This is a genomic window from Archangium sp. (assembly GCF_045802675.1).
Taxonomy (GTDB): Bacteria; Myxococcota; Myxococcia; order Myxococcales; family Myxococcaceae; genus Archangium.
Genome location: NZ_JBJMQO010000150.1, coordinates 56,593 through 113,132 on the forward strand (window position 1 = coordinate 56,593; position 56,540 = coordinate 113,132).

The 56,540-nt window shown below is 69.9% G+C and carries 46 protein-coding genes and 2 tRNA genes (2 of these 48 only partly in view); 21 read left to right on the plus strand and 27 right to left on the minus strand.

Features of this window, described 5'->3' with window-relative positions; genetic code table 11:
- Positions 1-1,579, plus strand: partial view of a DsbA family protein gene (locus tag ACJ8AN_RS41895; protein ID WP_407761258.1) — the 3' portion only. It extends 383 nt beyond the left edge of the window; 1,579 of the gene's 1,962 nt are visible here — the last part of the coding sequence; the start codon falls outside the window, past its left edge; the stop codon is at positions 1,577-1,579.
- 109 nt (positions 1,580-1,688) lie between these two features.
- On the opposite strand, the gene ACJ8AN_RS41900 is transcribed toward ACJ8AN_RS41895, so the two are convergent.
- The 4 genes from ACJ8AN_RS41900 to ACJ8AN_RS41915 form a co-directional block, all read right to left on the minus strand.
- A complete protein-coding gene (locus ACJ8AN_RS41900) occupies positions 1,689-2,075 on the minus strand; it encodes a RidA family protein (RefSeq protein ID WP_407761259.1) in 387 nt (128 codons plus the stop codon).
- Between the two features lie 138 nt (positions 2,076-2,213).
- The gene (locus tag ACJ8AN_RS41905; RefSeq protein WP_407761260.1) at positions 2,214-2,951 is read right to left on the minus strand and encodes a YsnF/AvaK domain-containing protein; all 738 of its coding nucleotides are present in this window, start codon (positions 2,949-2,951) and stop codon (positions 2,214-2,216) included.
- Positions 2,952-3,032: 81 nt separating this feature from the next.
- A complete protein-coding gene (locus tag ACJ8AN_RS41910; protein WP_407761261.1) occupies positions 3,033-3,629 on the minus strand; it encodes a hypothetical protein in 597 nt (198 codons plus the stop codon).
- A gap of 209 nt (positions 3,630-3,838) precedes the next feature.
- Positions 3,839-6,058 carry a RelA/SpoT family protein gene (locus tag ACJ8AN_RS41915; RefSeq protein ID WP_407761262.1) on the minus strand — a complete coding sequence of 740 codons (2,220 nt, stop codon included), beginning with the start codon at positions 6,056-6,058 and terminating at the stop codon, positions 3,839-3,841.
- Between the two features lie 119 nt (positions 6,059-6,177).
- On the opposite strand from ACJ8AN_RS41915, the gene ACJ8AN_RS41920 reads away from it, so the two are divergent.
- Positions 6,178-7,263, plus strand: a complete 1,086-nt coding sequence (locus tag ACJ8AN_RS41920) for an FHA domain-containing protein (protein WP_407761263.1) — start codon at positions 6,178-6,180, stop codon at positions 7,261-7,263.
- A 58-nt stretch (positions 7,264-7,321) separates the two neighbouring features.
- Here ACJ8AN_RS41920 and ACJ8AN_RS41925 read toward each other — a convergent pair whose 3' ends face one another.
- Positions 7,322-9,058: a protein kinase domain-containing protein gene (locus ACJ8AN_RS41925; protein WP_407761338.1), complete on the minus strand. Its 1,737-nt coding sequence runs from the start codon at positions 9,056-9,058 to the stop codon at positions 7,322-7,324.
- A 299-nt stretch (positions 9,059-9,357) separates the two neighbouring features.
- Between ACJ8AN_RS41925 and ACJ8AN_RS41930 the strand changes: the two genes are divergently transcribed.
- Entirely contained in the window at positions 9,358-10,122 is a 765-nt protein-coding gene (locus tag ACJ8AN_RS41930) for an FHA domain-containing protein (protein ID WP_407761264.1), read from the plus strand.
- Between the two features lie 58 nt (positions 10,123-10,180).
- On the opposite strand, the gene ACJ8AN_RS41935 is transcribed toward ACJ8AN_RS41930, so the two are convergent.
- A complete protein-coding gene (locus ACJ8AN_RS41935) occupies positions 10,181-10,543 on the minus strand; it encodes a TraR/DksA family transcriptional regulator (protein ID WP_407761265.1) in 363 nt (120 codons plus the stop codon).
- Between the two features lie 134 nt (positions 10,544-10,677).
- Between ACJ8AN_RS41935 and ACJ8AN_RS41940 the strand changes: the two genes are divergently transcribed.
- Entirely contained in the window at positions 10,678-11,559 is an 882-nt protein-coding gene (locus ACJ8AN_RS41940) for a DNA integrity scanning protein DisA nucleotide-binding domain protein (RefSeq protein WP_407761266.1), read from the plus strand.
- Between the two features lie 24 nt (positions 11,560-11,583).
- Here the strand turns inward: ACJ8AN_RS41940 and ACJ8AN_RS41945 are convergent, their stop codons facing one another.
- Positions 11,584-12,015, minus strand: a complete 432-nt coding sequence (locus ACJ8AN_RS41945; protein ID WP_407761267.1) for an acyl-CoA thioesterase — start codon at positions 12,013-12,015, stop codon at positions 11,584-11,586.
- Positions 12,016-12,035: 20 nt separating this feature from the next.
- Positions 12,036-13,343 carry a hydroxyacid-oxoacid transhydrogenase gene (locus tag ACJ8AN_RS41950; RefSeq protein ID WP_407761268.1) on the minus strand — a complete coding sequence of 436 codons (1,308 nt, stop codon included), beginning with the start codon at positions 13,341-13,343 and terminating at the stop codon, positions 12,036-12,038.
- A gap of 239 nt (positions 13,344-13,582) precedes the next feature.
- Between ACJ8AN_RS41950 and ACJ8AN_RS41955 the strand changes: the two genes are divergently transcribed.
- Positions 13,583-13,720, plus strand: a complete 138-nt coding sequence (locus ACJ8AN_RS41955) for a hypothetical protein (RefSeq protein WP_407761269.1) — start codon at positions 13,583-13,585, stop codon at positions 13,718-13,720.
- A 6-nt stretch (positions 13,721-13,726) separates the two neighbouring features.
- On the opposite strand, the gene ACJ8AN_RS41960 is transcribed toward ACJ8AN_RS41955, so the two are convergent.
- From ACJ8AN_RS41960 to dnaK, 5 genes are all read right to left on the minus strand, one after another.
- Positions 13,727-14,299, minus strand: coding sequence for a PspA/IM30 family protein (locus ACJ8AN_RS41960; RefSeq protein WP_407761270.1), 573 nt, complete (start codon positions 14,297-14,299; stop codon positions 13,727-13,729).
- A gap of 14 nt (positions 14,300-14,313) precedes the next feature.
- A complete protein-coding gene (locus ACJ8AN_RS41965) occupies positions 14,314-16,626 on the minus strand; it encodes a vWA domain-containing protein (protein WP_407761271.1) in 2,313 nt (770 codons plus the stop codon).
- Positions 16,627-16,640: 14 nt separating this feature from the next.
- Positions 16,641-19,166 carry an AAA family ATPase gene (locus tag ACJ8AN_RS41970; protein WP_407761339.1) on the minus strand — a complete coding sequence of 842 codons (2,526 nt, stop codon included), beginning with the start codon at positions 19,164-19,166 and terminating at the stop codon, positions 16,641-16,643.
- Positions 19,167-19,278: 112 nt separating this feature from the next.
- Positions 19,279-19,686: a thiol-disulfide oxidoreductase DCC family protein gene (locus tag ACJ8AN_RS41975; RefSeq protein WP_407761272.1), complete on the minus strand. Its 408-nt coding sequence runs from the start codon at positions 19,684-19,686 to the stop codon at positions 19,279-19,281.
- A gap of 149 nt (positions 19,687-19,835) precedes the next feature.
- The gene (gene dnaK, locus ACJ8AN_RS41980) at positions 19,836-21,749 is read right to left on the minus strand and encodes a molecular chaperone DnaK (protein ID WP_407761273.1); all 1,914 of its coding nucleotides are present in this window, start codon (positions 21,747-21,749) and stop codon (positions 19,836-19,838) included.
- Between the two features lie 347 nt (positions 21,750-22,096).
- Here dnaK and ACJ8AN_RS41985 point away from each other — a divergent pair, with 347 nt between their 5' ends.
- Positions 22,097-23,188, plus strand: a complete 1,092-nt coding sequence (locus ACJ8AN_RS41985; protein ID WP_407761274.1) for a diacylglycerol/lipid kinase family protein — start codon at positions 22,097-22,099, stop codon at positions 23,186-23,188.
- Positions 23,189-23,197: 9 nt separating this feature from the next.
- On the opposite strand, the gene ACJ8AN_RS41990 is transcribed toward ACJ8AN_RS41985, so the two are convergent.
- From ACJ8AN_RS41990 to greB, 4 genes are all read right to left on the minus strand, one after another.
- Positions 23,198-23,956, minus strand: coding sequence for an SAM-dependent methyltransferase (locus ACJ8AN_RS41990; RefSeq protein ID WP_407761275.1), 759 nt, complete (start codon positions 23,954-23,956; stop codon positions 23,198-23,200).
- Between the two features lie 81 nt (positions 23,957-24,037).
- Positions 24,038-24,358: a YbeD family protein gene (locus tag ACJ8AN_RS41995; protein WP_407761276.1), complete on the minus strand. Its 321-nt coding sequence runs from the start codon at positions 24,356-24,358 to the stop codon at positions 24,038-24,040.
- A gap of 27 nt (positions 24,359-24,385) precedes the next feature.
- On the minus strand, positions 24,386-25,708 hold the full coding sequence (locus ACJ8AN_RS42000) for a PhoH family protein (RefSeq protein WP_407761277.1): 1,323 nt from the start codon (positions 25,706-25,708) through the stop codon (positions 24,386-24,388).
- Between the two features lie 316 nt (positions 25,709-26,024).
- Positions 26,025-26,597: a transcription elongation factor GreB gene (gene greB, locus ACJ8AN_RS42005; RefSeq protein ID WP_407761278.1), complete on the minus strand. Its 573-nt coding sequence runs from the start codon at positions 26,595-26,597 to the stop codon at positions 26,025-26,027.
- 184 nt (positions 26,598-26,781) lie between these two features.
- On the opposite strand from greB, the gene ACJ8AN_RS42010 reads away from it, so the two are divergent.
- From ACJ8AN_RS42010 to ACJ8AN_RS42045, 8 genes are all read left to right on the plus strand, one after another.
- Positions 26,782-26,854 (plus strand) — tRNA-Lys (locus tag ACJ8AN_RS42010).
- A 5-nt stretch (positions 26,855-26,859) separates the two neighbouring features.
- Positions 26,860-26,932: transfer RNA gene (locus tag ACJ8AN_RS42015), tRNA-Glu, on the plus strand.
- 300 nt (positions 26,933-27,232) lie between these two features.
- The gene (locus ACJ8AN_RS42020; protein ID WP_407761279.1) at positions 27,233-28,792 is read left to right on the plus strand and encodes a polysaccharide lyase; all 1,560 of its coding nucleotides are present in this window, start codon (positions 27,233-27,235) and stop codon (positions 28,790-28,792) included.
- Positions 28,793-29,225: 433 nt separating this feature from the next.
- Positions 29,226-33,239 carry a protein kinase domain-containing protein gene (locus ACJ8AN_RS42025; RefSeq protein WP_407761280.1) on the plus strand — a complete coding sequence of 1,338 codons (4,014 nt, stop codon included), beginning with the start codon at positions 29,226-29,228 and terminating at the stop codon, positions 33,237-33,239.
- A gap of 82 nt (positions 33,240-33,321) precedes the next feature.
- A complete protein-coding gene (locus ACJ8AN_RS42030; RefSeq protein WP_407761281.1) occupies positions 33,322-34,884 on the plus strand; it encodes an ADYC domain-containing protein in 1,563 nt (520 codons plus the stop codon).
- A gap of 231 nt (positions 34,885-35,115) precedes the next feature.
- Positions 35,116-36,363: a sigma-54-dependent transcriptional regulator gene (locus tag ACJ8AN_RS42035; protein ID WP_407761282.1), complete on the plus strand. Its 1,248-nt coding sequence runs from the start codon at positions 35,116-35,118 to the stop codon at positions 36,361-36,363.
- 17 nt (positions 36,364-36,380) lie between these two features.
- Positions 36,381-36,551 (plus strand): hypothetical protein, encoded by a 171-nt coding sequence (locus ACJ8AN_RS42040; RefSeq protein ID WP_407761283.1) that lies wholly within the window; start codon positions 36,381-36,383, stop codon positions 36,549-36,551.
- A 75-nt stretch (positions 36,552-36,626) separates the two neighbouring features.
- Positions 36,627-36,842, plus strand: coding sequence for a response regulator transcription factor (locus ACJ8AN_RS42045; RefSeq protein WP_407761284.1), 216 nt, complete (start codon positions 36,627-36,629; stop codon positions 36,840-36,842).
- A gap of 9 nt (positions 36,843-36,851) precedes the next feature.
- Here ACJ8AN_RS42045 and ACJ8AN_RS42050 read toward each other — a convergent pair whose 3' ends face one another.
- The 7 genes from ACJ8AN_RS42050 to ACJ8AN_RS42080 form a co-directional block, all read right to left on the minus strand.
- Positions 36,852-37,523: a hypothetical protein gene (locus ACJ8AN_RS42050; protein ID WP_407761285.1), complete on the minus strand. Its 672-nt coding sequence runs from the start codon at positions 37,521-37,523 to the stop codon at positions 36,852-36,854.
- A gap of 30 nt (positions 37,524-37,553) precedes the next feature.
- Positions 37,554-38,009, minus strand: a complete 456-nt coding sequence (locus ACJ8AN_RS42055; RefSeq protein WP_407761286.1) for a hypothetical protein — start codon at positions 38,007-38,009, stop codon at positions 37,554-37,556.
- Between the two features lie 241 nt (positions 38,010-38,250).
- Positions 38,251-39,834 (minus strand): hypothetical protein, encoded by a 1,584-nt coding sequence (locus ACJ8AN_RS42060; protein ID WP_407761287.1) that lies wholly within the window; start codon positions 39,832-39,834, stop codon positions 38,251-38,253.
- A gap of 33 nt (positions 39,835-39,867) precedes the next feature.
- On the minus strand, positions 39,868-41,142 hold the full coding sequence (locus ACJ8AN_RS42065; RefSeq protein WP_407761288.1) for a DEAD/DEAH box helicase: 1,275 nt from the start codon (positions 41,140-41,142) through the stop codon (positions 39,868-39,870).
- Between the two features lie 44 nt (positions 41,143-41,186).
- Entirely contained in the window at positions 41,187-41,360 is a 174-nt protein-coding gene (locus ACJ8AN_RS42070; protein WP_407761289.1) for a hypothetical protein, read from the minus strand.
- 250 nt (positions 41,361-41,610) lie between these two features.
- Positions 41,611-43,239 (minus strand): M4 family metallopeptidase, encoded by a 1,629-nt coding sequence (locus ACJ8AN_RS42075; protein ID WP_407761290.1) that lies wholly within the window; start codon positions 43,237-43,239, stop codon positions 41,611-41,613.
- Between the two features lie 226 nt (positions 43,240-43,465).
- Positions 43,466-46,486 (minus strand): YncE family protein, encoded by a 3,021-nt coding sequence (locus ACJ8AN_RS42080; RefSeq protein ID WP_407761291.1) that lies wholly within the window; start codon positions 46,484-46,486, stop codon positions 43,466-43,468.
- Positions 46,487-46,700: 214 nt separating this feature from the next.
- Here ACJ8AN_RS42080 and ACJ8AN_RS42085 point away from each other — a divergent pair, with 214 nt between their 5' ends.
- The 3 genes from ACJ8AN_RS42085 (at position 46,701) to ACJ8AN_RS42095 (ending at position 49,483) form a co-directional block, all read left to right on the plus strand.
- A complete protein-coding gene (locus ACJ8AN_RS42085; RefSeq protein ID WP_407761292.1) occupies positions 46,701-47,354 on the plus strand; it encodes an RNA polymerase sigma factor in 654 nt (217 codons plus the stop codon).
- Positions 47,355-47,491: 137 nt separating this feature from the next.
- On the plus strand, positions 47,492-49,087 hold the full coding sequence (locus ACJ8AN_RS42090) for a PQQ-binding-like beta-propeller repeat protein (RefSeq protein WP_407761293.1): 1,596 nt from the start codon (positions 47,492-47,494) through the stop codon (positions 49,085-49,087).
- 18 nt (positions 49,088-49,105) lie between these two features.
- A complete protein-coding gene (locus tag ACJ8AN_RS42095) occupies positions 49,106-49,483 on the plus strand; it encodes a YccF domain-containing protein (protein ID WP_407761294.1) in 378 nt (125 codons plus the stop codon).
- Positions 49,484-49,489: 6 nt separating this feature from the next.
- On the opposite strand, the gene ACJ8AN_RS42100 is transcribed toward ACJ8AN_RS42095, so the two are convergent.
- Positions 49,490-50,083 carry a hypothetical protein gene (locus ACJ8AN_RS42100; RefSeq protein ID WP_407761295.1) on the minus strand — a complete coding sequence of 198 codons (594 nt, stop codon included), beginning with the start codon at positions 50,081-50,083 and terminating at the stop codon, positions 49,490-49,492.
- A 109-nt stretch (positions 50,084-50,192) separates the two neighbouring features.
- Between ACJ8AN_RS42100 and ACJ8AN_RS42105 the strand changes: the two genes are divergently transcribed.
- On the plus strand, positions 50,193-52,607 hold the full coding sequence (locus ACJ8AN_RS42105) for a YfhO family protein (RefSeq protein WP_407761296.1): 2,415 nt from the start codon (positions 50,193-50,195) through the stop codon (positions 52,605-52,607).
- A 14-nt stretch (positions 52,608-52,621) separates the two neighbouring features.
- Here the strand turns inward: ACJ8AN_RS42105 and ACJ8AN_RS42110 are convergent, their stop codons facing one another.
- Positions 52,622-53,710, minus strand: coding sequence for an alpha/beta fold hydrolase (locus ACJ8AN_RS42110; protein WP_407761297.1), 1,089 nt, complete (start codon positions 53,708-53,710; stop codon positions 52,622-52,624).
- Positions 53,711-54,070: 360 nt separating this feature from the next.
- On the opposite strand from ACJ8AN_RS42110, the gene ACJ8AN_RS42115 reads away from it, so the two are divergent.
- Positions 54,071-55,144 carry a M35 family metallo-endopeptidase gene (locus ACJ8AN_RS42115; RefSeq protein ID WP_407761298.1) on the plus strand — a complete coding sequence of 358 codons (1,074 nt, stop codon included), beginning with the start codon at positions 54,071-54,073 and terminating at the stop codon, positions 55,142-55,144.
- Positions 55,145-55,195: 51 nt separating this feature from the next.
- On the opposite strand, the gene ACJ8AN_RS42120 is transcribed toward ACJ8AN_RS42115, so the two are convergent.
- Entirely contained in the window at positions 55,196-55,339 is a 144-nt protein-coding gene (locus ACJ8AN_RS42120; RefSeq protein WP_407761299.1) for a hypothetical protein, read from the minus strand.
- 81 nt (positions 55,340-55,420) lie between these two features.
- Between ACJ8AN_RS42120 and ACJ8AN_RS42125 the strand changes: the two genes are divergently transcribed.
- Together ACJ8AN_RS42125 and ACJ8AN_RS42130 are read left to right on the plus strand one after the other, a co-directional pair.
- Positions 55,421-56,233, plus strand: coding sequence for a dienelactone hydrolase family protein (locus tag ACJ8AN_RS42125; protein WP_407761300.1), 813 nt, complete (start codon positions 55,421-55,423; stop codon positions 56,231-56,233).
- A gap of 34 nt (positions 56,234-56,267) precedes the next feature.
- A protein-coding gene (locus ACJ8AN_RS42130; RefSeq protein WP_407761301.1) for a MaoC family dehydratase crosses the window boundary here: on the plus strand, positions 56,268-56,540 show its 5' portion. The gene runs 195 nt beyond the window's last position; 273 of the gene's 468 nt are visible here — the first part of the coding sequence; the start codon lies at positions 56,268-56,270; the stop codon falls past the right edge of the window.

Sequence of the window (56,540 nt, forward strand, 5' to 3'; positions counted from 1 at the left end):
CGCCCTGGCCGCCGGTGAGCAGGGCAAGTACTGGGAGTTCCACGACAAGCTCTTCGCCAACAACAAGGCGCTCGAGGACGCGGACCTCGAGAAGTACGCCAACGAGATTGGCCTGAACATCTCCCGCTGGAAGGCCGACATGGCCGACCTCAAGCTGGCCTCCGTCATCGACCGTGACCAGGCGCTGGCCGGCAAGCTCGGCGCCAACGGCACCCCGGCCTTCTTCATCAACGGCCGCTTCCTCTCCGGCGCGCAGCCGCTCGAGAGCTTCAAGGCGCTGATCGACGAGGAGCTGGGCAAGGCCGAGGCCCTCACCCGCTCGGGCACCCCCGCGGACCAGGTGTACGCCGCCGTCCTCGCCAAGGGCGTGGAGGCCGCTCCCAAGGCCGTGCAGCCCGACGCCGCTCCCGCCCAGGCCTACCGCAAGGTGGACGCGCCCGCCGACGCCCCGTCCTTCGGCCCCAAGGACGCCAAGGTGACGATCGTCGAGTGGTCCGACTTCGAGTGCCCCTTCTGCAGCCGCGTCGCCCCGACGCTCAAGCAGATCAAGGAGGCGTACCCCAAGGACGTGCGCGTGGTGTTCCGTCACCAGCCGCTGCCCTTCCACCAGCACGCCAAGGGCGCCGCCGAGGCCGCCGTGGCCGCCCAGGAGCAGGGCAAGTTCTGGGAGATGCACGACAAGCTCTTCGCCAACAACAAGGCGCTGGATCGCGAGTCGCTCGAGAAGTACGCCCAGGAGATCGGTCTGAACGTGGGCCAGTTCAAGGCCGCGCTCGACTCCGGCAAGCTCGGCGCCAAGGTGCAGGCGGACGCCGCCGCCGGTGCCGCGGTGGGCGCCAATGGCACCCCCACCTTCTTCATCAACGGCCGTGAGTTCGTGGGCGCCCAGCCCTTCGAGAACTTCAAGAAGATGATCGAGGAGGAGAAGGCTCGCGCCGAGAAGCTGCTGGCCGCCGGGACCAAGCCGGCCGACCTGTACAACAAGCTGATCGAAGAGGGCCTGAAGCTCAACGGCGCCGCCCCGGCCGAGCCGGCCGTGCAGAACATCGAGGTCGGCACCGCCCCGGTGCTCGGCCCGAAGAACGCGCCCGTCACCATCGTGGCCTTCTCCGACTTCGAGTGCCCCTTCTGCGGCCGCGTGATTCCCACGCTCAAGCAGCTGGAGCAGGACTACAAGGGGAAGATCCGCGTGGCCTTCAAGAACTCGCCGCTGCCCTTCCACCAGAACGCCAAGCCCGCCGCCATGGCCGCCCTCGCCGCCAACGAGCAGGGCAAGTTCTGGGAGATGCACGACAAGCTCTTCGCCAACCAGCGCGCCCTGGACCGCGCCTCGCTCGAGAAGTACGCGCAGGAGATCGGCCTGAACATGAACCAGTTCAAGGCCGCCCTCGACAGCAACAAGTTCGAGGCGCAGCTGAGCGCGGACATGGCCGAGTCCAGCCGCGTGGGCGTCAACGGCACCCCGTCCTTCTTCATCAACGGCCGCTCGGTCGTCGGTGCGCAGCCCATCGATGCCTTCAAGCGCATCATCGATGAGGAGCTGAAGAAGAAGGGCACGGTCGCGGCGGACGCGAAGTAATCCCCGCCCCGCCTGAATGAAAAAGGCTGTCGGACCGAAACGGGTCCGGCGGCCTTTCTCTTTGCGGGCCCTGGGGGAGTGGGGTGCCCTCCCCCACCCCGGACGAGACTCAGGACACGGCGATGGCGTCGATCTCCACCTTGGAGCCGCGGGGCAGCGCGGCCACCTGCACCGTGGCGCGCGCCGGGGGCTCACCGGTGAAGTAGCGGCCGTAGACCTCGTTCACCTTGGTGAAGTCGCCCAGGTCCGTGAGGAAGATGGTGCAGCGCACCACGTGCGAGAAGTCGAGCCCCGAGGCCTTCAGCACCGCGCCCAGGTTCTTCATCACCTGTTCGGCCTGGTCCACCACGTCGCCCTGGACGAGGTTCATCGTCTTCGGGTCGAGCGGAATCTGGCCGGAGAGGAAGGTCATCCTCCCGGCCTCCACCTGCACCGCCTGCGAATAGGGGCCGATCGCCTTGGGCGCGTCGTCGGAGTGCACAATCTTGCGAGCCATGCATTCACCTCGGAGGTGAGGCGGCCAGGAGCGGCCGCGCATCCGCGGCGGCTCTACCACCGAGCCCGCGCCCGGCCAACCCCGCACCCGGCGGGTGCTCGCGCTTTGTCTCATCCCTCCCAGCGGCGCCGCTGGCGCTCAGTGCGAGGCCGTGTCTGGACTCCCCGCGTCAGGCGCCGGGCGTGTCTCGCCCTCCTCCTCCACGCGGGCCACCTCGTGACGCAGCGGGACTTCCTCCGTCCAGGTGCGGCGCTCCACCGCCTTCTTCAGGTGCACCTCCTCGTAGACGACGGGCCGCTTCACCACCTCCACGTCCTCGCGCCACAGGGGGATGAGCTGCTCCATCTCCTGGAAGGCGCTCGAGGTGGCCGCGGCGCTCGCGGCGGAGGATTCGGAGGCGCCCGCGTGCACGGGGAGACGCTCCACCACGAGCTCCTCGCGCCGCACCTCCACGGTGATCTGCTTGAGCTCGGTGCGGACCACCTTGCGCACGCGCACCGCCCCCACGCCCCGCGTGCGCACCCGCGCCAGGGCTTCCTCGCGCGCCAGGGGCACCCGCACGTCGCCCTCCTCCACGCGCATGCCCGGCACCGGCGCCTCGCGCTCGACGGGCTCGTCCGTCCAGACGGAAGTGCGGGCCTGTGCGTCCTGGGCTCCAGAGAGCAGCTCGCGCGGCGCGGACCCCTCGAGCAGCCGCACCTCCCCGTCCCCCACCGTCCCCACGTCACTGCGCGAGACGATGAAGCGCCGGGGCCAGAAGAAGCCGCGCTCCACCACCAACGCGCCCGCCTCGAAACCCACCAGCGTCCCGAGCCGCCCGCCATCCGCCCCTCGCACCTCGAGGCCCGTCCTTAGCTCCTCCGTCCCGTCTGCCATGGCCGTCCGCTCCTCACTTGCCCGTTGTGTCGTGCCTCGTCCCCGCGCCCGTGCGCGCCCGTGACGCCCCCGCCCGTGCCGTCAGTGCAGGTCCTGGTCCCGGTGTCCCACGTCCTCGCCCGCACCGGGCCGCGGGTTTCCCGCCCGCCGCCCCGTGAGCACCTCGCGCCAACGGGGCCGGGAGGGTGCGCCGGACCCGGCCACCGCGTCCCCTCTCGACAGGCGACGGCCCGCTCCGGAATGCGCCCACGGCGCCGCCACGCGTCCGGCGAGCTGCGCCCGTCCCAGCGCCGCGCCCGTCACCGCGCCCACCACCACCGCGAGCCCGCTCCACCCCGGCTCCGGCAACACGCCCACGCTGCTCGGCCCCACGAGCGCCGCCAGCAGCAGCGCGCCCGCCGAGGCCAGCAGCCCGTGCAGGTACGCCTCGCGGATACCGTGCTCGCCCGACGCACATGCCCCCGCCCACGACGCCAGCCCCGCGGCCAGCAGCGGCGCCACCACCCACCACACCCGGAGCCCGAGCCCGGGCACTCCTTCCCGCGTGAGCGCCCCCGGCACGTCCCCGAAGCGCAGGAGCACCAGCCACACGGCCGCCCCCAACAGCGCGCCCGTGGCCACCGCGCCCCAGCGCACGCCGGGGAGGGGCTGGAAGGGTTTGCGATGCGTCTCGTCCATGGTGCCTCTCCTCGCTTGGGGGTGCCTGCCCAGGAGCATGTGCAGCATGCGTCCGGGCCGCAGCACGCCTCCGGCGGCCGTGCCTCGCCACACCGGGCGGGCAGGCGTACGGAGAGGGGGGTTCTTCCCTTGGGGGACAGGCTTGCGAGCGAGGCCGCGTATACCCTCACCCCGACCCTCTCCCGGGGGAGAGGGAGGGGGGCGCACAGCTAGATGCGCTCGACGGAGTAGACGCCTGGCAGACGCTCGATGGTGCGCATCAGGTCCGTGAGCTGCTTGAGGTCGGAGATGGTGACCTCGAACGTGTTCACCGCCCGGTCATCCCCCGTCGCCCGGCAGTTCGCCTGCGAGATGTTCACACCCTTCTTCGAAAAGGTGTTGGAGATGTCCGCCAGCAGGCCCGTCCGGTCCGCCGTCAGCACGCGCAGGGTGACGGGCCGCTTGAAGTCGCCGCGCACGTCCCACGACACGTCCACGCGCCGCTCGGGATCCGTCGCCAGCGCCTTGTCGCAGCCCACCGTGTGCACCGTCACGCCCCGCCCACGGGTGATGAAGCCCGCGATCGGATCTCCCGGCACCGGGTTGCAGCACCGCCCGAAGCGCACCAGCACGTCGTCGACGCCGCCGATCTGCACCCCGCTGCTGTTCTGCTTGCCCACCAGCTTCTTGGCGAAGTCGGTGACCCGCGACAGGCCCGGCAGCATGCTGCTCGCGCCGGACGCGGAGGCCTGGTGGTCCGCCGCGTGCGAGCCCTTGCCGTCTCCCGACGCCGCCAGCTTCTCCGGCGGCACCACCCGGACAATCACCTGGTTGGGCACCACCTTGCCGTAGCCCAGCGCCACCAGCAGGTCGTCCTCCACCCGGTAGCCGAGCTCGTCGCACACCTTCTTCAGCTCGCCGTTCTTCAGCAGCCGGTTGAAGTTGAGCTGGTAGCGCTTGAGCTCGCGCTCGAGCAGCTCGCGGCCCAGCTGCAGGCTCTTCTCGCGCTGCTGCTGCTTGATGAAGCCGCGGATGCGCTGCTGCGCGCGGCTCGTCTTGACGAAGGTGAGCCAGTCCTTGGACGGGTGCGCCTGGGGGCTGGTGAGCACCTCCACCGTGTCCCCGTTCTTCAGCTTGTAGCGCAGCGGGACGATCTTCCCGTTCACCTTGGCGCCCACGCACCGCCCACCCACGTCCGAGTGGATGGCGTAGGCGAAGTCCACCGGCGTGGCCCCTCGCGGCAGGCTGCGCACGTCGCCCTTGGGCGTGAAGACGAAGACCTCGTCGGTGAAGAGGTCCACCTTCACCGTCTCCAGGAACTCCTTGGGGTCCTTGAGGTCCTGCTGCCACTCCATGAGCTGGCGCAGCCAGGCGAACTTCTCGTCGTCCTTGCTGACCGAGAGCGCCTTGCCCTCCTTGTACGCCCAGTGCGCCGCGATGCCCTCCTCGGCCACCTTGTGCATGTCCGGGGTGCGGATCTGCACTTCAATCCGCTCGCCCAGCGGCCCCACCACCGTCGTGTGGAGCGACTGGTACATGTTGGGCTTGGGGATGGCGATGAAGTCCTTGAAGCGCCCCGGCACCGGCTTCCACAGCTGGTGCACCAGGCCCAGCGCCTCGTAGCAGCTGGGCACCGCGGGCATGATGATGCGGAAGGCGATGATGTCGTGGATCTGCTCGAACTCGATCCCCTGCGACTTCATCTTCTTGTAGATGCTGTAGACGTGCTTGAAGCGGCCACTCACGTCGCCCTTCAGCCCGCGCTCCTCCAGCTTGCTCTGGACGAGGGAGCTCACGTCCTCGATGTACTTCTCGCGCTCCTTCTTGCGCTTGTTGAGCTTGTCCTGCAGCGCGAGGAAGTCCTGGGGCTTGACGTAGCGGAAGGACAGGTCCTCCAGCTCGGTCTTGATCCAGCTGATGCCCAGGCGGTTGGCCAGCGGGGCGTAGATGTCCAGGGTCTCCTGGGCAATGCGCCGCTGCTTCTCCTCGGACATGTGGTCCAGGGTCCGCATGTTGTGGGTGCGGTCCGCCAGCTTCACCAGGATGACGCGGATGTCCTGCGCCATCGCGATGATCATCTTGCGGAAGTTCTCCGCCTGCTTCTCCTCCTGGGAGAGCGTGGCGGAGGCGGAGAACTTGGACAGCTTCGTCACCCCGTCGACGAGTTGGGCGACCTCCGGGCCGAAGAGCTCGGTGAGCTCCTCGGCCGTGGCGAGAGTGTCCTCGATGGTGTCGTGCAGCAGGCCGGTGACGATGGACGCTTCGTCCAGCTTCAACTCGGCGAGGAGCCCGGCGACCTCGAGCGGATGGATGAGGTAGGGCTCACCCGACTTGCGTAGCTGGCCCTGGTGCACCTTGGCCGAGTAGACGTACGCCTTCTTGATGATGTCCAGATCGGGGTCCGGGTGATAGGAGGCAACCCGCTGGAGGATGTCGTTGAGGCGGATCATCGAAGCGTCAGCAATGGTAACTGCCGCCCCCTGGGGGGGCAACGTCGCAACCTCGGGATTCGCTCGGGATGCGCTTTCGTTGACCCCATGTCTCGCCCACTCCTAGAGTCGCCCTGCCCATGTCACAGCTCCTGCTGTCAGCTCTCGCCGTGGTCTGCCCGAACTGTGACGGCCACAATCCGCCTCGGGCGGAGGTGTGCGCGAGCTGTGGTACCTCGCTGAGCGAGGCGCCGGCCACGTCCAAGCCGCCCCCCTCCCAGAGCACGCCCGCCTCCCCCTCGGCCAGGCCCGTCTCCGGCTCGCCCCGGACGCCCGGAGGCGCTGCCCCGCCCGGTCTGCGTCCGGCCTCGCGGACCCCGGCCCCCGTCGCCTCGGCCGGGGGCATCCCCCTGGCGGCCCGTCCTCCCCAACCGGGAGTCGCCGCCCCCCGCTCGCCCGCCGCGCCCCTGACGCGCCCCACCGGAGCGCCGCCCCCCGCTCCGCCCCTGTCCGCCCCGCCCGTCACGGCGTCCAAGCCGGCCGCCGTGCCCGCGTCGGGAGCCCGGCCCGCTCCGGCCGCCTCGCGCTTCGGACTGGCCGTCGTCGCCGGCGCCGCCCGGAGCCAGCGCTTCAAGCTGCCCGTCACCGGCTGCACCGTGGGCCGCACCCGGGGTGCCATCCTCTTCGCGGACGATGTCTTCGTCTCCGCCCAGCACGCCACCTTCCTCATCAAGGATAACGTGCTGCATGTCCGGGACGAGTCCAGCGCCTCGGGCGTCTACGTCACCATCCCGGGCACCGAGACGCTGCCGCCCCTCTCCTTCTTCAGTATCGGCCAGCGCTTGTTCCGCTTCCTCGGCAAGCTCGAGGCCCCGCCGCCGCTCGCCGGACGCCCCACCGTCTACGGCGCCCCGGTGCCCCCGGGTCAGGGCGTCTACGGCGTGGAGGAGGTGCTGGTGGGAGGCCGCGCCGGCCGGACGGTGGTGACGTCCGCCCCGCTGCTGACCATCGGCCAGGCCAACTGCGACTTCAGCTACCCCCAGGAGGAGGGGCTGGCCGGCCGCCACTGCGAGCTGAGCTTCACCGCCGCCGGGGCCCAGTTGAGGGATTTGTCCGGAGGCCTCGGCACCTTCGTGCGCATCCCCTCCGGGGTGGACCGGCCACTGCGCTCCGGGGACCGGGTGCGCCTGGGCCAGCACCTCGTGCAGGTGGAGCTGGTGGGCTGAGCGGAACGCGCCGCCCGGCCCATCCCCTCGCCCTCCAGGAGAGGGAGAGCACCTTCGATCACTTCCCTGAAGGGGCTTCGCGGATGCCGGCGGCCGAGGCCAGCTGCGGCTCCCTGGACACGAGCGTGCGGGCGGCCTTGGAGTCCGGCTGCTCGCGCAGGTGGCGCTTCCACCAGCCGCGCGCCTCGTCGTGGTTGTCCAGCGCCCAGTACACCTCGCCCAGAATCAGCGCGAACTCGGCGGAGGGCTCCGCGGAGAAGGCGGCGCGGAACTCGGTGGCGGCCAGCGCCAGGTCGCCGCTCTTGTAGGCGGTGTAGCCCGCGAGCCGGTGCTCCTGCGCCTGCCGCGGATCGCGCTGCTTCACCGGCACGTCCTGCTCGTACAGCGGCACGGTGGTGGGAGCGGGCACGTTGGCACCGGACTCCTGTCCCGGAATGGGGGCGTTCTTCGGCGGGACGAAGGGCTTCTCGTGCGTCTGGGTGCGCCAGCTCGTGTACAGCCAGTAGCCGGCCAGCGCGAGCGTCGCCAGCGCCAGGGTGAGGACGAAGGCCTTGAGGAAACCGAAGCCACTGCCCGACTCGGGCACGGTGGACACCATGGCCTCGGTCCGGTCGTGGACCAGGGGAAGGTCGGTGGTGGGCGCCGCGGCGCGCTCGAGGATGGCGGAGCGCTCGGTGGTGGAGCGCTCGAGCGGCAGGGGCACGGGCGCACGCGAGGCGGTGAGCGGCATGGGCCCCGAGCGCTCTCCCCGCTCGGACATGGGCCGGCCCGGAGGCGCCAGCTGCGTGCGCTCCGGGGCGGAGCGGGCCAGGGCGGCGGCACCCGACAGCGGCCGGTGCTCGGGCATGGCGCGCACGGTGGCATCCGCCTCGCCGCCCCAACCCGGGTCGGTGAGATCCGTGCTCAGGCCGTTGGGAGGCGGGGTGGCCTTGCGCGGCAGCGGCGCGAGCACCCCCGCGGTGCCCGGTGCAGGCCGGCGCGCGGGCGGATTGGCGCGGCGCTCGCGCTCCTTGTCCACCGCGAACAGCTCGGCCTTGAAGGCCTCGGCGTCCTGGGGCCGGTCATCCGGGCTCTTGGAGAGCGCCCGCATGATGAGCCGCTCCATGGCGGGGGAGACGCGGATCTCCGGGCGCTTGCGCGAGGGCGGGACGGGCTCCTCGGTGAGGTGCTTGGTGGCGTAGCCCACCGCGGTGTCGGACTCGAAGGGGAGCCGGCCGGTGAGCAGCTGGTAGAGGATGACGCCCACGGCGTACAGGTCCGAGCGGTGGTCCAACGTGGAGCCACGCGCCTGCTCGGGGGACATGTACTCGGGGGTGCCGCACACGAAGCCGGTGCGCGTGAGGGCGGGCCCATCCCCCTCGCTGTCCTGGATCTTCGCGATGCCGAAGTCGAGCACCTTCACGAAGTCCGGCTCGTTGCGGCGCTGCTCCACCATGATGTTCTCGGGCTTGAGATCCCGGTGGATGACGCCGGCGTTGTGCGCGTCGTAGAGGGCGGAGAGCACCTGGCTCACCACGCGGACGATGCGCGCCTCGGGGAGCGGACCCTCCTTGCTGAGCACGGTGTGCAGGTCCTGCCCCGGGACGAACTCCATCGCGATGAAGAGCGCCCCGTCCTCGGTCTGGCCGAAGTCGAGGATGCTGATGGAGTTGGCGTGGTTGAGGCGGCTGGCGGCCTTGGCCTCGCGCTTGAAGCGGGCCACGGTGCGGTCGTCGCCGAGCAGCGTGTGGCGCAGCACCTTGAGCACCACCAGCTTGTCGAGGGCCACCTGGCGGGCGCGGTACACCTTGCCCATCCCGCCCTCACCGATGAGGGCCTCCACCTGGTACTTCTGGGCGATGGTGCGGCCGATATAGTCGTCCACATCCCCGCGCGCGATCGTGGCGCCGCAGGAGGGACAGAGTCTGGAAACTTCACCGGCGTCAGCGCCGCAGCTGGGGCAATGCAAGGGGGCTTCCCGGATGCAGGAATCGGGTGTTGGGCCCCGAACTTCCCACGAGCGTCGGGTCCCCCGCAAGGTGGACGGGCGTTGGACGCGCCATGTTCGCCACCCGCGCAACCCCTCGCGGGGCTTGATATGTACAGCCGTCCGCCATGGCCTACTGCTCCCGCTGCGATGCCGAGAACCCCGACTCCGCCTCCACCTGCCACGCCTGTGGCTCGCCCATGCGCTCGGGCGGGGGCACCATGGTGATGGCCGCGCCGAAGCTGGCCGCCCGCCCCCAGGTGGCCCTGCGCGTGGTGCGAGCCGACGGCGGCCCGGAGTCCGTGGTGCGGATGACCCGGGATGCCCTCACCTGCGGCCCCCAGGGCGACCTGCCCCTCACGGATGACCCCTTCATCATGCCAGTGCAGGCCCGCTTCTTCTTCTCGACGGGACGGCTGGTGGTGGAGGACGTGGGAGGCGCCAACGGCGTGTTCGTGCGCCTGCGCCAGGAGCGGGAGCTGCCTGTGGGCGGCGAGCTGCGCCTGGGCCGGCAGCGGCTGGTGCTCGAGCCCATTCCCGCGGCGGCCGTGGGGCCGGGCGGGGCCCACATCTGGGGCTCGACGGACCCGGGCTACCGGCTGCGGCTGGTGCAGATTCTGGAGGGAGGCCTGCGAGGGGCCGCCTTCCCGCTCAAGGAGGGAGACAACCACCTGGGGCGCGAGCAGGGCGATCTCACCTTCCCCACCGACGGCTTCGTCTCGGGGCGCCACGCGCTCTTGCACGTGAAGCAGGACAGGCTGCGCGTCAAGGACGTGGGCTCCTCCAACGGAACCTTCATCCGGCTGTCCGGCCCCGTCTTCGTGGAGAACGGGGATCACTTCCTCATCGGCCGCCAGCTGCTCCGGGTGGAGATCCAACTGGCGGCCGGCTGAGAGGCGCGGAAGGTCTCACGCGGGCCTGTGCGTGAGGGCCTCCCGCCCCGCTACGGCCTCAGCCGTAGGACTTCTCCTTCTTCTCCTGCTCTTCCTTGCAGCGGATGCACAGCGTGGTCACCGGACGCGCCTCGAGCCGCTTGGGGGAGATCTCCTCCTCGCACCGCTCGCAGATGCCGAAGGTGCCGTCCTCGATACGAGCGAGCGCCCGGTCGATCTTCTGCATGAGGAACTTCTCACGGTCGCGCAGCCGGAACACCATGGACTGGGCGTACTCGGAGGAGGCCTGGTCGATCTCGTCGGGCAGATCGTCGGTGTCGAAGCTGGACTCCTCCACCAGGGTCTTCTTGGCGCTCTCCAGCAGGCTCGTCTTGCTGTCCTCGAGCATCTTCTTGTACCGCTTGAGATCTTTCTGGTTCACAGCCTTAGGCTCCCGTGCTCCGGGGAAAGTGGGCCCTGGTGCGTCGAAAAAAATGGCCGGAAAGCTTTATTCACGCGCGGTCTGATGTCAAGGAGACCCTGACCTACTCATAACAGGCGGCGAGGTCGTACCTCATGAGCGATGCCTCGAAATTCGATCGGGAGTTCCTGCGAGCCGCCCTCTCGCTCGCTGGGAAGGGGGACGTGGACCACTTCCTCTACATCAGCGACGTGCTCATTCCGCCCGAGGACCTGCGCCGGCAGCACGCGAAGCGCAAGCTCGTCTACGCGGTGACGGCGCCGGCGGTGGCGCAGGATTTGTTGAGCAAAAAGCAGCGCGCGCTGGTGATTCCGGCCTACGACTACTCGCGCACCGAGCGGGTGAAGGTGGCGCTCGTGTCGGCCCTGTCCCAGGGGGCGTTCAAGGACGGGGACCTCGTGCTGTGCATGACGGGGAAGCTGGGGCGCTCGCCGGACACGCTGATGCAGATGCGCATTGGCGGCTCGCTGGACGACCGGCTGACGATCGAAGGCGTGAAGCTGGGCGACGAGTTCAACTCGCAGGTGGTGGACGCGCTCATCCAGCTGGCGCTGCAGGTGGGCCAGGAGGGCTTCGAGGGCCACCCGATCGGGACGATCATCACGATTGGCGACCACACGAGCGTGATGGAGAAGAGCCGGCAGATGACGATCAACCCGTTCCAGGGGATCTCGGAATCCGAGCGCAACGTGTTGGATCCGAAGATCCGCGAGGCGATCAAGAACTTCTCGGTGCTGGACGGGGCGTTCGTCATGCGCGAGGACGGGGTGGTGCTGGCGGCGGGCCGCTACCTGTCGGCGTCGGACGAGGCGGTGAAGATTCCGCTGGGCCTGGGAGCGCGGCACGCGGCGGCGGCGAGCATCACGTCGACGACGAAGAGCATCGCGCTGGTGGTGAGCCAGACCTCGGGAGCGGTGAGGCTCTTCAAGGGCGGCAACATCGTGCTGGAGCTGCACCAGACCGCGCGCCGCACGTAGCCAATCACCCCTCGCCGTGGGCCCTCAGCCCACGGTGATGCGGGCGAGCGCCTCGCGCAGGCGCTCGGGCATGGGCGTGGCCTTGCGAGACTGGCGGTCTACGAAGACGTGGACGAAGTAGCCGTGGGCGGCGGCCTGCTCCTCGCCCTCCTTGAAGATGCCGATGCCGTAGGTCACCGAGCGGTTGCCGAGCTTGTCCACGCGCAGGCCCGCGCGGAGCGTGTCCGGGTACGCGAGCGGAGCGCGGTAGGTGCACCGGGACTCGACGACCAGGCCGATGACGGGGCTGGTGACGATGTCCAGGCCGCCCTCGTGGATGAGGTAGTGGTTCGCGATGGTGTCGAAGTAGCTGTAGTAGGTGACGTTGTTGATGTGGCCGTAGACGTCGTTGTCCATCCAGCGGGTGGTGATGGGCTGGAAGTAGCGGTAGCGATCCGCGGTCTCGACTTCGGGCATGGGCGTGGTCTCCGCTGCGATTACCAGTAGCGCAGGGCCTGGCGGAACAGCTCGGTGAGGACGGGCCGGGACATCTCGCGAGGGGCATTCTGCAGCAGGCGCTGCTGCGGGAAGGCGCCCTCCGTGAGCGCCGAGAGGTCCGCTTCTCCGTACCCCACGCCCCCCAGGCCGTTGGGGATGCCCACCGCGCGCATGAGCTCGATGAGCCTCCGGGCGAGCACCTCACCGGCATCCGCGGGCGAGGCCCCGCGCACGTCCGCGCCCAGGCCCTGCGCGGCTTCCAGGTGGCGCTCGGGGCTGACCTCGGCGGTGTAGCGGAACACGGCCGGGGCATTGACGATGACGGCCATGCCGTGCGGCACCAGGGGCTCGTCCCGCGGATAGCCCGAGGGCCGGAAGTCGCGCACCAGCCCGGCCACGGCGTAGGCCATGCCGTGCGGCGCGTGCACTCCCGCGTTCCCGAAGGCGATGCCGGCCAGCGTCGAGGCCCACATGAGCTGCTCGCGGGCCTCGTGGTCCTGCGCGTCCTTCACCCCGCGCACCAGGTACAGCCCCAGCAGGCGCAGCGCCTCACGGCAGCCGAGGTCGCTCCACGGATTGGCCCCCTGGCTCATGGGCCGCAGGCTCGGCCGCGCGGGCGCGGGACGGCGCACATAGGGCCGGGCGGTATAGGACTCCAGCGCGTGGGACAGCACGTCGAGCCCGCTGGCGGCGACCACCTCGGGGGGCAGGGTCGCGGTGCAGTCCGGGTCGATGAGGGCCTCGGTAGGCCGCAGCGCCGGCGAGGCGATGCCCGTCTTCGCCTGCATGGAGAGCAGATCGAAGATGGTGATGCCGGTGACCTCACTGCCCGTGCCCGAGGTGGTGGGACAGGCGATGTGCGGCCTGAGCGGGCCGGGCACCGCGCGCCCCTCCCCCACCGGCGCGTTGACGTAGGCGAGGAAGTCCGCCGGATGGGTGGCGAAGAGATTGGCCGCCTTGCAGGTGTCGATGACCGAGCCGCCACCCAGGGACACGTAACCATCCGGCCGCGCCTCGGTGGCGAAGCGCGCCGCGTCCAGGAAGGACTGGTCGGTGGGCTCGACGTGCACGTCGGTGAAGACGACCACGTCCAGCCCGGCGGCGATCAGCGACTGGCGCACCTTCTGGAAGTGCGGCAGCTGGGAGACTCGGGCGTCCGAGAACAGGGCCACGCGCTTCATCCCGAGCGCCCTCGCGCGATCGCCCACCTCCGCCAGACAGCCGCGCCCGAAGGTGATGCGTGAGGTGTCCACGGTGAAGGCGCTGTCGCAGCCCTCTCCGACGGGGTGGTAGTGGCAGCAGCCCATCGTCTCCCTCCTGAGCGTGGCGACCCCGAGGAGACCTCCGGGGCGGGCGGGCGCGCAGCCTAACAAGCCGCGCCCCGGCGCGTGGGCCTCATCGCGCACCTGGCGAACAGACGCGTGTCGTTGATGACAGCCGGACTCACCGTCGGCGAAGCACCCGGCCCGAGCCTAGCGGTAGCGCTCCGAGCCGCAGGCTTCCACCGCGGAGCTGGAAGCGGTGCTCCGGCTCGAGCAGGTCCACCGTGCGAGGCGCCATCTGGGCCACCGTCATCGAGCGGCCCGAGATGGTGGGAGACCCCGAGCTCGTCGAGGAGCTGAGTGCCCTGGTGCTCGGCTACCTGCGGCGTGAGCCAGGCCCCACGCCGCACCCGGAGCGCTGACGCCCGCTACGGCTTCACGGCCTCGCCGCGCTCCTCGCGGTAGATGTCCGCGAGCGCATGGGCCCGTTCGATCTCATCGCGCGCGGCATCCACGGCGAGCACCTTCTCGAAGCGCTCCACCTGCTCGCGCAGGGCGGTGGAGACGAGCCCTCCCACGGCGAGCCGGGCCGAGGCACTCTCGCGCTCGATGCGCAGCTCGGCCACGCGGTTGCCGATATCGGCCGCGGCCTCGAGCAGCAGTTGGCTGTCCTGCTCGGCACGGTTGAGCGCTTCGCGCGTGGTGCCCAGCAGGGACTCGGTCTGCACGCGGTCGCGCTCGAGCGCCAGGGCGATCTTCGCGTCCCCCTGCCCGTCCGCGATGGCCCGCCGCTTGGAGATGTCCTCCAGCCGCTTCACGTACCGCGCCTGCGAGCGGGCCAGGTCCCCCTTGAGCGCCAGCAGCGTGGCGGCGGACTTGCGGACCTCGGCCGCCTGCCGCTCCAGGTCCTCGATGAGCTGATCGAAGGCCGCGAGCGGATCCGTGGGGCGCTCGGGCTTCTTCGTCTTCGGCGTCTTCTTGCGCAACCAGTCGAAGAGCATGTCCGGGGGGCAGCCTACTCCAACGGACGGCAGAGCAGGCGCACGCGAGCGAGCCGCTCGTGCACCTCTGAACCACCCAGGATGAGCGCGGCCAGGTAGCGCCCGGGCGTGAGCTGGTACACCCCGAGCAGGTGCTGCAGGAGGGTAAGGCTCTCGGTGGCGCGGCGGTCCGCGGAGGCGAGCGCGGCGGCCTCGACGATGGCGTCGAGGATATCTGCTACGCGGGCGCTCACCTCGGGGCCGGGCGCCTCTCCCGTCACCTTCTCGGAGCCGATGCGCTCGGGCTCCGGGAAGAAGGCATCGAAGGAGGCCTCGGAGGTCACCGGCGCGGGCGAGGTGGAGCTCGAGCGTCCGGTGGCGAGCGCCTCGAGCGCGTTGAGGTGCGGGGTGAGCGCCTCGATGACCTCGGGGGTGACGGGCAGGTCGCGCGGCAGGAGGGTGCGCCAGGGGCTGTCGAACTCGGTCTTCGCCCACTGGATCTCCTGGTCGGAGAGGTGGTGGTAGAAGGCGCGGCCGCCGCGCTCGCGCTGCTCCTGGACGAGCGACTTGAGGTCCGGGTTCTCCTCGCCGAGCGAGATGAAGCTGAGCGCGATGTCCAGCGCGTCCATGGGCGCGCGGGTGCGGCGGATGAGCTCCAGGTCGATGCGGTCCTCGCCATCGGTGATGAGCACCACGGTGGCGCGGGCGAGGTACGGATCCTTGCCCTGCGCGGCGCGGATGGAGTCAAAGGCGGACATGAGCGCGAGGGTGATGTCCGTCTGGCCCTCGGCGGGCGAGTCGCGGAAGAGCTTCTCGATCTGCCGGGTGGCCTCGCGGGCGGTGTCCACGCGGGCCAGCTCGGTGGGGCTGTCGTTGAAGAAGGAGAAGTAGAGCGGGTCGAACGGCAGGCCCTGGCGCGCCTTGACGCGCAGGTTGTTGAGCTCGGCGATGATGATGGCGTCGCGGAAGCGCGCGCGGGCGCCGTGCATGGAGCCCGAGGCATCACACACGTACACGCGCACGGCGGTGCGCTTCATCTTCTTGGGCCGGAGAGGAGGCTCGTCCTCGAGGTAGGCGCGCACCGCCTGGCTGTGGCCCGCCAGGTCGTAGACGAGCATCCGGGGATCCGAGATGACGAAGTTCTGCACCTCGTGGAGGCTGCCCGTGCGCTCGAACGTCATGTTCTCCGTGGGGTACGGCACCCGGCGCGGCGCGGGGCGCACCTTCCGGGCGTTCACCTCGACGATCTCCTCGGTGAGCGCGTCCTCCACGTCGAAGTAGCGGCCACAGCCGGCCGCCAGCTCGAAGGCGGCGAGCTGCTCGGGCCGCAGCGAGAAGGCCAGGTCCGCGAGCAGCTCATCCGCGGTGGAGGACTTGGGCGGCTGCCGGAGACCTTTCTCGCCCTCGACGGCGGGAGGCGCCTCGCCGAACCAACGGGTCAGGTCGTCACGCTCGGAGGCCTCCAGTATGGAGCGCATCGAGTCGCGACGAGGCATCATCGGCTCGAGCGCCGCGCGGGCCGCCGCCGCCAGCTGAGGGTCATCCGCCTCCAGCGCGCGCTCGTAGAGTCCCCGGAGCGAGCGCCAGGCCATCCCCGGCTCGCGCTGCGCGGTGCGCCGCACCTCCTGCACCAGCGCATCCAGCGAGCGCGTCGCCGGCTGCTCCCGGACCCTGTCTCGCGCCTGGGCCACCTCGTTGCGCAGGGCCACGCCGCGGTCGCGGTCGTGCTCCATGCCGATGCGCAGGAGGATTTCGTGGGCCACGTCCAGGTCGCGCCGCTTCTGGACCAGGTCCTCCACGTTCTCGCGCGCCCGCTGGGCGAGGAACTCGGCCACGGCCATGCGGGCCTTGCTCGGGGCCCCGCGCTCGCTCCACACCGGGCCGGGCCGGGCGAAGATTTCCAGCTCGCCCTGCTCCTTCGGCGGGGGCGTGGGGGCCATGAAGAGATCCGCCACCCGGAGCACCCGGGCCAGCCGGATGAAGCCGCGCTCCAACGCCGTGCGCGCGCCCGGAGGCGTCCGGCCCGCGCGCATCATCTTCTCCACCGCGTCCAGCGTGCTCTCGTACTCCTCCAGCGCCTCGCCGGCCCGGGTCTTCAGGCCCGTGGCCAGGTCCCCTACCCGGCCCTTCCTCACGCCGAGCTCGAGCAGCAGGCGCGCGTCCGCGAGCGTGTGCACGCCCACCCGCTCCAGCGCCCGGTCGAGCGCCGTGAGCGTGGGCAGGGTCAGGTCCACCTCGGCCGGGGCGGTGAGCCCGAGCCACCAACCCCGGAGGCCCTCGAGCTGGGACGGGCTCCCCTGGAGCGCGTCCAACCGGAGCCGCAGACGTGCGAGCCTCGCGCTGAACACGCTTCAGCACCTCCTCACAGCGAGGCCCGCAGCTCCAGCAGTTGCTTGCTGAAGCGGGTGAAGTCGTCGTCGATACCGCGCAGCACGCTCTCCAGCTTGCGGGCGCTGTCTCCCAGCTCGCCGGGAATGGCGACCAGCACGCCGAGCACGCCCTTGATGCGCACCAGCTCGCCCTCCTTGAGCGTGAGCAGGGGGAAGCGGCTCTTCACCAGGCGATCGAAGATCTGATCCGCGAAGGCGCGGTTCTGGGCGGACTGGGGCGCGGGCAGCGCGGTGAGGAGCTGGGTGAGCCAGCTGCGCAGATACTTGATGCGCGTCTGGACGAAGGACAGCTCCACCCGGGCCACGGCGTCGCGGAGGGTGTCGGAGAGGAAGGACGAGGCGGAGGCCGGCCGCGCGAAGGCGAGCTGTCCGTCCAGCCCGAGCAGCGCGGTGAACTCCCCGTCGCGCACCTGCGCGGAGAAGTCGCCCCGGTAGAAGTTGTAGGCCTCGCCACTGACGGCGGCGTGGGGTGCGGGCGGAGGGCTCGCTACCTCGCGGCCGAGGCCCCGCACGTACTCGCGCAGGCGCGCCTCGATGATTTCGTGGCACTCGACGAAGACGGGCTCGGGAGCGAGGCCCTCGCGCCGCAGGTTCTCCGCCACCGACTGCACCGTGCGCGAGAACGGGTCGATGCGCTCGAAGGGCGTGGTGGACAGCACGTCCCGGGCGTAGGCCAGGCCGAGCGGCTGCAACAGCTCCTGCTTGAGGCCGCGCTGGGCGGGGTCCAACTTGCACAGGGCCGCCTCGAGCTGGGCGAGCCGGCGCGAGTCCGCCGCGAGCGCATCCAGTGGGTCCCTCCGGCCGCGCGAGCCAGAGAAGGCGGTCGTCGCACGCTGGCGGAGGGCGGTCACTGCACGCCGGCGCGCCTCGGTCTCGGCGGCCCGCAGGCGCACCACCAGCCCCGAATTGCCCTCGGCGAGCAGCGCCAGGAGCTCCCCTACCCGGCCCAGCTCCTCGGAGACGTTGTCCGCGAGCCCGGCGAGCGCGTCCAGCACCACCGTCTCGTCGAAGGCGAGGCTCTCGGCGTTGAGGGCCATGAGCTCGAGCGCCTGCATGACGAAGCGGCCCACGGCGTCACACACCGCCGGCAGCCGCTGGCGCAGCTCCGGCACCTGGCGGCACAGGTCCACCGTCTCCACGAGCGCGGAGAAGAGGGCCACACCCGCCCGGGGCTCGGAGCCCTCGACGGGTCCGCGCGCCACCCGCTGCTCCACCACCGCGAGCAGCCCGCGCGCCGCGCCCAGCAACGCCACCCGGTTGTCCGGATGCCGGGGCCCCGGGACGAGCTTCGTACGCAGCCGCTGCGCCGCCGTGGTGACGATGCCGGGCTGGAAGGTGCGCGCCAGCGCCTCCACCGTCTTGAGCTCCTCGGCCGCGCCCAGCGACGCCGCCTCGCGTTCCACGCCCGTGCCCAGCTCGGCACGCACCTTGGTCAGTGCCGCGTCGAAGGCCTTCTGCTCGATGCGGACGATCTCCAACTGGGCGCGCTCGCGCGGATCCACCGCCACCTTGAGGAGCGCCTCGGACTCCTCCGCCGGAGGCCCGCCGAGCAGGAAGAACCAGCGCAGGGCGTCCAGGTCCTCCACGGTCGCCTCGAGCGTCCGGTCCGGACGGCGGTAGAGCTGGTCTCGCACCACCGCGGCCTTGAGGGCCCAGAGCGCCTTCACCACCGAGCGCTGGGAGAAGTACTTGGTGGGGACGTAGTCGGGCAGCTTGGACACCTGGGCCGTGAGCGCGCGCTCCAGCTCGTCGGCGAGCATCTCGATGGCCTCGAGCAGGTGGCTGGAGACCTCCACCCGCTCCACCGCCTCCTGGAGCACGTCCAGCTGCTGCAGGGTGAGCGTGGCGCGCAGGTCCGGCCGCATGCCCCGGGCGAAGCGGTGCAGCATGGCCGCGCGGCTGGGGCGCCGGGCGAAGGACTTGGGCACGAAGGAGATGAAGCTGAGCCGGTCCGCGAAGGCCAGCAGCAGCTCCGGCGAGCGCGCCAGCACCTCGGAGAGGTAGCGGTTGCTCGTCATGATGGCGCACTCGGTGCGCCCGCTCGTCACCCGGCGCCCGTGCTTGAGCTCGCGCTCGTGCAGGACGTTGAGGATGGAGCGCAGGAGCATGTCGCGCCCGTCGAACACCTCGTCGAGGAAGGCGTGGGTGGCGCCCAGCATGCCGTCCTCGGTGATGAACTCGGTGCGGCCCGTCTCGGTGAGCACCTTGAAGTCCACCGGGCCGATGAGGTCCGTCTGCACCGTGGACTCGGCGATCTGCTTGGCGAAGAGCGAGGGCTGCCCCGTCTTCTCGTCCAGGATGCGCCCCAGCACCGCCGAGGCGATGGCGCTCTTGGCCGTCCCGGGAGGGCCCACCACGAGCACGTGCTCGCGGCACAGCAGCGCCAGCTCTATCTGCGTGAAGAGCGTCTCACGCTCGAGGTAGGCCTCGCGCAGCTCCTGGAAGAAGTGGCGGAAGGCCTGCGCGGCCTGGGGGTAGACGTGCGTGGGAGGATGGATCACGGGTGTCCGGCCTGGGAACAAGGGCACCCATCGTAGCCCTCCCCGACTCCGCATTTGAAGGGCGAGTCACCCCCGGCTCACGATTGACCCGGCCCCTGCGTGAACTCCCCTACTTGAAGTGCACGGCGCACGCGCCGTCCGAGCACGTCCGCCCCGCGATGCGGAAGCGGTAGCGGGCCACGAGCCCGTACACCCAGTCCGCCACCTGGCGCAGCCCCGGCACGTAGTAGACGAAGAGCAGCTTTCCGAGCGGCCTGCGCCCCAGCGCCTGCACCACCGCCTCGGCGCCCTCGAAGACCCGCCCATCCGCCTGCACGAGCTGAATGGCCTGCTCGCACCGCTCGGGCAAGATGCCGGGGAACGCCGCCAGCACGCCGTCCTCGCGGAACGAGCGCAGCTCCGTGCCGCGGCCTCCGAGCAACCGCTCGAACTGCTTCGCGGCCCCCCGGCACAGCCGGCAGTGCCCGTCGAACAGGATGACGTCATGCCCCGGGGGCGTCGTCGCCAGCGCCTTCATCGCTCTCCTCTCGCGCGGCCCTGCTGGGCCCGTGACTCTTCTTACGCTGCCGGGGACTTGGGGTCCCACGAAACGGAAGGGCCGGATGCTCCCTCGCGAGAGCTCCGGCCCTTCTGACTCCGGGTTTCAACCCGGTGGGTCACATCCCCTTACGACTGGCGGAACTCGGCGTCCACCACGTCGTCCTTCGGCTTGGCCGAGCTGCCCGGAGCCGCGCCCGCGTCCGCACCTGGAGGAGGCGGAGCGCCCTCGCCCGGAGCGCCACCGGTGGCCTTGTACATCTCCTCGGCCACCTTGTAGCTGACCTGCTGCAGGCGCTCCAAGGCGCCCTTGATGGCGTCCTTGTCCTGGCCCTCACGCACCTCGTTGAGGCCCTTCACGGCCGCCTCGAGGTCCGTCACGGCGGTGGCCGACAGCTTGTCGCGGTTCTCCTTGAGCATCTTCTCCGCGTTGTACGCCTGCGACTCGGCCTGGTTCTTCACCTCCACCAGCTCGCGGCGGGCCTTGTCGGCGGCCTCGTTCTCCTTGGCCGCGCGCACCATCTTCTCCACCTCGTCCTTCGCCAGGCCGGACGAGTGGGTGATCTGCACCTTCTGCTCCTTGCCCGTCGCCTTGTCCTTGGCGCTGACGTTGAGGATGCCGTTGGCGTCGATGTCCAGCGTCACCTCGATCTGCGGCACGCCACGCGGGGCGGGCGGCAGGCCCGTCAGGTGGAAGCGGCCGAGGCTCCGGTTGTCCCCGGCCATCTCGCGCTCGCCCTGCAGGATGTGGATCTCCACCTGCGACTGGCCATCCGCCGCCGTGGAGAACGTCTCCGACTTGCGGGTGGGGATGGTGGTGTTGCGCTCGATGAGCTTGGTCATCACGCCGCCCAGCGTCTCCACGCCCAGCGACAGCGGGGTGACGTCCAGCAGCAGGATGTCCTTCACCTCGCCCGCGAGCACGCCGGCCTGCACCGCCGCGCCCACCGCCACCACCTCGTCCGGGTTCACCGAGCGGTTGGGCTCCTTGCCGAACAGCCGCTTCACCGCCTCCTGCACCTTCGGGATGCGCGTGGAGCCACCCACGAGGACCACCTCGTTGAGGTCCTTGAGGTCCACGCCCGAGTCCTTCAGGCACTTGCGGCACGGCTCCAGCGAGCGCTCGACGAGGTCGTCGATCATCGCCTCGAACTTGGCCCGCGTCAGCTTCACGTTGAGGTGCTTGGGACCGGTGGCATCCGCCGTGAGGAACGGCAGGTTGACTTCCGTCTCCATGGTGCTGGACAGCTCGATCTTCGCCTTCTCCGCCGCCTCCTTCAGGCGCTGGAGCACCATCTTGTCCTTGGAGACGTCGATGCCGTTGTCCTTCTTGAACTCGGCGATCAGCCAGTCCATGAGCTTGTGGTCGATGTTGTCGCCACCCAGGTGGGTGTCACCGTTGGTGGCGAGCACCTCGACCACGTTCTCGCCCACCTCCAGGATGGAGATGTCGAACGTGCCACCGCCGAAGTCGTAGACGGCGATCTTCTCGTCCTTCTTCTTGTCCAGGCCGTACGCGAGCGCCGCGGCGGTCGGCTCGTTCACGATGCGCCGCACGGTGAGGCCGGCGATCTCGCCCGCGTCCTTGGTGGCCTGGCGCTGGGCGTCGTTGAAGTAGGCCGGGACGGTGATGACCGCCTCGGTGACCTTCTCACCCAGGTAGTTCTCCGCGGCGCGCTTGAGCTTGAGCAGCACCTGCGCGGAAATCTCCGGCGCGCTGTACTGCTTGCCATCGATCTCCACGCGCGCGTCGCCATGGGGGCCGCGCACCACCTTGTACGGGACGAGCTTCGCCTCCTCGGTGGTCTCCTCGTAGCGCCGGCCCATGAAGCGCTTGATGGAGTAGACGGTCCTCTCGGGGTTGGTGATGGCCTGACGCTTGGCCACCTGCCCCACCAGACGCTCCCCATCCTTCGCGAACGCGACGACCGAGGGCGTGGTGCGGGCGCCTTCCTCGTTGGTGAGAACCTTGGGCTCGCGACCCTCCATGATCGCCACCACGCTGTTGGTGGTGCCCAGGTCGATTCCGATAATCTTGCCCACGGTGTGTAACCTCCCGAAATAACTGCGGAAAAGTACCGCGAAACCCTCGAGTACCTCCGATGTGTGACCAACGTAACCACCCACCGGGGGGTGTCAAACCGCGTCAAACCGCGTTACGCGCGCGCCACCGGACCGCCACGGGTGCGTAACGCGCTCTCCACCTCCGCCACCCGCCGGTAGCAACCGGGCAGGCGTTCGATCAGAACCCGACGCGCCAAGTTCCTGGAATAATTGGGGATGGAGGGGTTAACGCCTCGCGTCAGCCATTGGCTGAGAAAGTGCACTGAGGGACAGCCGCGTTGCCGCGAGGCAGCGACATTGCCCCTACCCCCCTTGGAGGCAGCTCCATGCTGGTACAGCCACTCCGCTCCGTGGATCCGCGCCAGATTCCGTCCGTCACCGGTGCTCCCGAGCACAAGGTCGCGGTGCTGCTCAACGCCAATGCCCGCAAGGTGGACGCACGGGTGGTGAAGTCCCTCTCACACGTGGTGCCGGAGCAGGACCTGTTCCTGTCGCGCTCGGAGTTGGACTGCCGCCGCATCGTCCAGACGGTGCTCGAGCGCAACTACCCGGTGGTGTTCACCGGCGGTGGCGACGGCACGTTCCAGGGCTTCGTGAACGAGGTGTTCCGCCAGCTCGAGCCGCGGGGCCGTTTCTCCGGCAAGCGCGCGCCGCGCTTCGGCGTGCTGAAGCTGGGCACGGGCAATGGCCTGGCCACGTTCATCAACGCCGGCAACGGCTCGGACGGGATTCTCCAGGACGTGGTGCGGGCGCGCGCGGGCGAGGTGCCGGGCCACCGGCGGATGGATCTGCTGATGGTGGACGGGCAGCGCGCGCCGTTCGCGGGCCTGGGCGTGGATGGCAAGCTGCTCAACGACTACATCTGGGTGAAGAGCAACCTGGGCCGCGGCTTCTTCAAGAAGGTGCTGTCGGGCCCCGGCGGCTACTTCTCGGCGGTGGCCTTCAAGACGGTGCCGCACTACCTGACGAACTCCACCTGGGTGGAGTGCGAGATCATCAACGGCAAGGGCGGTGAGGCGTACCGCGTGGGGCCGGACGGCAACCCGGTGGGCGCGCCGATCGCCCCGGGGGCCACGCTCTTCAAGGGCGAGCTGATGATGGCCGCGGCGGCGACGATGCCCTTCTACGGGTACGGCTTCCGCATGTTCCCCTTCGCGGGGGAGCGCCGGGGGATGATGCAGCTGCGCCTGGGCCAGCTGCAGGCCACGAGCATCCTGGCGAACCTGCCGAAGCTGTGGACGGGCCGCTGGTTCCCCGAGGGCATCCAGGACTTCTACGCGAGCGAAGTGACGATCCGCTTCGCCCGGCCGATGCCCTTCCAGGTGGGCGGCGACGCGGCCGGCTACCGCGAGGAAGTGAAGCTGAGCGTGGCGCCCGAGTCGGTGGAGCTGCTCGACTTCCACGGCGCGGTGAACTGAACCGCTGAGCTACCCGCGATCACGCGAGGCCGGAGGCTTCTCTCCCGGCTCGCGGCGGCGGGCCACGGCGAACGCGTAGCTGGCGGTGGCCTTGCCACTCTCGCGGTGCAGGGCCATCTCCTCGTGCAGCCAGGTGGTCTGCTCGGCGGGCGCCTTGGCGAGGTGGGGCTCCAGCTCCCGGTACAGCGCATCCAGCTCGGCGTCCTGGAGGGACTCGACGGACTCGGGCTCGAAGCCCGAGTGCGCCAAAATCTGGAGCAGCTCGCGGGGCAGCACCAACCCGGAGCCCAGGCGGCGCTCCCAGAACTCGAGCACCGCGCGAGGCGTCACGCGGCCCACGCGCACCGGGTAGGTGAAGCCCAGCCGGCCCCGGAGGGCCAGCAGGGGCCGCAGGGTGCCGAGCGCGTCCGCCAGCGACATCAACACCCGGCCCTGGCAGAGGATGGCGTCGAACTCGCCCTCGCGGAAGGCGGGCCGGGTCAGATCCACGCGCCGCACCTCGACGCGGCCGTCCAGCGCGAGCGAGCGCACCTTGTCCCGCATGTGGGCGAGCACCAGCTCATCCGCGTCCGCGGCCACCACCGAGCAGCCGAACTCCTGGGCGAGCACCACGCTGGCCGGGCCGGAAGGGCCACAGCCGAGCTCCAGCACGCGGCCCCCCTCTTCCAACTGCGCCACCTTCGCGAAGCGCCGGGTCGCGGACTCGGAGCTGAAGGGGCGCCGAGCGTCACCAGGGAAGTAGAGCGGGAAGGGCTCGGCCGGACTCATGAGAAGCCCCTTCTACACCCCCGAATGCGAATCGCCAATTCCCCCCGCACGCCCGGCGAGGGGCCTCGGAAAGGGCCGTCCTCAGAGGTAGTAGACGACCCGCTGCTCCTGCCTCAGCCGGGTGTAGATGGAGCGCCGGTGCTCCTCGGACAGGAGGTACACGCTCACGCTCACCGACACATAGGTGCCCTTGCTGCTGGGCTGCTCACGGAGGGAGTCCGGGGAGATCTCCGTCCCCATGAGCAGCCGGAAGAGGCCGCGCACGTACTCGACGAAATCCGGCGCCTGCTTGCCCATGACCTTGAAGGTGTAGACGGTGGGGTACTCGATGAGCGGCTTCTTCTCCTCGCCGTCGCCCGAGCCCTGCGTCGTGACTCCCTCTGCCTGACCGTCTCCCTTCATGACTGCTTCCTCGTGTAGCGCAGGGGGCTAGAGGAGGTTGGCCGCGAGCTCGGCCAGGGCGCTGCGCTCGCCCTTGGCCATGGTGATGTGTCCCGCGATCTTCTCGTTCTTGAACCGATTGACCACGTGCACGAGTCCGTTGCTGGTCGCGTCCACGTACGGGTTGTCTATCTGGAACGGGTCCCCGGTGAGAATGATTTTCGTGTTGTCGCCCACGCGGGTGATGATCGTCTTCACCTCGTGAGGGGTGAGGTTCTGCGCCTCGTCGATGATGATGTACTGGTTGGGGATGGAGCGCCCGCGGATGTAGGTGAGCGCCTCGATCTCCATCAGCCCCAGGTCGATGAGCTCGTGGTAGCCCCGGCCGGCCTTCTTGTCGGCGCGGCTGAGGTTCATCAGGAACTCCACGTTGTCGAAGATGGGCTGCATCCAGGGGTTCATCTTCTCTTCCAGGGTGCCCGGCAGGTACCCGATGTCCCGGCCGAGCGGAAACACCGGCCGGCTGACGAGCAGCTTCTGGTACACGCTCTCCTCGGTCACCTTGTGGAGCCCCGCGGCGATCGCCAGCAGCGTCTTGCCCGTGCCCGCCTTGCCGACAATCGTGACGAGCTTGATCTCGTCATTCATGAGCAAGTCGAGCGCGAAGCTCTGCTCCATGTTGCGCGGGCGCACGCCCCACACGCCCCCCTCCTTCATGCCGCGCAAGAGCGGCACCACCCGGCCCCGGGACGCGTTGAAACGGCCCATGGCGGTGTGCGAGGGGTTGGCCTCGTCCTTGAGCAGCACGAACTGGTGCGGCGAGAGCGAGTCCTGCCCGGAGATCTCCACCTCCGCTCCGGGCTTGTACATCTGGTCGATCATCTCCCGGGAGACCAGGCGCTCGGTGAAGCCCGTGTAGAGCTCGGTGATCTCCACCCGCTCGGCGTCATAGTCCTCGGCGAGGAGGCCCAGCGCGTCCGCGCGGATGCGCAGGTTGGTGTCCTTGGTGATGAAGACGGCCGGCGATTGCGGCTCGCGCTCCATCAGATCAATGGCCACCGACAGAATCCGGTTGTCCATCAGGTTGCTGTCCGCCATGGACAGCGGCAGGTCCCTCTCGGTGAAACACACCCGGAGCGTGCCGCCATGCGGCAGGCGGATGCCGTCCTTCAGCGAGCCCTCTTCCCGGAAGGAGTCCAGGTAACGCGCCACCAGACGCGCGTTCCGCCCCAGCTCGGAGAGATCGCGCTTGAACTGATCAATCTCCTCGATGACGTAGATGGGGATGACGACGTTGTGTTCCTTGAAGCTGTAGATGGAACGAGGGTCGTGAAGAAGGACGTTGGTGTCGAGGATGAAGTTCTTTCGCATCGTGTGGAGCGCGACCTCGAAGTGGGTGCGACCGATGGAACCGCCCGTGCGGCTGGAATCCTGCTGACGGACCGCTTCTGCGCCTGAGTGCTCTCCTGAATATAGGTCGGGCCTCCCACGCAGGAAGCCCACCGGGGCCACCTGGAGGCGTACCTGGGATCAACGCACACGCTAACAACCCAGTTCCCGCACCGCCCTTGGACGTCGGATCACTGGACCCCTGACGGTTCCACGGCTCCACACCCGCCAGCTGTCTCCCAGGAGACATCACACGGGGCGAGAGGGAGGCGCGCGTCGTAGAGGCGCCTCCCGGTGACTACACGTAACGGATCTGCACGAGCGTGTATTCGATCTCCCCACGGGGCCGGATGACCTCGACGGTGTCCCCGACCTTCTTGCGCAGCAGGGCGCGGGCGATGGGCGACTCCACGCTGATGCGGCCCCCCGCGGTGTCGATCTCGTCCGAGCCGACAATCTGATAGGTGACCCGGGCGCCGTCCTCGTCCTCGAGCGTCACGGTGGCGCCGAAGTAGACGCGCCCGGTGTCGCTCTGCTCCGTGGGCTCGACGATGGTGGCGGTGTCCAGGCGCTTCTGCAGGAAGCGGATGCGCCGGTCGATCTCCCGCAGACGCTTCTTGCCGTAGATGTACTCGGCGTTCTCCGAGCGGTCGCCCTGGGCGGCGGCGGCGGACACCTCGGCGGTGACCTTGGGGCGCTCCTCGTTGAGCAGGCGCAGCAGCTCCTTGTGCATGCGCTCGGCCCCCTTGCGGGTGAGGTAGCGCCGGTGGCCGCCGGAGGACTTCTCCTCCTCCTCGTCCTCCCCACCTTCCAGTTCCAGCTCGTCGTTCTCCTCGGGGGCTTCCTCGGAATTCCGGGCGTCTCGACGCATGGCCCCTGTATAGCGCCTCCGGAAAGCAGGGAAAGGGAGCAGGCACGGGGGCGGGCCATCTGACCGGTGGTTGTCAGGTGACGGGGGCGACGATCGCCAGTAGAACTCTGGAACGAGTGCTGGTAGAGAGCGCGCGCGGGCTGGGGGTTGCGGATTTTGGCGGCCCCCCAAAAAAGAATAGTGCGAGTCGCTAGCTCAGCTGGTAGAGCACCGGCCTTTTAAGCCGAGGGTCGGGGGTTCGAGCCCCCCGCGACTCACAGAGGTCCCCGTCGTCTAGAGGCCCAGGACGCTGGCCTTTCAAGCCGGTAACACGGGTTCGAATCCCGTCGGGGACACTAAAGCCGAGGCCGGAAGCCGCTGAGCAATCAGGGGTTTCCGGCCTCGGTGTTTTCAGACTCCGGCCCGGAGTCCTCCTCCGTGGACGAGGTGAATGTTCCACCTCGAACCGAAGCCTCGGCCCCGCGATCCAGCACCTCCGTCCCTGTGTCACGAGGCCACGCGCCGAGTTGGCGATCCCCCTGCTCGTGCGGAGATTCACGGCGCGTGAATCAGACGGGGCCTCGCACGCGCATCACGAGCCGGCTCTCCACACTCCACCTCCTGACGTCTGACCCGGACAGCGGGAGGAGACTGGCATGAAACGGATGGTGGCTCGGCGATGCGGGTGGGTGGTGCTGGTGGGTCTGGTGCTGGCGTTGCTGCCAGGGACCGGCCGGGCATCCGACTGGGACGACCGGTGCAAGCTGGTGGACTTCAACAAGGGGAGCAAGAAGCTCCACAAGCCTCCGCAGTGGTTCATCGCGCAGCTCGCCGACAAGGATCGGCTCGAGCTGATCACCGACCCGGGAAAGAGGCCCCCCGGCTACCCGTGCGCCTTCAAGTTCACCGTCAAGCCGGGCGACCATCCCGTGGGCGGAAGCGAGCGCGCCGAGCTGTCCCAGAGCGATGTCACCCCGCTCGGTGAAGGCACGGAGCTCTACTACCGCTGGAGCACGCTGTTCGATCCCTCCACCCTCCCCAGCGGCTCCGGGGCGGCGAAGATCAAGAGCCTGGTCTTCACGCAGTGGCACCACACGCGGAAGACTCCGTCGGACATCTCGGGCGCGCCACCGGTCGCGCTCGAGGTGCGCAAGCGCCCGGCGAGTGCCGGGGGTGGATACATGCTGGCGCTGATCGTCCGCCAGCATCCCAACCACGACGCGAGCCCGCTCTGGACCCATCCGGTGGAGCCCGGCAAATGGTACGACTTCACGGTCCACGTCCGGTTCTCCAAGAACAACGGGCTCGTCGAGCTGTGGTGCGACGGCGATCACTTCCGGCGTGAGAACATCCAGACGCTGTATCCCGCGACCCCCTACGTCTACGTGAAGCAGGGGCTGTACCGGAACGACGGCATCGGCACGGTCAACGTCGTCTACCACTCCCCGATGTTGACGGGCTCCAGCCTGGCGGCGGTGAATCCCGGGACCCTCCCACCGCCCTCCCAGAAGGAGCCGGAGCCCCCCGCGAAGGAGCCGGAGCCTGCTGGGAAGGGCACTCCCTCCCGGAGTTGGAGCGGCGACTTCTCCACCGGAGACCTGTCCCAGTGGACCAAGGTCCAGAGCCAGGACCAGCACCCGGGCTCGGAGCGGGTGAAGGTCGAGGGAATGCCAGCGCCACTGGACGGGCTCCAGCACGCGGCGAGATTCACCGTGCTCCCGGGGGACAAGGTGGAGAACGGGAACCGCGGCCAGGTGCTCCAGTCGGATTCCCAGAAAGAAGGCAGCGAGGCCTACTACGGGTGGGCCACGTTCTTCCCACAGGACTACCCCTCGACGCCGGAATGGCAGGTCCTGGTCTCCTGGACGCCGTCGTCCGGCGTGGGCGCGGCGCCCATCGTCGTCGAGACCCGGGGCGACCGCATCCAGCTCCGGCTCACCTCGAAGGCTCAACCGCTGTGGAGCGCGCCGCTCCAGCGCGGGAGCTGGCACCGGTTCGTCCTCCACCTCGGGTTCTCGGAGCAGCCTTCCCAGGGCTTCGCCGAGCTGTGGTACGACGACCAGCAGGTACTCGCCCGGACGCCAGCGCGCACCGGCTCCAATGTGTATCTCAAGCTCGGGTTGAATCGGGAACCGAAGATATCGGTGCCCACCACTGTGTTTCACACGGGCATGAAGCGGGGCAACACCCGGGAGGAGGTACAGCCGCCTCCCTAGCCCGGGGACGCGGCCTCCCGGAGAGCGAGTGCGCCGTGGCCTACCCATCCAGTGACGAATGTGCACGGCCTCTCGGGGGAGCAACACACCCAGGGCAGGCTGAAGCGGCCCCAGATACGCTGCAACGCCCACCGAGCGAAGGGCCAGAAGCACACTCCATTCCCTACTGCCAGGGCCCCTACAGCGACCTCAATGCGCTGGGGGAGGCGCTGCGGATTCCCCGGACCGAGCTCCTCGACCTGATCGGCGAGATGCAACGCGTGCACCTGGTCGCCGTCACCTTCGGAGGTCTGTCGCTGACACCCGAGGGGAAGGAGCTCGCCGCGAATATGGACAGAACCGGGACACTGGGTTCCATGGCACCGGGCGCGTAATGGAGCGCCGGGCGCCTCGCGGGTTGCCGTGAGAGGGAGGGAAGCGGAGAATACCCGCCGTGGGTACGCCTGCTCCTCAATGGGAGCCACCGCCATTCTTCGAGGAGTACCGCCTGCTCCGACCGCTCGGGAACGGGGCCATGGGGCAGGTGCATCTCGCGCGCGACACGCTGCTGGACCGGCTCGTCGCGGTGAAGTTCCTCTCCAGCGTCGCTCCGGACGAGAGCCAGCGCGAGCGCTTCCGCACCGAGGCACGAGCCGTCGCCCGGCTCCAGCACCCCAACATCGTCGCCGTGCACCGCATCGGCGAGGTGCAGAGCCGCCCCTATCTGGTCTCGGAGCTCATCCGGGGCAACAGCCTCGACAAGCTCCAGTGGCCCGTCCCCTGGGAGAAGGCGCTCGGCATCGGCATCGGCCTGGCGCGAGGGCTGGCGGCGGCGCACCGCAAGGGCGTGCTGCACCGCGACATCAAGCCGGCCAACGCCATGCTCACCGAGGAGGGCGAGGTCAAGCTGCTCGACTTCGGTCTGGCCAAGCTGCTGGATGCCGCCGAGGGGACGGGAGCGGCGGCGCCTCGGCCCGCCATGCCTCCCAGGTCCTCCCTCCCGAGCGTGGAGGCCCTGGCCAGCGCGGATGAATCGGCGACGCTGCCTCCGAAGACGTGGCCCCCGAACGCGCCAGAGGCTCCCAGCGCGCAAGCCCTGGCCAGCGCGGATGAATCGGCGACGCTGCCCCCGAAGACGTGGCCCCCGAACGCACCGGCGGCGCCCACCGTGGAGGCCGGAGCCAGCACGCGGGACGACGAGTCGGTGACGTGGGTGCCAGCGGGGCGGCCCGGCTCGGGGGAGTCTCCCGAGGGCGAAGCGCGGCCGGCCAGCGGCTCGCAGACGGTCGCCGGAGCCTGGATCGGAACGCCCCGGTACATGGCGCCCGAGATCTGGCGCGGTGAGGCGGCGTCGGCTCGCAGCGATGTGTACTCGCTCGGGGCCGTTCTCTTCGAGATGTGCGCGGGCCAGCCCCCGTATCCCCCCGAGCTGGGCCTGAGCGCGCTGATGGAGGCCGTGCTGAACCACCGGGCCCCGGCAGTGGCCTCGGTGGTGCCCGGCGTGGACGCGCGCTTCGCCGCCATCATCGACCGCTGCCTCGAGCCCGACCCGGCGCACCGTTTTCCCTCGGCGGAGACGTTGCGCGAGGCGCTGGAGGCGCTGCGCGAGGGAGGGCACGTCGCGCCGGTGGTGGCGGAGCGGCCCTACCCCGGACTGCACCCCTTCTCCGCCGAGGAGCGGGGCGTCTTCTTCGGGCGCGGGGCGGAGGTGCGGGCCCTGCTGGACCGCCTGCGCGCCGAGCCCTTCGTCCTGGTGGCGGGCGATTCGGGCACGGGCAAGTCCTCGCTGTGCCGCGCGGGCCTCCTGCCACGCATCACCGAGGGGGCGCTCGGAGGCGGCTGGACGGTGGTGACGCTGGTGCCCGGGCGCCACCCACTGGAGGCGCTGGCCTCGGTGTTGGCTCCGCTGTCGGGCCAGGACGCGGCGCACGTGGCCGACACGCTGCGCTCCGGACCCACCGCGCCGGGGCGGCTGCTGCGGGCCCACCCGGCCGCCACCCACACCCTGCTCTTCGTGGATCAGCTCGAGGAGCTGCTCACCCTCGCCACCCCCGAGGAAGCCGCCCTCTTCGCCGAAGTCCTGGGGCAGCTCGCGGAGGGCCTCCCCGGCGTGCGGGTGCTGGCCACGGTGCGCGGGGACTTCCTCACCCGGCTGGCGGATCTCCCCGGGCTGGGCAACGCGCTCTCCGGAGCGCTGTACCTGCTGCGGCCGTTGTCGGAGGAGGGGCTGCGCGAGGCCATCACCGAGCCGGCGCGGGCCCGGGGCGTCGTCTTCGAGTCGGAGGCGCTGGTCGACGCGCTGGTGGCCGCGGGGCGCGCCGAGGGCGGGCTGCCCCTGCTCCAGTTCGCCCTGGCCGAGCTGTGGGAGGCGCGCGATGCCGCGCGGGGCCTCATCCCCGCCTCCGCCCTGGAGGCACTGGGGGGCGTGTCGGGCGCGCTGGCCCGCCATGCCGATGGGGTCCTCGCCCGCCTGCTGCCCGCCCAGCGGCTGGCGGCCCGCCGCCTCTTGCTGCGGCTCGTCACCGCCGAGGGCACGCGGGCGCGGCGTCCCCTCTCGGAGCTGCTGGGCCAGGGCGGCACGCAGGAGGAGGATCGGACGATCCTGGAGGCCCTGGTGCGCGGGCGCCTGCTGGTGGCACGCGAGGCCCAGGGAGAGGCCACCTACGAGGTGGCCCACGAGGCACTGCTCACCGGATGGGATGTGCTGCGGGGCTGGCTGGCCGGCGATGCCGAACAGCGAGCGGCCCACCAGCGCCTGGAGCGGGCGGCGGCGGAGTGGCGGCGTCTGGGACGGCCGGCGGAGGCCCTGTGGGGCGCGCGGCTGCTCGCGGAGGTGACGGCGCTCGGACCCGCCTCGCTGGCGCCGCAGGAGGCCTCCTTCCTCGCCGCCTCGCGCCGGGCCGTCCGCCGCCACCGTCTGGTGCGTCTCGGGGCCGCGCTGGCCCTGCCGCTCGCCGCGGTGCTCGTCTACGGGGGCAACCTCCTGCTGCAACGCCGGGAGACGGCGCGCCAGGTGGCCGGACACCTCGCCGCCGCCCAGGAATCGCTGGAGTGGGCGCGGCACGAGGACGCCACCATCGAGGCGCTGCGACGGCAGGCCTTCGCCGACTTCGATGCCGGCCGGGACAAGCAGGCGGAGGACGCCTGGGCCCAGGCCCTCGAGCAGAGCACCAGGGTCTACGAGCACGGTCACGACCCGGCCCGGCAGCGGCTGGAGCAGGCCATGCTGACGGACCCCGGCCGCGCCGACACGCGCTACCAGTTGGCGGGCGCGCTCTACGAACGCCTGTTGCTGGCGGAGCGAGATCTCCAGGGCGCGCTGCGCAGGGATCTGCTGCGCCAGCTCGACGTCTACGACGAGACCGGCGACTACCACCGCCGCCTCCTGGCTCCGGCCCGGCTGCACCTGGAGACCGTACCGGCGGGGGCCACCCTCTCCGTGCAGCGCTATGACGAGGAGGGAGGCTACAGCCGGCCCTCCCCTCCCCGGCCACTCGGGACCACGCCGCTGGCCGGACTCGAGCTGGCGCCGGGCTCCTACCGCCTGGTGCTCCAGCTCCCGGATCGCCCTCCCGTCCTCTACCCCGTCGTCCTGGCCCGTGGGGAGCAGCTCCGCCTCCGCCTCGCGCTGCCGGCCTCCGTCCCTGAAGGCTATGTCTACGTCCCGCCCGGCCGCTTCCTCTTCGGCAGCAGCGACGACGAGCTGGTGCGGCGCAACATCCTGGCCGCCCAGCCGCTGCACCCGGTGCGCACCGGCGGCTACCTCATTGGCCGCCATGAGGTGACGTACGCCGAGTGGTTGCGCTTCCTGCGCGAGCTGCCCCCCGCCGAGCGCGCCCTCCGCCGGCCGCAAGCGCGCAACTTCGGCAGCGTCGAGCTCACCGAGTTGTCCGGGGGCTCATGGCAGCTCACCCTTCAGCCGAGTACCCACGCCTACCGGGCCCGCGAAGGCGAGCGGGTGCGCTACCTCGAGCGCACGCGACTCGCCGACCAGGACTGGCTGCGTTTCCCCGTCACCGGCATCTCCTGGGACGACGCCCAGGCCTACGTCGCCTGGCTCTCCCGCTCGGGCCGCCTTCCCGGGGCGCGCCTGTGCGAGATGCACGAATGGGAGCGGGCCGCCCGCGGAGCCGACGCGCGCCTCTACCCCCAGGGGGACCGCCTCGAGCCCGAGGATGCCAACTTCGACCGTACCTACGGCCAGCAGGCGCTCGCCTTCGGCCCCGACGAGGTCGGCAGCCACCCCTCTTCCCACAGCCCCTTCGGCGTCGCCGACCTCTCCGGCAATGCCTGGGAGTGGGTGCACTGGGCCGCCTTGCCCCAGACGGCCATCTGCTCGGGGGGCAGCTTCTACCAGGACTTCATCAGCGCCCGGAGCAGCAACCACGTCCACGGGGAGCTCTCGCAACGCTCGGTGCTCATCGGCCTGCGCGTCTGTGCCGACCCGCCCGTCCCGGATGACCCCTGAGCCTCAATATCTGCTATCCTGGTAAAATTCCCACAACCGGGAATTCCAGGAATGAGCGGAATCGCTCAGGGAGGGTGTACCGATGGATACCGGCAGATCGCAGGTGCGGCCCATGGGGGTGGTGCTGTGCACCGCGCTCGTTCTCTTCGCCACCAGCACCCAGGCGGCGAACGGGGGTTACCAGAGCATGCAGGGGACGCACGTGCGCGGCACCGTGGCCGAGTTGCTCGAGCAGGTTCCCCTTCAGCTGAGCTCCGCCAGCTTCAAGGGCCTTGCGGTGAGCCCGGCCTGGATCGACCAGGGGCAATTGCTGGGGCAATGGCAGACGAACCTCCTCTCGGGCGACAAGGTCATCGGGGTGGGCTTCTCGGGGATGCTCAACGGGGAGAAGGTGGCGCTGCAGATCGTGGACGCCCGGCCTCACGTCAACGTGTACACGGGGACTCCGTCGAAGACCATCTGGGAGTACCAGGTGGTGTGGGAGTCGTCGACGGAGCACGGTGAGCTGTGCCCGGGGAGTGCGCCGGCACTCGTGCTCCCCGGCCGCTGGAGCGCGGGCGTGCTCTACGAGGATCGGGATGCGTTCTTCTTCGCCTGCCTGCCCCACAAGGCGGAAACGGAGAGCGGGCTCGACCATGGCGGAGTGGCCGCCAAGTGCGTGGATTGGGGCTATACGCCCTGGCTCAACCCGGAGCCGATGCCGGACGGCAGCCCGAGCCCGGCGACGACGCCCGACGAGGCGAAGCGCTACCACGCCTCCTGCACCACCATGGCCTCGGCGGACTACTGCGGCGAGGGCAGGCCCAACACCGTCAATGGCACGCCGCTCGTCATGTTCAACGCCAAGAACGTGCTGACGCAGCCGGTGGGCTCGACGCAGTACGTGGCGTCCGGTCCTTTTGGCACCGGCGGGGACTTCTTCTTCGAGACGGCGTGGGCGGCGTCGCAGGTGAAGGACCAACAGGGCTACGGGTGGCGCGCCAGGGCGCTGTGTCTGACCAAGAAGCGCTGGTCCACCCTGCCGCTGAACGGCACCTGCCTCAATTCCACGAACCTGCCGGACCCCCGGACGCAGCGCCAGGCCCCGTTCTGCGAGTCCCTCTCCGCGGCGACGCTGCTGTCCCAGGGCGCGATGCTGTTCTCCTACTCGTCGTACATCGACGCGGGCCTCTATCGCTTCAAGCACAAAGTGACGGGCGAGCTGCTCACCACGGCGTCGCTGAACATCAGCCCCACGGGGACCTTCGTGTACGTGCCCAAGGTCCCGAATGGGAATGACTACCTGCTGGATACGACGGGCGTCTCGTCCGTCTACGAGGGCCCCATCCTCAGCCCGAAGGTGCCGGCCATGTTCCCGGGCCTGGCGGACACGCGCCCGTTGTGGCGCTACACGGATGGCCTGGGGCACTACGTCACGCTGGTGGAGGGGACGAGCGTGCCGGCGGGCTTCGTGCCCGATGGGGTCAACGCCCTGGAGGGTTACGTCTACGTCGGCAAGACGCTCAGCAGTCCTCCCGAGCTCCACTTGTGGGAGCGCGCGGGCAGCTACGCGACGTCCACCGGGCCGCTGGGAGCGCTGAGCTACCATGACCTCGCGCTGATGGGGTTCCTGCCCTCGCTGAGCGATTACGACACGATGCAGTAGCCCGCCGCCGCGCGCGGCCCCGCCCCGACGGGTTCGAATCCCGTCGGGGACAACCTGGGAAGCCTGGCAATCTCAAGGAGTTGCTGGGCTTTTCCTTTGCCCCCGGTTCCTCATGTGCCCTCCTTGAGGTACACGACAGGGCGGCGGTCGCGATGAGTATCGTGAAGGAGAAGAACCGGAACTGCATGGAATGAAGCATGGGACGGTCTGACTCTTGTAGGCTCGGGAGCCGTGAACGACGCCTCCCTTCCGGCCAACCGTGGTTGCATCCTGGTGGTGGACGCTCAGCGCAACACGCGCGCCATCACCGCGAACCTCCTGCGAGCCAGGGGCCACACCGTCCTCGAAGCCCTCTCGGGTGAGCAGGCCCTGGCCACGCTCGCCAAGAGCGAAGTGCACCTGTTGCTGACGCGGCTTCAGATGCGCCCCATGGACGGGCTCACCCTGCTCAAGTGCGCGCTGGAGGTGGCTCCGAGCCTCCAGGTCATCGTGACGACGGCCAGCGGCTCCATCGAGAGCGCGGTGGAGAGCATGCGCCGGGGGGCGTTCGACTACGTCACCCTGCCCTTCAAGGAAGGCGAGATGCTCCACCGGGTGGAGCGGGCGCTGGAGCAGACGCGGCGACAGGCGACGATCGGCCAGCACGCCGGGAAGTTCAGCGAGCGCCCCGGTCCGAGCGCACTGGTGGGCCGTAGTCCGGCGATGCGAGAGCTGACGTCGCTCCTGCAGCGCGCGGCGCCGAGCGACGCCACGGTGCTGGTGCAGGGCGAGAGTGGCACTGGCAAGGAGCTCGTCGCCCGCGCGGTGCACGCGGCCAGCCCGCGCAAGAACAAACCCTTCGTGCTCGCCAACTGCGCCGCCGTCTCCGAGGCCCAACTGGAGTCCGAGCTGTTCGGCCAGCCGAGGGGAACGCGCACCGGCGCGGCACGGGCCCGCCGGGGTCTCTTCAAGGAAGCGGACGGGGGCACCCTCTTCCTCGACGAGGTGACGGAGCTGACGCCCGCGCTCCAGTCCAGGCTGTTGCGCACGCTGCAGGATGGCGAGGTGCGGCGCGTGGGCGAGTCCACGCCCCAGCGCGTGGACGTGCGCATCATCGCGGCCACGCACCGAGACATCGAGCAGGAGGTGCGGGAGAAGCGCTTCCGGCAGGATCTCTTCTACTGCCTCAACGTGGTGCCGCTGCGCGTGCCGCCCCTGCGCGAGCGGGTGGAGGACATTCCCGTGCTGGCCGAGCACTTCCTCCAGCGCGCCAACGCGCGCGGCCCGAGGCCCAAGCGGCTGTCCGGGGCGGCGGTGGAGTGCCTGATGGACCATGGCTTCCCTGGCAACGTGCGCGAGCTGGAGAACCTGGTGCGGCGGGCGGCGGCGCTCGCCGAGGGTGACGAGCTGCAGCCCGAGGACTTCCTCCTCCCGCGCCTCCCTCCGCGCCGGGCCGCGTCCAAGCGCCCCACGAAGCGCCGGGCCCGAGCCAGCGTCTAATTGGCCTGGGTGTACGGATGCAGGTCGTCGGGTTGCACGCTTCCCCGCGCGACCTCCCGGACGAGGTCGTCCGGAAGACCCGTGAGGAGCTGGCCGGGCGCTGGAGCCAGCTCGACGAGCGCAACTGGCGCAGGGCCATCCTCCAACAAGAGACCCAGCCGGACCTCGGCGCTGTCTTGTCGAAATAGGCCTGAGGACGCGACAAGAGCCGGACTACATCCACAGCGAGCTGCTGGGGAAGCGGGTCTGGCGGGAGTCGGAGTATGACCAGGAACATCCTCGATGCGCTGTCCCGGGGCCGGAGCCACAAGGAGGTCGCGGCGGAGCTCGGCGTCGCGTACTTCACCGTCACGACCCACGTTCGCAACCTCTTCCTGAAGCTTGGCGTGAACAACCGGGTCGATGCCATCAACGCGGTCCGGCGCGCCCGCCCACCGAACGCCCTGGGTGCCTATCGGCTCGGGGCGGGCGAGCCCTGAAGGGCTTCGTCAGGGGTGCTCCAGCGCGGGGAGTGGCCGCCCCTCCCTGGCCAGGTACGAGACCGTCACCAGGGTGCCCGCGCGGGCGTCACCCTGCACGGAGGAATAGGCGGCCCCATTCCAGAGCACCGGCTGGGGGGCCATCAGGACCTGCTCGCGAAACTGCTCCAGCGCCTCCTGGTTGGGGTGCGAGGTCTCCAGGCGGCACACGGTGGCGCCGCAGTGCACCGACTCCAGTCGGGAGGTGGTGAGGGTGCGCTCCAGTCTGGCGCGGGCCAGCTCCTCCGCCTGACGGCTCCACTGTGGATCGATGGGCTCGCCGTGGACCGCCTCCTCCAGGCGGGCCACCACCTCCTGCTCGGACGGGGGCGCCGGTTTCTCGGGTGGGGCCGAGGGGGCCGCTTGCTCTCCCCCGGCGCTGGAGGCTGGCTGCCCGGCGGTGAGGGCCAGCGTGAGCTCGGGCGCGGAGGCCCGTGGGCGCGCCACTTCCCGGTTGAGGCGCTCCAGTTGGGCCCGCTGCTCACCCAGGGCCCGGCTCATCTCCCGGAGCTCATGGCGGGTGGCCTCGAGCTCCGCCTGCTGCCGCTGGTGGCGCTCCTCCAGAAAGGTGTGTTCCAGCCTCTGCCAGCCCAGGAAGGCCAGCAGCACGGTGATTCCGGCCAGGGTGGAGGTGCGCGGCATGGCGGGTCTCCCAGGGTGGGGGTCGGGGAACTAGTTGTCCCACTGGATGGAGAAGACCTTGGCGTTCTGCGCCAGGTTGCACAGCAGGTAGAGGGAACTCTGGGTGTCCGTGAAGAGCGAGCCCAGGCTGATCGTCTGCGGGCTGCCCGCGGCCGGCAACGAGACCCAGCTCCCCGCGTAGATACCGGACTGGGTGTTGGTGGTGGCCGCGATCCGGCAGCTCACGTCGCTCGTGGTGGCCCCCTGCGCCTGCACGGTGAAGGTGCGATACCCGGCGGTGCCGGAGTACGGCAGGGCCACGATGAACGACTTGGTCGCGGCGCAGCCGTTGGTGAGCATCCCGTAGGAGAAGATGGGGCAGGTGTCGTCCGCGACGCTGCTGGCCTTCATGGAGGCCCCTCCGATGCCGTTGGCGCTGGCGGGGGTCGCCAGGGAGACGAGGGCGAAGGCGGCGGCGAAGGAAAGGGACTTCAGGGCGGTCTTCATGGCTTGCTCCGGTGGTAGCGGGTTCGTTCGTTGAGAACCGCCAGCGGAAAAAACGGGCAAGCGCGCGCTTTTTTTTCCGCGGTCCCCCTAACGGGCCGTAGCGCCCGCTCCGGACGTCGATGAGCTTGCCGTTCTCTTACTCATCAAGTCCTGATTTCAGCCGAATGCCCGCGGAACAACCGTGCGCGCGACCTCTGAATGGCTCCGCGCGCTGAAGCAGCGGCGGACGGCTTGAACGCGGCTAGAAAACCGAGCGGCCCGAGCCGGTGCCGAACTTGAAGGACGCGCGGACCAGGTACCGGATGACGCGCTCGGCGACCGTTGCTTCCTGCGCGTCCCGGCGCCGGAGAATCTCGCTGCGTCTCGGATTGAGTTGCAGCTCGCGGACGACGTACGCGAGCACCGTGGCCATCTCCTCGCGGTGCGGCCTGCGGCGGGCGAGCTTCCGGATCTCGTCCGTGACGGTCTTGACGAGGAAGCGCTCGAAGGGGAGGTGGACGTTGCCGAAACGCGGCCGTCCGCGCGGGGGGCGCCCCACCTGGCGCTCGACGAGCGCGTCGTAGTGGGCACCGGTGTAATACACGTTGTACGGACCGCCTGCGCCGTTCTCGTTGATGCGCACCTGCGTACCGTCGAAGCGATACACGACGATTTGAACATCCAGGTGGCTGGCCAGCGCCACGAGGGCCAGGTGCCCGGCCCACACGCCGTTTCCGGCGAGATCCGCCGCGTAACCCGGGTGCTGCACGAAGCCCTGGTATTCGTCCCAATGTTGCAACAGGTGATTCACGGCGATGGCGCGGAGCGCCAGGTGATCGTGCCCGCTGAAGTGCCCGATCGCGCGAAACAGGCAATTGCCGTCTGCCAGGATCGGGACGCGCTGGAAGCGGGCCGGGTAGGTGGGCAGGGCGAAGGCGAAGGGCTTTGGCGCGCTCGATGACAGCGACGGCTTCGACGCGCCGGAGCCCGCCTTCTTATCCAGCTCCGGGTACTCGACGAGGATGGGGCGGTGGTCGATCTCGGCAGCCTCCAGTGCCGAGATGGAATCCCTTTCGGAGCGACTCCCGCGCGTCTCCTCGGGCAGGCGGAAGACGCGGCAGGGCACGTTGGAGATCACGTAATCCAGCAGGTTGTCGCTCTTCCAGCGGGTAGCGCCGCCAGGGATGCAGGCGAAGACGTCAGGAAATCCCAGCGCGTCCATCGGCAGCACCTGCCCGCCCTTGGAGAGGTCGACGTCTTTCTTGAACAGCTTGGCCGGCGGGCAGTTGAGGTCGCCCACGATCATCCACGGCGTATCGCCGTGCGCCTTGCGCAGGGCTGGAATCAGCTCGCCGAGGAGCTGCTTCTTGGCGGCGCCGTGATTGGAGATGGCGTGGAGCATGTACACATGCATGCCATCCGGGGTGACCCAGCGGAGCGGCGCCCGCGTCGACAAAGCCTTGAATGAATCGCCGATCAGCGTGGTTTCGATAGGCCCCTTCGACAGGGTGCCGTAGCCCTTCTGGCTTCCCTCCTGGTGGTCCTCGTAGCGCTCGTCGCGATAGGAGCGCGTGTAACTGAAGTTGAGACGCCGCAGCGCCTCGTTCTGCGCGAACACCTTCGCGACCTTCTCGCCGAACAGCGTGGGCCCTTCGGGACGCCGGGCGCTGAAGCGCGGCTCCTTCGGCGCCTCGGCCTCCTCGATCTTCCGGCTCGACGCCATCACCTCGCAGAGCAAGGCCACCGAGACGTCGCTCTCGATGAGGAGCTGCGCCAGGAGCACGAGTCGCTCGGAGAGCTCGGCCTCGGAGAGGCCCTGGAGGTTCGCGAAGATGAAGCGGGGCATGCCGCGACACTAACCATGACGGAATGATACGCGCTAGGACTTGCGCGTGGGGTCCCGTGCGGCAGCGGCCGCCGCCTCCCGCAGCTTGTCCTTCTTGCTCTTGCGCTTGCCTTTCACGCCGCCGTGCGGGTCCAGGGCCGGCGGGGCGAGCTCGGTCGGCTCGAGCCCCGCGATGCGCTCGCGTGGGAGCGCCAGGTGGTGACGGCGCTCGATGAGCCGGAAGTGGGCCTCGGTGCTCGCGGTCACGAAGCTGATCGCCACGCCGGCCTGCCCCGCGCGGCCCGTACGCCCGATGCGGTGCAGGTAGTCCACGGTGGAGCGCGGCAGGTCGTAGTTCACCACCGCGGGCAGCTGCGCGATGTCCAGCCCCCGGGCGGCCACGTCCGTGGCGACGAGCACCTTCACACGCTGGGCCTGGAAGTCCGCGAGCGCTTGCGTGCGCGCGCCCTGGCTCAGCTCGCCGTGCAGGGCCGCCGCGGCGATGCCGGCGCGGTTCAGCTTCAGGGCGACGTGGTCCGCTCCATGGCGGCTGGCCACGAAGACGAGGACGTGGGACCACGCGTGCGTCTCGAGGAGCCGGCGCAGCAGCGGCGTGCGCTTGTCCGTGTCCACCTCGATGACGCGCTGCTCGATGGCACGCTGGGCCTCCTGCTCGCCCGCGGGCGGCGCGGACGCCTCCACACTGATGCGGATGGGCTCGTGAAGGAGCTGCGCCGCGAGCGTCTGCACGGCCTGCGGGAAGGTCGCGGAGAAGAGCAGGTTCTGCCGGCGGGCGGGCAGCAGGGCCAGAAGGCGCGTGAGCTCGTCGGCGAAGCCGAGCGAGAGGAGCCGGTCGGCCTCGTCGAGCACCAGCGTCTCCACCGAGGAGAGTCGCAGCGCGTTCTGCTTCGCGAGGTCCAGCGCGCGGCCGGGCGTCGCCACCACCAGGTCCGCACCACCGCGCAGCGCCATCATCTGGGGATTGGCCGAGACGCCGCCCACCGCGAGACAGGTCTTGAGTGGCTTCGGCAGGTAGCGTCCGTAGTGGCCTATCGCCTCGGAGAGCTGCGCGGCGAGCTCGCGCGTGGGGACGAGCACGAGGGCTCGCACCTGCCTCGGCGCGCGGCCCGGGTGCGCACTCAGGGCGTGCAGGATGGGCAGGACGAACGCCGCGGTCTTCCCCGTGCCCGTCCGAGCGGAGGCCCACACGTCGCGGCCTCGCAGCACCGCGGGGATGGCCTCGCGCTGGACCGGCGTGGGGGCGTCATAGCCGAGGTCGGCCACGGCACGGGCGAGCGGCTCCGAGAGGCCGAGGGAAGTGAAGGTCATGGGCTGGCGCGGAGACGGATGGGTTGAACGACCTCCTGGCGGGGCTACTTGCGCTTGCCGCGCATCCGCGGCGGCGGATTCTCCACCAGGAAGGGGTTGGACGGCTTGCCGGCCTTGTGGGGCTTCTTGGCGGCCGTGGGCTTCTCCGTGGAAGCCGCGGGCTTCTTCTGTGGGGTCGCGGCCTTCTTCGTCGTGCTCTTCTTGTCGTCGGTCGGCATGGTGTCCTGAGGCGGAATGAGGGCGGCCACCGTAGCGCACCTGGCGGCTCATCGTCTGGTGGAAGGGCCAGGCTCCGTTGCATTTCCGAACCAACCGTCACTCGGGCAGTGAGTGGCGCGGGCCTTGATTCAGGTGGAAGCGCCGGCCGGGGAGGCATCGCCGAACCGCTGTGGCCTGTGCGTGTGGAGCCAACGCCACCGTGCCGGGGACAACCTGGGAAGCCCGGCGCGGCGGCGGCTCCCGCGCGTCTCAGTTCACGCTCACCGCGGACCAGGCGGCGGCCACGGCGTTGGTCTCGGGGCTGCCCGCGCCATAGAGGTCCGCCGCGGCACTGAGGGTGGCCGCGCGAGCCCCGGCGTAGTTGGTGGACGAGGTCATGTACACCGTGAGGGCGCGGTACCAGATCTTCCCGGCCGCGAGCCGGCCGATGCCCCCGTGCGACGAGCCATCGCAGGTGGGGCTGGCCGGGCCACCGGCGGGGTGGGAGCCCTCGGCCAGCAGGTAGAAGAAGTGGTTGGCCACGCCGCTGGAGTAGTGCACGTCGAGCGACGCGAGGCTCGGGGACCAGCAGTCCGGCGACTTTCCGTCCAGGGACGGCTGGTGCATGTAGCGCAGCGCATCCCCCGGCGTGCCCGGGGTGAAGATGGTCTCGCCGATGAGGTAGTCGCCCGGGTCCTGCGAGGTGTTGGCGAAGTACTCCACCAGGGAGCCGAAGATGTCGCTGGTGGCCTCGTTGAGCCCACCGGACTCACCCTCGTACGTGAGGCCCGCGGTCTGGCTGGTGATGCCGTGGGTCATCTCGTGGCCCGCGACGTCCAGCGCGGTGAGCTGGGTGAGGATGGTGCCATCCCCATCGCCATACGTCATGCAGAAGCAGAGGTCGTACCAGAAGGCGTTGTTGTACTTGTCGCCGTAGTGCACGCGGCTGTAGCCCATGCCGCCCGCGCCATCGATGCCGTCGCGGCCATGGACCGTGCGGTAATAGTCATACGTCGTCTGCTGGCCGAAGTGCGCATCCACCGCGGCGGACTGGCGATTGCCCGGCGTGCCATTTCCCCAGACATTGTCGGAGTCCGTGAAGAGGGTGCCGGGCACCAGGAGCGGAGGCAGCGGAAGCGCGTCGCCCACGAGCGGAATCGAGCCGAGATTGTTCATGTCCGTCGTGTAGAAGCCCCCCCCGCGCGTGGTGTCGCGCAGCGCGTAGCCCGAGAGCAGCGTGGAATCCGTATGGATGGACACCTGCCCCGAGTAGAGCGAGGCGCCCGTGCCCACCGCCGCGGTCGTGTGGACGGCATCCCATTTGCCCCGGAGGGCGCCCGTGGTGGCGTCCACCAGCACGTGCAGCTCGGAGGGCGTCTGGTCCGGCTGGTAGCCGTCGAGCACCACCTCGTAGGCGAGCGCGGGCTCGTGGCCCTGGCGCGCGTCCACCACCAGCTTCGCGGTGCGCGGTCCACTCAGCTTCCCGACGAAGGCGGAGCGGGCGCGCAGGGTGGCCGCGGACGCGTCCAGCGAGGGACGGCTCGCCACGGACGCGAGCGAGGGCAGGCCCGCCAGACTGAAGCCGCGCGCGTCCGCGTCTCCCCGCTGGTGGACGACCAGGTCGCCGCCCATGACCCGCAGGCCCTGCCAGGTCCGCTCGAGCCGGACATGCTCCGTGCCGTCGTCATCCACCAGCACCGTGCGCGCGGACAGCTCCTCGGGAGCCGTCATCCCCAGCTTCGCGCCCTCGAGCATCACCCGAGAGACAGCGCGCTGGACGGCCGCCGTGCGCTCCGGGCCCGCGGCCAGCTCGCGCGTGGAGGTGACTCGGGTGCTGCCCGGATCACCACAGCCCCACAGGGTCAACGTGACGAGTGCCGCGGGAAGGGTGCGTTTCATCGGATTCACTCCTGGAAAGAGAGGGAAGCGTGACACGCATGTCTTGCGCCTCGCGGGCGGGCCTGGATCGCCGGCCGCGCATCCCCGCCTGCTGCCGAGCACCATCAAGCTGTGAGAAAACGAGACGCACAGGGAGATGTACGCCCAGGGTTTTCCATCGCCTTGTTCACGGGTTCGAATCCCGTCAGGCCGGGAGCGAGGACGGACTCGCCCCCGGCCATGCGGGTTACTCGAGTGACAGCAGGTAGAGCGTCAGCGCATCGAGGTCGCTCTCGGACAGGTGCGATGTCTTGCCGTGCGTGTCCTCGAGCACCTGGATGTGATTGGCGGCGAGCTCCGGGTTGAGCTGCCGCTGACCATTCACCGTCACGATCAGCGGCGCCAGGTTGGAGGTGCCGAGCCGATCCACCTGCGGGATCCCCTCCGGCAGGGTGACGAACGGACTGTCGAGGCTCACGTAGAGGGGACCCTTGCCATCGCCGGCCAGCTCGCCGCTGCTGTCGGCGAAGGTGATGGGCACCTCGGTGGGCAGGACGACCGGCGAGGCGCCCAGGAAGTCCTCGTCCACCGCGCGCTGGTGGTCGGTGCGCACCGTGCGGAAGTTGAAGCCGCGCTCGCCGGGCCGCAGCAGCGGAGAGTCCGGCGCCAGCAATATCTCCCGCACCGAGTGCGCATCGCCATGGTGCAGCCAGCGCGGCGTGCTGTCCCAGAACGAGCGCAGGTGCTTGGTGTTGCGCGCGCTGATGTTCTGCCGGGAGCCCTCGTCCTGGGGCGCGCCGTTCGGAGTGAAGACGTAGTCATTCTTCAGCCGCAGGAACGGCCCGTTGCCGTCCACGGTGGTCTCGCTGATGACGCCCGGCTCGTGGATGATGAAGTCCTGGAAGGTGTCGTCCAGCACGCCGTTGGTCATCTTGTTGCCGTTGTGGTGGCAGTCGGCGCAGCCCGAGCCGCCCTCGGCCACCTTCGTGGTGAACAGCCACCTGCCGCGAGCCACCTTCGCCGCCTCGTCCGAGGCCGGGAACTGGGGGAGGGGGTTGGGCATGCGGCGCGTCTCGTTCTGCGTCCAGAGGATCTCCATGTAGGACAGGTCGTTGTAGTTGGCCTGGTACGCCTTGCCATTCAGCTCGGGCCGGCCGATGGCGGCCGAGTTCTCCGCTGTCTTGCGCAGCACGTACTGGTCGCGGGCCTGGTAGCGATCCAGCTCGCCCTCCTGGGGGAAGAGCACCGTCTTGCGCTCGGCGATGGTCAGCTCGCCGCTGCAGGAGGAGGCGTAGGCCGTCATGTCATTGTTCAGCCCCTCGTACCACTCGGGCCAGTTGTCGGAGACGTCCTTGTTCTGCGGGCAGTTCTTCACCCCGCCGATGGCATTGGCCCCCACGTTCCACTGGCTGCCATCGCTGCGGCTCTGCCAGTGGCAGAACCCGCAGGACTTCTGCCCATCGTCCGAGTAGGCCGAGCTGAACATCCAGCGCAGGCCGATCTCCTCTTCGGTCGCGAAGAGGTGGCTGCCATTGCCACCGGTGGTGGGATCTGGCGTCTTTTCGGTGACGCCCACCGCCACATAGCCACCGCGGGTGAGCGTGCCATCCGCGTTCACCGTCAGGAACGAGAGGTCCTCGGTGTTCATGTTGGCCACGTACAGGGTGTGCCCGTCGGGCGAGACGGCCAGCCCCTGCGGGGTGATGCCGCCGGTGAACTGGATGCCCAGCTCGGTCAGGATGCCCGAGGGGTCCGCCGGATTCTGGTTGATCCGGAAGACCTCCACCTTGTCCGAGTGCATCATCGCGGCGAACAGCAGGTCCCCCTTGACGAAGAGCTGCTCCGGGCCGCTGCCCTGGATGATCTTCTGGCCGGCGGCGAAGTCGCCCAGGTCCACCAGCTGACCGGGAACGGCCATCATCGACTGGTCGCGCCCGGCGTCCACGTAGCGGTAGACGAAGCGCTGGGTGGTGGTGTCGAAGACGTTGAGCTCGCTGCCCAGGTCATCGAAGGTGGTGGCCTTGGTGGCGTCCGCCATCACCGGCATGTACCCGAGCGGGGTGCCATTGTTGCGGCGGAACGTACCGCTGGTGTCCCGGGCGGCCACGCCGTGGGCGCCCTCGGGCCCGTTGAGCGCGGTATTGGTGGCTTGTCCGGAGACGAAGCCCCAGCGCCCGGCGAGCTTCACGTCGGTGGCCAGCCCGCCCACCACCATGTTCTGCGCCCGGGTGTTGGCGTCGTTCTCCACGTTGATGACGGCCAGGGTGTGGCCCAGGGTGTTGGCCACGTAGAGCGTCCTGCCGTCCGCGCTGAGCGCCAGGTCGCGCGGATTGGCGCGGTCCAGCTCGTTGGCGCCGGTGGGAATCTCGGCGAGCTGCGTGAAGGTGGGGCCCGGGTCGATGCGGAAGGCGCGGATCTCGTCCTTGAACCGGTCGGTGACGTACAGCCGCGTGCCGCTCGCGTTGAAGACCAGGTCCTCCCCGTAGAAGCCCGTCTGGAAGATGCCGATGACCGAGTCGGTCACGGTGTCGATGACGCTGGCGTAGTTGGCGTACTGGTTGAGCACCACCGCGTAGGCATGGGGAGAGATGGCGGCATTGACCGGGGACACCTCCACCCCCGTGGGACGGGTGCCACTCCCCTGCCCCGCCGGCCGCAGATCCACCCACTTGCGGACCGTCTTGCTGGCGGCATCCACCACCGCCACCCGCCAGTCCGGGTAGCCCTCGCGCCCCGGCAGCGCCACGTAGACCTTGTCACCCCCCGGGGTGATCGCCAGCGACGTTGGCCAGCTCCGGAACGGCTGGGGCCGGAACGGCCAGAACTGGTTGCCCTTGGTGAGGATCGGATTGTTCGGGTCCACCCGGCTGCCCGGGTCCGGCTTGCCCGTCATGTAGTCGTTGCCGAAGGTGATGCGCGTGAAGCGCTGCAGGCCGCCGCGCTCGCCAGCGGGCTCGGCGCCCACCAGCTGGATCACCGGATCCGTCGAGCCGCCCGTCCGGATCTTCCCCTGGGAGTCCGTCTTCACCGGGGTGACGAAGAAGCGCAGCGCCAGGGGCGCTTCCCCGGGTGGCGTCAGCACCTGCGGGGTGAAGGCGCTCGACAGCGCCCGGTGCCCGAGGGTCCCCGAGCCGCCCTCCGGCTTCGACTGCCCGCTCGAGCACGCCAGCCCCAGGCTCCCCGCCGTGAGGGCCCCCAGGAGCAATCCCCTCCAGGGCCTCCGGGAGGCCCGCCCCCCGTACTCGCTGCTCATCGACTCGCTCCCCATGATCGCTTCTCCGTGGCTCCAGGGGCAGGCACCTGCCTCCCCGATGGTCTCTCTGAGATCGGAGCGAGGAATTTGTGACAAACAGGGATTTTATTTATTTTCGGATCTCACCGACGGTGCTGGGAACCCACACGGCGGGGGGCTGTCACGTCCCCCCCGCCTGCTGCATCTGAAGGGCATGGAGACAGTGAGGGCATCACTCAAGGTGGCGGACGTGGGGTCCCCTTCGGACGAGGAATTGGCCCGCCGCGTCAGGGATGGCGAGACGGCGCTGTTCGAGGTGCTGATGCGCCGGCACAACCCGAAGGTGTACCGGGCCGTGAGGGCGCTGGTGTCGAACGAGGCCGAGGTGGAGGACGTGATGCAGCAGGCCTACGTCCTGGCGTTCACGCACCTGTCGCAATTCGAGGGCCACTCGCGGTTCTCGACGTGGCTCATCCGCATCGCGGTGAACGAGGCGCTGATGTGCCTCCGGAAGCGCAACCGGCTGGTGACTCTCGATGAAGGCTCGGACAAGGAAGCGGAGGGAGACATGAAGCTGGAGGGGCGAAACACAGCCGATCCCGAGCGGCGGGCCTATGACCGCGAGCTCGTCCGGTTCCTGGAGTCCGCCATCGAGGCACTGCCCCCCCCCCACAAGGTGGTGCTCATGCTGAGGGAGGTGGAGGGGCTGTCGACGGCGGAGACGGCCGAGGTGCTGTCGGTCAATGAGGAGTTGGTGAGGAAACGGCTCCACCGGGCCCGAGCGTTCCTGCGTGACGAACTGGACGCCCGGATGGGGGGACAGCTCCACGAGGCGTTCTGCTTCCAGGCCCCACGGTGCGACCGCGTGGTGGCCGCCGTGATGACCCGCCTCACCTCGAGCTGAGCCGGAAGGCAAGTGGACGCGAGGGCCTCTGATGAGGGAGACGCTCGGCAAGGCCCGGCGCTACGCCGACCTACCCGCGTGATGGGGACCCTCGTCGCGAAGTGAGACGTTCCTGGGTACTCTCGGGCCTTGCCCGAATGCGTGCCCCCCTGAACCAGCCCTCGAGACGACAGACGTGGTGCGCGGTGCTCCTCGCCACGCTCGGGGCCTTGCCGTTCTCCGCGCTCGCTTCGGACTCCGTCTCCCGCCCGGCGCCCCGCGCCTTCGAGTTCCAGACGGAGGGGACCGCGCTCGACCACAGCGTCATGTTCGCCGGCGCGGTGCTCGACACGCCGCCTCCCCGCCTCACCCAGCTCTTCCCCGAGCGCTACTCGGACATCCCCGGCGTCTTCACCTTCCGCGGCGGCCCCCTGCGCACCGGCGGCGCCTGGGGCACCTGCCCCCTGCGCGAGCACAAGCTGGAGATCGCCTGGATCGCCACCACCGGCCGCAGCCGCGGGCACTGGGGCGGAGGCGCGGGGTGGACCGGCCAGCCCGCCATCGTCCAGTGGCCCGACGTCATCCGTCACTCCATGGGCCGGCTCGGCTCGCGCCGCTTCGAGAAGGGCTTCGTCGAGGTCATCCAGGGCTCGCTCGACGGCTCCGTGTACTTCCTCGACCTGCGCACCGGCCGCCCCACCCGCCGCCCCCTCTCCACCGGCAACCCCATCAAGGGCAGTGTGTCGTTGGATCCTCGCGGCTACCCCCTCCTCTTCGTCGGCCAGGGCATCCCCGAGAGCAGGCCCATCGGTCTGCGCGCCTACAACCTCATCACCCACCAGGAGGTCTTCTTCCTCCCCGGGCGCGACGCCGAATCGCCGCGCAAGGGCTGGGGCGCCTTCGACAGCTCGGGCCTGCTCAACCGCGCCACCGACAGCTACATCGTGGGCGGGGAGAATGGCCTCTTCTACGTCCTGCGCCTCAACACCGACTTCGACTCCATCGCGCTCACGCTGAAGGTCCGTCCGGAGATCCTCCGCTACCGCTACGCGCCCCCCGGCACCGCGCACTACGGCATCGAGAACTCCCTCTCCATCGTGGGCAACCTCGCCCTCTTCGCCGACAACGGCGGCACGCTGCAGGCGCTCGACTTGAAAACCTTCAAGCCCGTGTGGGCCTTCGCCGCGGGCGATGACACCGATGCCAGTCTCGCGGTGGAGCTCGAGGGAGACCGGCCCGTCCTCTACACGGGCACCGAGGTGGACAAGACGGGCCCCAAGGGCCGCTCGTGGTTGCGCAAGCTGGATGGGCTCACCGGCCGCGTCCTCTGGGAGCGCGCCTATCCGTGCCAGGGCGCTCGCGAGCCCAAGAAGATCGACGCGGGCGTCTTCGCCACGCCCCTCGTGGGGACGGGGGACACCTCGAGCCAGGTCGTCTTCACGCTCTCGCGCTGCCCGGACTTCACCCGCGGCCTCATGGTGGCGCTCGACAAGGCCACCGGCGCGGAGCTCTGGCGCAAGCCCCTGGAGCACTTCGCCTGGTCCTCCCCCACCGCCTGCAAGGACGAGCAGGGCCATACCTTCATCCTCCAGGGCGACATCAGCGGACAGGTGCATCTGCTCGACGGGCGCACCGGGGACGAGCTGCACTCCGTCCAGCTCAAGGGCGGCATCGAGGCCTCCCCCGCCGTGTTCGGCGACATGGCCGTGCTCGCCACACGCGGCGAGTGGATCTACGGCCTGCGCCTGCGCTGAGCGCGTTAAGCTGCCCCCATGCGACCGATCCTCAACATCCTCTGGGTCATCTTCGGAGGCGGCTTCATCATCTGGCTCGAGTACCTGCTCGGCGGCCTCCTCCTGTGCCTCACCGTCGTCGGCATCCCCTTCGGCGTGCAGTGCTTCAAGCTCGCCGGGCTCGGGCTGCTGCCCTTCGGCAAGGACATCGTCGACGCTCCGGGCGCCAGCGCCATCGGCTGCGTGCTCAACGTGTTCTGGCTCGTCATCGCCGGGGTGTGGATCTTCCTCAGCCACATCGCGCTCGCCCTGGCGCTCGCGGTGACGCTCATCGGGATTCCCTTCGCCATCCAGCACGTGAAGCTGGCGATGCTCGCCCTGGCGCCCTTCGGGAAGCTCGTGCGCGAGGCGCCGTAGCGGCCCTCAGAAGGCCACGCCAAAGGCCAGGCGGGGCGTGGGGATGATCTCCACCCTGACGCTCCCCTCCTCGCTTTCGACATCCGGGATGGAGCGGTACTGGGCGGAGAAGCCCGCCGCGAGCGTGAAGCGGTTGAAGAGCACCAGCGTCCAGCCCACCGTCCCGCCCAGCCCGAAGCCGTACGCCTCGCGCCGCACGTGGTTCTGCGAGCGCAGCTGGTAGTTCACGCTGAACTCGGGGCCGAAGTAGATGCCGCTCGGCGCGCTCCCGAGCACGAAGAGCCGCGTGCCGAGCGTCCCCGCCAGCGCCAGCTTCCAGGCCTCGGGCGTGCGGCCATAGGCGAACTCCGGCCCCACGTAGAGGGAGAGGCCCTTGCCGAAGGCCCGCTCGTACTCGACGCCGAGCTGCGCGTGCTTGAGCGCCAGCGGGTTGATGGTGAAGGTGTTGCGGGCGCCCAGATCATCCTCGGGAGGCGGCTTCGGCTTGCCCAGCTTGGAGAACCACTCCTGGACGCTGGACACGAAGTCGCCATCCGCGCGGGCCACTCGAGGAACGAGGACACACAGCCAGAAGGCGAGGAGCAGCGCGGCGCGGGGCATGGTCGTCTCGGGGTGGGGGGAAGCGCCGCCATCTTCGAGTACCCCGCCGTCCGCCTCAAGCGGAGTCGGGGTTGACTGCCTCCGGGTGGCGGAGGTTGATGCGCCGGCAATGTCCCCTTCCCCGCAGGACAGGACCCGCCTCTCGGTCGTGGCCGCCGCCTTCGCCCTCCCGTTGCTCTACTTCCACCGGGCGAGCTTCACGGACCAGATCTTCATCGCGCGCGACATCCTCCGGGTCTACTACCCGCTGAAGAAGTATTGGGCCGAGCGCGTGTCCCAGTTCCAGTTCCCGGATTGGTACCCCTACGACGGCCTGGGGGAGCCCTTCCCGGGCATGCTCATCTCCGGGGTGTTCCACCCGGCCAACCTGCTCTACCTGCTGCTGCCGCTCGGGACGGCGCTGAAGCTCATCACCCTGCTGTCCTACGTGGCCGCGCTGGGGGGTACGTACCTCTTCGCCCGGCTCTGGAGCCTGGAGCGGGGGCCCGCCCTGCTCGCGGGGCTCACGTACGCGCTGGGCGGCTACATGGTGGGCATCAGCAACAACCTGCTCTACCTCATGGCGGCCTCCACCTTCCCGTGGGCCCTCTGGGGCGCGGAGCGCTTCCTGCGCGAGCCCTCCGCCCGCCGCGCCGCCCCCGCCGCCCTCGCGCTGTGCCTCGTGCTCCTCTGTGGGGATCCGCAGAGCTTCGCGCTGTGCAATGGCATGCTGCTGGTGCTCATCCTGCTGCGCCCGGATCGCGCCAGCGCGCGGAAGGTGGCACCCCGGGCCGGACTGCTCATCGTGCTCGGCGCGCTGCTGTGCGCGGTGCAGCTCGTCTGCGTCCTCCCCACCCTGCGCAACGCCTCCCCCAACGCGCCCGACATCCTCGTCGCCACCCGCTTCTCGTTCCACCCCCTGCGGCTCGTCGAGCTCCTCCTCGGGCCCATCTTCATCAACCCCGGCACGGGAGCGGAGGTCTCGAGCACGCTGGCCAGTGAGCTGCTGCTCTCGCCCCTGGGCAGCCTCTGGGTGCCCTCGGAGTACATGGGGCTGCCGGGCCTGCTGCTCCTGGGCGCTGCCCTCTGGACCTGGCGGCGTCATCCGTTGACCTGGAAGGTGGCCGGACTCGCGCTCGCCATCCTCGCCCTGTCCATGGCGCGCAACCTGCCGCTCTACGAGTGGTTCTACGACTGGGTCCCCCTCTGGAAGTCCTTCCGCTATCCGGAGAAGTTGATGCCCTACGTCCTGTTCCCCTGTGCCCTGGGAGCGGGCGCGGGGCTCCAGGCCGTGCTGCGCGATGACGCCCTGGCACGGCGGCTCGGACAGGTGGGCCTCGGACTCGCGTTCGCCTGTGGAGTGTTCGCGCTGGGCGAGTGGCAGGGGCGCTGGTTCTCCGGCGGGGTGATCGGCGCCCTCTGGGACGACCCCATTGCCCGGGTGCAGGAGATGCTCCACGGCAACGTCATCCAGGGCGCCGGGGTCGCGGCGGGCACGCTGGGCGCGACGGGGCTGGTGCTGCTGCTGGCCCGGCAGCCGATGCCGCGCACGGCGGCCCTCGTCGCGCTCCAGTTCGCCGTCCTCTACCTCGTCAACGAGCAGACGTACCAGGTGTCGTACTCGGAGGTGCTGGAGCAGCCCACCGCGATGGTGGACACCATCCTGCGCGACTCGGCGAACCCGCCCGACGGTATCCGGCCGCGCGTCTTCGGAGGGGTGGACATCATCTCGCCGCGCCAGGTGCCCCAGGGGCTCAGCTACGTGGACGCCCTGACGCTCAACCTCGCCGCCACGCTCGAGCCGAATACGCCCGGCCTCTGGAACCTGGAGAACGCCAGCGCCTACCTCCCCGCCGCCTCCTCCCGGTTCGTCAGCATCATGTGGCTCGGCCACCTGCGCGACGCCTTCGTGGACCGCCTCGGTGCCCTCTACCACACGCGCTACCTCACCATGGACGCGAAGGCCTTCACGGAAGGAGGCGGCAACCGGAAGTTCGTCCTCGCCGAGGACTCCCTCGTGGGGGCGGTGTTGATCCGCATTCCCCGCATGCTCCCCCGCGCCTACCTGGCCTCGCCCCGCTGCGTGGCGGACCCGAGCACCGCGCTCGAGTTCATCCTCGTGCAGGACTTCCATCCCGGGCAGGACGTGGTCCTCGAGTGCGCACCCGGCACCCCGGCGGACGCGGCGCCCACGGGCACCGGAGGGCTCGGGCAGGTGCGCATCGCCCACTACGCCCCCGAGTCCGTGGAGCTCGAGGTGGACGCGCGCCAGCCCGCGGTGCTGGTGCTCAACGACGCCTTCTACGAGGGCTGGAGCGCGACCGTGGACGGACAGCCCGCCCCCATCCTGCCGGCCAATGTCGCGGTGCGCGGCGTGCGCGTCCCCGCCGGCCCCCACCGCGTCTCCTTCTCCTACCGCACGCCCGGACTGGTGCTCGGTGCCATCATCTCGCTCGGCACCCTGGGATTGCTCGGGCTCGCGGTGCTCGTGGAGCAGCGCAGGCGGGGGCACGGCGCACCCGCGGCGGGAAACCCGGTGGGCTGAGCGGGCGCACGGGCTCACGGGCGCGCGGTCCGCTCCCGCTCGACGAGCCACGAGGCGATGGCCTTCTCACACGTCTCGTAGCGGTCGAGGAAGGCGAAGTGGCCGCTGTCGAGCTCGACGTAGGTGGCGAGCCGGCCCGCGCGTTGCGCGTAGTCCCGCATCAGGCGCGCGGGCATCATGGTGTCGTGCTTGCCCTCGACGAGCAGCACCGGCACGCGAGGCGGCGGCACCTTCGAGGAAGCCCCCGAGATGAGCAGAAGCCCGCGGAGCTCCAGCCCGGGGTGCGCCACCCGGCCCACGAGCACGCTCGCGCCCAGCCCGCCGTTGGACAGCCCGCCGAGGTACACGCGCCGGACGCCGCGCCGCGCGAGCCACGCGAAGGTGCGCTCGAGCGTCTCCTCTCCCCGGGGCGTCCACCAGTCCCCCGCGGGGCCCACCGAGGGACACACGGTGAGCGCCGAGATGGCCCGGGCCGAGCGCGCCATCTCCCAGCAGTACACGGCGAAGTTGCCCGCGTAACCGTGGAGCATCACCACGGCGGCCTCGGGCGAGGCGGTGCCCTCGGGGGGAATCACGACGGCATCGAAGGCATCGGGCGACTGGAGTCCGAGCCAGGTCGCGATGGCGGGTGTGGCGATGGGGCCCTCGGCCTCGCGGAGCCGGGTGAAGGCCCCCTCGAGCGCCGGGACGAATTCGCGCGCATCCGAGCGAGGCACCCGGCCCGAGAGCAGGAGCGCATGAGCCGCGAGCAGCGTCCCGTCGCGCTCATCGACGAGGCGGTTGGAGAAGCGCCGTCCCTCGTCCGGCAGCCGCAGCGTATGCAGCCCCTTGCTGTCCGACAGGAGGAGCCGCGCCCCGGCGACGAGCAGCAGGAGGCCGAGCCCCACCCGCGTCAGCCCCCGCCACCTCCGCCAGCGCTTGGAGAGAAGCCCGGCCGAGGTGACGAGCGCGCCCACGACATAGCCCCAGCCCGAGGGCGTCGCGCCGATGAGCACGGCCGCCACCGCCAGGAAGGCGGCGACGGGGCTGGTGAGCAGGCCCAGGAAGAAGGCCAACCCCGAGGCCGGGGTTCGGGGTGGGCGCTGGGCTCTCGACGTATTCATGGCCTCAATATGGCGCCCCTCCCGGGCCCGGAGTCCCTCCCCCGGGCGAACGGCTCGAAGCCTCCACCAGGCGGTCGCGCCCCATCCCTGGATGGCGCCCGGGGGGTGAGTCCAAAGCGATCATCCCTGTCCTGTTCCGGGACACTCCCGTGGCCCTCGCGAAACCCCTGGTGTCACAGGAGAAAGGACCCCCGGCCGTAACGCCTCTTTACGTTCCCGTGCACCCCGGGGTGGAGCCTCGGCGCTCCAGGCCCGCGGAGCCACCGCGCCAAGTCCGCGTTCCCTCGTGGGTGGGGACATGGCTCGGGTCTTGCTCAAACGGTGGGCAGCGGAATCCCCCCAAGCAAAGGAAGTCCCCACATGAGCAAGAACGTTCGAGGCGGTTTCAAGTGGATGGCCGGTTGGCTCGTGAGCGCATCCCTCGTGAGCGCGTGCGGTGCGCCCGCGGACGAGGCCCAGGTGGAGGTGGCGCGGAGCAGCCAGGAGCTCTCCGCCCGGGACGTGTCGGTGCGGATCTCCTCGGACAAGGCCACGCTCGGTGCCGGCGAGACGGTCGCGGTGACGATCACCCTCACCAACGACTCGCGCCACCCGGTGAAGCTGCTCAAGTGGAACACGCCGGTGGACGGCCTCGAGGAGGCGCTGCTCGAGGTGACGCTCAACGGCGAGGCCGTGGCCTTCACGGGCCCGCACTACAAGCGCCCGGCGGCGACCGAGAAGGACTTCCTCACCCTGGCCCCCGGCGAGAGCCTCTCGCGCACGGTGGACCTCGGCGAGGTGTATGACCTGTCGCGCACCGGCATCTACGGCGTGCGCTTCGAGGTGGCGTCGCAGAAGCTCCAGTCCAACGACATGACGCTGTGGGTTGAAGGCCGCGCCAGCACCAAGCCCTCGGACGGCCCGGTGACGCAGCTCACCAGCAGCATCTCGTACACCAACTGCACCACCACGCAGCAGTCCACGGTGCTCCAGGCGCTCAACGCCGCCAGCACCATGGCGAACGGCGCGTCGAGCTACCTGAACACCACCACGCCCTCGGGCACGCCGCGCTACACCACCTGGTTCGGCGCCTACTCGAGCAGCGGCTGGGGCACCGCGAAGAGCCACTTCACCGCCATCAAGGACGCTTTCGACGCCAAGCCCGTCACCGTCGATTGCAAGTGCAAGAAGAGCTACTACGCGTACGTGTACCCGAACCAGCCGTACATCATCTACGTGTGCAACGCCTTCTGGTCTGCGCCGATGACGGGCACCGACTCCAAGGGCGGCACGCTCATCCACGAGATGAGCCACTTCACGGTGGTGGCGGGCACGGATGACCACGTCTACGGGCAGAGCGGCGCCAAGAGCCTGGCGATCTCCGACCCGGCCTCCGCGCTCGACAACGCGGACAGCCACGAGTACTTCGCCGAGAACACGCCCTCCCAGCAGTAGGCGGATGGCGGGCGCCCGGGGCTCGGAGCGAGCGGCCCCGGGTGTGCCCCCTCACTCGTCGGACTTGGGAGGCGTCGGGTCCTTCTTCTTGTCCTTGTCCTTCAAGGTGCCGAGGCTCGAGCTCCACCACTCCGGCCCCAGCAGGAGGACGAGGACGATGAACACCACGATGCCAATCAGCGACTCCCACAACATGTCGTCCTCCCGAGAACCCCCTGCGTCGCTCCATTGTAGGGTATCAATCCCGCCCCAGTTCACACATTGCGGGAGGGAACGATGAAACTGCGCAGCGAGTGGCTCGAGCTCAACGTCGGTGACGCCAAAGCCCAGGGGTACTTCTGCAGCCCCTCGGCCGCGAAGGAGCCGCTGCCCGGCGTGCTCGTCATCCAGGAGGTCTGGGGTGTGGACGAGCACATCCAGGACGTGATCGAGCGCTTCGCCCGGGCGGGCTACGCGGCGCTCGCGCCAGACCTCTTCTCCCACGGTGGCAAGCCGGCCGCGCTGTCGCCCGAGCGCGTCGAGGACGTCAAGGCCTTCCTGGACACCGTGCCGCAGTCGGCCTGGTTCGATGCGGCCCAGCGGGCCCCCGCGCTCGCGGCGCTGCCCGAGGCCCGGCGCAAGTCGCTCGAGGAGACGATGGCGCTGCTGCTCACGCGGGACAGGCCGTGGGACAAGTACGTCGCCACGCTGCGCGCGGCCCAGGCGAAGCTCACCGAGGGCCCGTCCCAGGGGCGCAAGGTGGGCGCGGTGGGCTTCTGCATGGGCGGGGCGCTCGCGCTGCGGCTGGCGTGCGTGGACCCGGAGCTGGGCGCGGCCGTCGTGTTCTACGGCGGTGCTCCCCCGCACGAGCAGCTCGCGGGCATCCAGTGCCCGGTGCTCGGCCTGTACGCGGAGATCGACCCCAACATCACCGGCGCGGTGCCGGCGCTCGCCGAGGCGATGAAGCAGCAGGGCAAGCGCTTCGAGCACTACATCTACTCGGGCGCGCCGCATGCCTTCTTCAACGATACGCGCGGCAACTACCGCCCCACGGCCTCGCGCGACGCGTGGGCCCGGACGCTCACGTTCTTCGCGGCCCACCTGGGCTGATCGCCAAACCTCCCATCCGTGCTATGGGCGGGCCATGGCCAACAAGACGATCATCGAGGGTCTCGACGGACTTCGGGCGGTAGCCGGACAGCAGCTCGGCGCCTCCGAGTGGAAGCCGCTCACGGATGAGGACATCGTGCGCTTCGCCGAGGCCACGGGCGATTTCCAGTGGATCCACGTGGACCGCGAGCGGTGCAAGCGCGAGTCGCCCTTCGGAGTGCCCATCGCGCATGGGTACTTCAGCGTCTCGCGCATCGCGGGGCTGTTCTTCGAGATCGTCGAGGTGCGGGGCTTCGCGCTGGTGCTC

Bases quoted from the DNA above. Each gene is read 5' to 3' on its own strand.
- ACJ8AN_RS41900 (WP_407761259.1), bottom strand. From the start codon at position 2,075: ATGGCTCGCAAGATTGTGCACTCCGACGACGCGCCCAAGGCGATCGGC.
- ACJ8AN_RS41905 (WP_407761260.1), bottom strand. From the start codon at position 2,951: ATGGCAGACGGGACGGAGGAGCTAAGGACGGGCCTCGAGGTGCGAGGG.
- ACJ8AN_RS41910 (WP_407761261.1), bottom strand. From the start codon at position 3,629: ATGGACGAGACGCATCGCAAACCCTTCCAGCCCCTCCCCGGCGTGCGC.
- ACJ8AN_RS41915 (WP_407761262.1), bottom strand. From the start codon at position 6,058: ATGATCCGCCTCAACGACATCCTCCAGCGGGTTGCCTCCTATCACCCG.
- ACJ8AN_RS41920 (WP_407761263.1), top strand. From the start codon at position 6,178: ATGTCACAGCTCCTGCTGTCAGCTCTCGCCGTGGTCTGCCCGAACTGT.
- ACJ8AN_RS41925 (WP_407761338.1), bottom strand. From the start codon at position 9,058: ATGGGCAAGGTGTACCGCGCCCGCCAGGTGGCCCTCGACAAGCTGGTG.
- ACJ8AN_RS41930 (WP_407761264.1), top strand. From the start codon at position 9,358: ATGGCCTACTGCTCCCGCTGCGATGCCGAGAACCCCGACTCCGCCTCC.
- ACJ8AN_RS41940 (WP_407761266.1), top strand. From the start codon at position 10,678: ATGAGCGATGCCTCGAAATTCGATCGGGAGTTCCTGCGAGCCGCCCTC.
- ACJ8AN_RS41945 (WP_407761267.1), bottom strand. From the start codon at position 12,015: ATGCCCGAAGTCGAGACCGCGGATCGCTACCGCTACTTCCAGCCCATC.
- ACJ8AN_RS41950 (WP_407761268.1), bottom strand. From the start codon at position 13,343: ATGGGCTGCTGCCACTACCACCCCGTCGGAGAGGGCTGCGACAGCGCC.
- ACJ8AN_RS41960 (WP_407761270.1), bottom strand. From the start codon at position 14,299: ATGCTCTTCGACTGGTTGCGCAAGAAGACGCCGAAGACGAAGAAGCCC.
- ACJ8AN_RS41975 (WP_407761272.1), bottom strand. From the start codon at position 19,686: ATGAAGGCGCTGGCGACGACGCCCCCGGGGCATGACGTCATCCTGTTC.
- ACJ8AN_RS41985 (WP_407761274.1), top strand. From the start codon at position 22,097: ATGCTGGTACAGCCACTCCGCTCCGTGGATCCGCGCCAGATTCCGTCC.
- ACJ8AN_RS41990 (WP_407761275.1), bottom strand. From the start codon at position 23,956: ATGAGTCCGGCCGAGCCCTTCCCGCTCTACTTCCCTGGTGACGCTCGG.
- ACJ8AN_RS41995 (WP_407761276.1), bottom strand. From the start codon at position 24,358: ATGAAGGGAGACGGTCAGGCAGAGGGAGTCACGACGCAGGGCTCGGGC.
- ACJ8AN_RS42000 (WP_407761277.1), bottom strand. From the start codon at position 25,708: ATGCGAAAGAACTTCATCCTCGACACCAACGTCCTTCTTCACGACCCT.
- greB (WP_407761278.1), bottom strand. From the start codon at position 26,597: ATGCGTCGAGACGCCCGGAATTCCGAGGAAGCCCCCGAGGAGAACGAC.
- ACJ8AN_RS42020 (WP_407761279.1), top strand. From the start codon at position 27,233: ATGAAACGGATGGTGGCTCGGCGATGCGGGTGGGTGGTGCTGGTGGGT.
- ACJ8AN_RS42030 (WP_407761281.1), top strand. From the start codon at position 33,322: ATGGATACCGGCAGATCGCAGGTGCGGCCCATGGGGGTGGTGCTGTGC.
- ACJ8AN_RS42040 (WP_407761283.1), top strand. From the start codon at position 36,381: ATGCAGGTCGTCGGGTTGCACGCTTCCCCGCGCGACCTCCCGGACGAG.
- ACJ8AN_RS42045 (WP_407761284.1), top strand. From the start codon at position 36,627: ATGACCAGGAACATCCTCGATGCGCTGTCCCGGGGCCGGAGCCACAAG.
- ACJ8AN_RS42050 (WP_407761285.1), bottom strand. From the start codon at position 37,523: ATGCCGCGCACCTCCACCCTGGCCGGAATCACCGTGCTGCTGGCCTTC.
- ACJ8AN_RS42055 (WP_407761286.1), bottom strand. From the start codon at position 38,009: ATGAAGACCGCCCTGAAGTCCCTTTCCTTCGCCGCCGCCTTCGCCCTC.
- ACJ8AN_RS42060 (WP_407761287.1), bottom strand. From the start codon at position 39,834: ATGCCCCGCTTCATCTTCGCGAACCTCCAGGGCCTCTCCGAGGCCGAG.
- ACJ8AN_RS42065 (WP_407761288.1), bottom strand. From the start codon at position 41,142: ATGACCTTCACTTCCCTCGGCCTCTCGGAGCCGCTCGCCCGTGCCGTG.
- ACJ8AN_RS42070 (WP_407761289.1), bottom strand. From the start codon at position 41,360: ATGCCGACCGACGACAAGAAGAGCACGACGAAGAAGGCCGCGACCCCA.
- ACJ8AN_RS42075 (WP_407761290.1), bottom strand. From the start codon at position 43,239: ATGAAACGCACCCTTCCCGCGGCACTCGTCACGTTGACCCTGTGGGGC.
- ACJ8AN_RS42080 (WP_407761291.1), bottom strand. From the start codon at position 46,486: ATGGGGAGCGAGTCGATGAGCAGCGAGTACGGGGGGCGGGCCTCCCGG.
- ACJ8AN_RS42090 (WP_407761293.1), top strand. From the start codon at position 47,492: ATGCGTGCCCCCCTGAACCAGCCCTCGAGACGACAGACGTGGTGCGCG.
- ACJ8AN_RS42095 (WP_407761294.1), top strand. From the start codon at position 49,106: ATGCGACCGATCCTCAACATCCTCTGGGTCATCTTCGGAGGCGGCTTC.
- ACJ8AN_RS42100 (WP_407761295.1), bottom strand. From the start codon at position 50,083: ATGCCCCGCGCCGCGCTGCTCCTCGCCTTCTGGCTGTGTGTCCTCGTT.
- ACJ8AN_RS42105 (WP_407761296.1), top strand. From the start codon at position 50,193: ATGTCCCCTTCCCCGCAGGACAGGACCCGCCTCTCGGTCGTGGCCGCC.
- ACJ8AN_RS42110 (WP_407761297.1), bottom strand. From the start codon at position 53,710: ATGAATACGTCGAGAGCCCAGCGCCCACCCCGAACCCCGGCCTCGGGG.
- ACJ8AN_RS42115 (WP_407761298.1), top strand. From the start codon at position 54,071: ATGAGCAAGAACGTTCGAGGCGGTTTCAAGTGGATGGCCGGTTGGCTC.
- ACJ8AN_RS42120 (WP_407761299.1), bottom strand. From the start codon at position 55,339: ATGTTGTGGGAGTCGCTGATTGGCATCGTGGTGTTCATCGTCCTCGTC.
- ACJ8AN_RS42125 (WP_407761300.1), top strand. From the start codon at position 55,421: ATGAAACTGCGCAGCGAGTGGCTCGAGCTCAACGTCGGTGACGCCAAA.